Here is a 54669-nt window from a genome sequence, read left to right as displayed (position 1 = left end):
TGGTGGGCTTGATGATGTTTCTCGGCATCGCCGCCATGGGCGCGGTGAACTTCTTCCGGGCGGCGGCGGTGGCGCGCAGCGTCGGAGACGAGCTCATGGCGCGAAGGCTGATCGCTTTCTGCGGCGGTTTCGTCGGCTATCTTGCCGCGATGACCTTCCTGCAGGACGGCATCCCCCGGTTCCTCTGGTACGTCGTGTCGCTTGCCGTCGAATCCTACATGATCACCCGGTGCATCTACGCGGATCACCCGGCCCTGAAGTTCAGAACACGCCGCGTGACCGCGCCCTATCCCGTCGAAACGGACTCAGTGATTCCGCCCGGTTGAGCCCGCGCCGCCACCACGAGGCCGGGCGGGACATCCCGCTTTCTGGCTGCGGGAATGTACTCTCTCGGCAATTTCGGGATTCGCGCGCTTCGGGGCATGTCGTGGACCTCTGCAGGTGCGCCTGCGCGCTGCCTACAGCACACCGCTCCCCCCATACGGGTAGGACCGAAGCCATTGTATTGTCTATGAAACCTGCCAGAGTGGTGAGCCGTGCAGGATTCGAACCTGCGACCCACTGATTAAAAGTCAGTTGCTCTACCAACTGAGCTAACGGCCCACTCTCTCGGGACTTTTACACAGTGGTGAGCCGTGCAGGATTCGAACCTGCGACCCACTGATTAAAAGTCAGTTGCTCTACCAACTGAGCTAACGGCCCACTGTGTGTGGGCGGCTTCTAGGAACTGTGGCGTGGGGGGTCAAGCGGAAAAATGACAATTCTGCCGAACATACCCCGGACCAGCGTACCTCCATGCAAGGAGTGCATGCACCAGAGGCAAGGCAGCTCCCCGCAACGCAGGCTGGAAACGTTCCGTCAAGAAGCGTATATGCGCGCGGATGAAACATGCACGCCCCCAGACTCTGCCCTTCATGAAGATGCACGGGCTCGGAAACGACTTCGTCGTGCTGGACGCGCGTGCGCGCTCCGTCGCCATGACCCCTGCCCTCGCCATGGCCATCGCCGACCGCCACCGCGGTGTCGGCTTCGACCAGCTCGCGATCATCGAGCAGGGCAGCGGCGATGCGCATCTGACCTTCTACAATGCCGACGGCTCGACCGCAGGCGCCTGCGGCAATGCCACGCGCTGCATCGCGCGCTTCCTGATGGACGAGACCGCCAAGACCGAGCTGACGCTCAGCACCGAACGCGGCACGCTCTACGCGCGCGACGCAGGCAACGGGCTCACATCGGTGAACATGGGCCACCCCCAACTCGACTGGCACGAAGTCCCCCTCGCCTCCGAGATGGATACGCTGGAGCTGCCGATCGAGGGCAAACCCACCGCCACCGGCATGGGCAACCCGCACTGCACCTTCTTCGTCGAGGACGCCGACGCGGTGGACATCGAGACCTTCGGCCCGGCGCATGAGCACCACCCGCTCTACCCGCAGCGCACCAACGTACAGGTCGCCAGCCTCATTGGCCCCGACCACCTGCGCATGCGGGTCTGGGAGCGCGGCGCGGGGCTCACGCTGGCCTCGGGCTCGTCCTCCTGCGCCACGGCCGTTGCCGCCGCGCGCCGCGGCCTGACCGGGCGCAAGGTGTCCATCGAGCTCGACGGCGGCACGCTGCAGGTCGATTGGCGCGAAGATGGCGTCTGGATGACTGGCGGCACCGCACATGTTTTCGACGGCAACTTCACCCACGATTGGCTCGAGGCGGTGTCATGACCAGCGCGCCCAAATTCACCACGCTCGGCTGCCGCCTCAATGCCTATGAGACCGAGGCGATGAAGGACCTCGCCGCGCAGGCCGGCATGGAAAACGCGGTGATCGTGAACACCTGCGCCGTGACCTCCGAGGCCGTGCGCAAGGCGCGTCAGGAGATCCGCCGCCTGCGCCGCGAGAACCCCGACGCCAAGGTCATCGTCACCGGCTGCGCCGCGCAGATCGACCCCGACAGCTTCGCCGCGATGACCGAGGTCGACGCGGTGGTCGGCAACACCGAGAAGATGGCCCCCGAGACCTGGTCGCGCCTGTCCAGCGGCTTCATCGGCGAGACCGAGCGCGTCATGGTCAACGACATCATGTCGGTGACAGAGACCGCCGGCCACCTTATCGACGGCTTCGGCACCCGCAGCCGCGCCTACGTGCAGGTGCAGAACGGCTGCGATCACCGCTGCACCTTCTGCATCATCCCCTACGGCCGCGGCAATTCCCGCTCGGTCCCCGCGGGTGTGGTGGTCGACCAGATCAAGCGGCTGGTACAGCAAGGCTACAACGAGGTGGTGCTGACCGGGGTGGACCTTACTTCATGGGGCGCCGACCTGCCGGGCACGCCGCGGCTCGGCGATCTGGTCATGCGCATCCTTAAGCTGATCCCCGACCTGCCGCGCCTGCGCATCTCCTCGATTGATTCCATCGAGGCCGACGAGAACCTGATGCAGGCGATCGCCACCGAGCCGCGCCTGATGCCGCATTTGCACCTGTCGCTGCAGCACGGCGACGATCTGATCCTCAAGCGCATGAAGCGCCGCCACCTGCGCGACGACGCCATCCGCTTCTGCGAGGAGGCGCGCAAGCTGCGCCCCGAGATGACCTTCGGCGCCGACATCATCGCCGGGTTCCCCACCGAGACCGAGGAGCATTTCGAGAACTCGCTGAAGCTGGTCGAGGACTGCGATCTGACCTGGCTGCACGTCTTCCCCTACTCCTCGCGCCCCGGCACCCCCGCCGCGCGCATCCCGAGCAAGGTGAATGGCAATGTCATCAAGGAGCGCGCCGCCCGTCTGCGCGCCGCCGGGGATGCTGCCGTGGAGCGCCACCTCGCCGCCCAGCCCGGCCGCACCCATCACATCCTGATGGAAAGCCCCGAGATGGGCCGCACCGAGCAGTTCACCGAGGTGCTCTTCGACAGGCCGCAGACCGAGGGCGCCATCGTCACCGCGACGATCACCGGCATCCGCGGCGCGCAGCTCGTCGCCTGAGGCCCCGGCGCCCATGCACCCGAACCCGATCTTCCGCCGCACAGCCGAGGCCCGCAGCCTCGAGCTGCTACGCGCCCGCAGCTTCGGCACGCTGGCGGTCAGCGCCGAGGGCGCGCCACTGCTGTCGCATGTGCCCTTCCTGCTGTCGGAAGATGCCAGCTACGCCGACCTGCACCTCGTTCGCTCCAACCCGATCTGCCGCGCCGCGCGTGAGGGAGTGCCCGCCCGGCTCGCTGTGAGCGGCCCCGACGGCTATGTCTCGCCCGACTGGTACGGCGATCCCGGCCAGGTGCCGACATGGAACTATGTCGCCGTGCATCTGACCGGCCGCCTCGAGCCGCTGCCGCAGGACCAGATTGACCCTCTTCTGGCCGAGCAGAGCGCCGCCTTCGAGGGACGGCTGGCCCCCAAGACCCCCTGGACCATGGACAAGATGGATCCCGAGGTCCGCGCCAAGCTGCAGCGCATGATCCTGCCCTTCCGCCTGCACGTCGACGAGATCGACAGCACCTGGAAGCTCTCGCAGAACAAGACCGATCAGATGCGCCGCGCCGCCGCCAATGCGCTTGAATCCGGCTTCGGACAGGAGCTCGGCGCACTGGCCACGCTCATGCAGGATCCCCCGCCCGACGAGGCGTGATGATTGCAAGGCGCGCGCAGATCGGTCATGTCAGGCGGCATGACCCTGAAAACCCGCGCTCTCATCGTTCACCTGCTGACCGCCACAGGCGCGGTCTTCGCCATGCTCGCCATGCTTGCCGCCGCGCAGGAAGACTGGTCGATCATGTTCCTCTGGCTGGTCGTGGCCTTTGCCGTCGACGGCGTCGACGGCCCGTTGGCCCGCAAGTACGACGTGAAGGTCAATTCGCCCCGTTTCGACGGCGTGCTGCTTGACCTGATCATCGACTACCTGACCTACGTCTTCATCCCGGCCTTCGCGCTCTTTCACTCGGGGCTTTTGCCCGGCTGGACCGGCTGGATCGCGATCATCATCATCACATTTGCCTCGGCGATGTATTTCGCCGACAGCCGGATGAAGACCTCCGACAACTCCTTCCAGGGCTTTCCGGGCTGCTGGAACATGCTGGTGCTGGTGCTCTTCGCGCTGCAGCCGAACTTCTGGGTGATCCTGACGCTGGTGACCCTGCTTGCCGTGGCGATGTTCCTGCCGCTGAAGTTCATCCACCCCGTCCGCACCGAGCGCTGGCGGCCGCTCTCGCTGCCGATTGCGCTGGCCTGGACCTTCTTCGCCGGCTGGGCCGCCTGGGTAGATTTCCACCCGCAGAGCTGGGCGCATTGGGGCCTTGTCGTCACCTCGGTCTACCTGCTCTTCGCCGGCATCGCGCAGCAGGTCGTGCCCCAGGCCGAACCCAAGCGCGCCTGACGACGCATCTCCTCTGAATGGCACACAGGTAAAAAAAGGGGGCGAAAGCCCCCTTTTCGTTGCCTGCATCTCGCGGTCGGCTCAGGCCTTGAGCCGCCAGCCGGTGCGGAACAGCCCCCAGGCCATCAGCGAGACCACCAGCGTGGCGAAGATCGCCACCCCGGCCCCGAGCAGCGGGTTGGCATCCGACACACCCAGCACCCCGTAGCGTGCCCCGTCGATCAGGTAGAACACCGGGTTGAAATGGGTGATCTCGTAGAGCCCGCGCGGCAGCGCCTCGACCGAGTAGAAGGTGCCCGACAGGAAGGCGAGCGGCGTCACGATGAAGTTGGTGATCGCCGCCATCTGGTCGAACTTGTTGGCGAAAAGCCCCGCCACGATGCCCACCGATGACAGGAAGGCCCCGCCGAGGAAGACGAAACCCAGCACGAACAGCGGATGCGCCGGCACCAGCCCGGTGGTCGCCCAGAGCCCCAGCAGGATCGCGCAGGCCACCACCAGCCCGCGCGCGATGCCGCCGGCGAGATAGCCGATCACCAGTTCGAAAGGCGCCAGGGGCGGCATCAGCGTGTCTACGATATTGCCCTGCACCTTGGAGATCACGATCGACGAGGAGGTATTTGCAAAAGCGTTCTGGATCACCGTCATCATCAGGATGCCGGGCGCGATGAACCGGGTGAAGGGCACACCCATCACCTCGCCCCGGGTCGGACCTATCGCGATGGTGAAGATCACCAGGAAGAGCCCCGCGGTGACCAGCGGCGCCAGCAGCGTCTGGGTCCAGACCGCGAGAAAACGCTGGGTTTCCCGACGGCAGAGCGTGGCGAGTCCGAGCCAGTTCACCGCGCCGAAACGGCGGGCCCCGGGCTCGAAGCGGGTTTGGCTGTCCATAAGGTCTCCTTTCCCTTTGGGTCCGGCTTGTAACTCGGCAGTTGATGACTACAATAGGCCCCCTGATGGAATTTTCAGGCGGCCCTGTATCGGGGGCCGCTTTTTCTCAAGCAAGGATCGGACATGTCCTGGACGGATGAGCGCGTCGAGCTTCTCAAGAAGATGTGGGCCGAGGGCCAGTCGGCCAGCCAGATCGCCAAGGAACTTGGCGGCGTCACCCGCAACGCGGTGATTGGCAAGGTGCACCGGCTCGGCCTGTCGAACCGCACCGCCCCCGCGGGCGGCGCGGCCCCTGCCGCACCGGCGGCCCCGGCCAAGGAAGCCAAGCCCGCCGCGAAGGAGGCCAAGGCAAAGCCGGCACCCAAGCCCGAACCCGCCGCGGCCCCCGAACCCGCGCGCGAGACCGCCACGGCGGTCGAGACGCGCCCGGTCCCGCTCGGCCCGTCGCGCAAGCCGATCGTGCCCGCGGGCCAGCCGCTGCCGCCCCAGCCCTCGGCCAACGAGATCAGCCCCGAGGCACTGGCCAAGGTGTCGGAGATCGAGAAGAAGGCGAAGAAGCTGTCGCTGATGGATCTCACAGAGCGCACCTGCAAGTGGCCCGTGGGTGACCCGGCGACCGATGACTTCTGGTTCTGCGGCCTGCCCGTGCAGCAGGGCAAGCCGTATTGCGAGGCGCATGTGGGCGTGGCCTTCCAGCCGATGTCCTCGCGCCGCGACCGGCGCCGCTGAGCGCGGCACAGTCCACGCCTCGACAGTTCCGAACCGCCCGCGCCCCCGGCCCGGGCGGTTTTTCTTTGCCCCTGCCTTCCTGTCCCCTGCCCCGGCTGATTTTTGCCCGAAGCGCAGGGGGTTGCGAAACCTCATCCCTCGCTTCAGCGTTGTGACAGACGCAAGAGTGAGCCGTGATGACAGAATTTCTCTCGTTGATCGCCGAGTATGACGCCCTGATCGCCCTCGGGCTCATCGTGGGCCTCTTCGTGATCTTCATGCTGGAACTCTACCCGCCAGAGGTCCCGGCGGCAGGACTCGCGGCGCTCTTCGTCGCGCTCGGCTACGTCGGACAGGATCAACTCCTCTCGGTCTTCTCAAACCCCGCGCCACTGACCATCGCCGCGATGTTCGTGCTGTCCGGCGCGCTGGTGCGCACCGGCGTGCTCGAGGCAATCTCCGAGCTGGTGATCTCCCAGGCGCAAGAGCGCCCCGGCCTCGCGCTCGCGGTGATCCTCGGCGTGACGCTGCTGGCCTCGGGCTTCGTCAACAACACGCCGGTCGTGCTGGTGCTGATCCCGGTGGTGATCCGCCTTGCCGCGGCGCTTGGCAAGGCGCCGACCCGGCTGCTGATTCCGCTGAGCTACGTGGCCATTCTCGGCGGCACCTGCACCCTCATCGGCACCTCGACCAACCTGCTGGTCGACGGCGTCGCGCGCGGCCAGGGACTGGAGCCCTTCGGGATCTTCGAGATCACCCCGGTCGGCCTGATGGTTGCGCTGGCCGGTGGCGCAACCCTCGCCCTGCTCGGCCCGCTGCTGCTGCCCGACCGCGAGGCCAGCGACCCCGAGCAGATGCTGGGCGAGACCACCTTCCTCTCCGAGGCCCTGCTGGCCGATGACACCTACGCCGGCAAGCCGCTCTCCGAGGTCGCGCCGCTGAACCGGGGCGGCGTGCGGGTGACCGGGCTGCGGCGCAAGGGCAATGCCCTGCCCGCCCCGCTGGAGGAGCAAGTGCTGGAGAAGGGCGACCGGGTCATTCTGCGCGCCCCCACCTCCGAGCTTCTGACCCTGCACGACGATCAGGGGCTGAAGATCGGGCTGCGCCGTGGCGAGCCGCCCGAGGGCGATCTGGTCACGGTCGAGGTCGTGGTCTCGCCGCGCAAATCCTCGCTCGGCCGCAGCCTCGGCAGCATGTCGCTGGGCCGCCGCTTCGGCGTGCGGGTTCTCGGAGCACATCGGCACGAGCACAACCCAGGCCCCGATCTCGGCTCGGTGCGGCTGCGCCCCGCCGACAAGCTGCTGCTGGAGGGGCCCGCCACCGCCTTCCAGACGCTGGAGGACGAGGCGCAGCTGGTCTCGGTCAGCCGCCCCACGGGCCGCGCCTTCCGCCGCGGTCGGGCGCCGCTGGTGCTGGCCGCGCTGGCCGCCGTGGTGACCCTCGCGGCGCTTGGCGTGATGGACATCGCGACGCTCTCGATTCTGTCGGTCGCCGCCATCCTCATCCTGCGCTGCATCGACGCCGACGAGGCCTGGGGCGCAGTCGACGGCTCGGTGCTGGTGCTGATCTTCGCCATGCTGGTGGTCGGCCTCGGCCTGCAGAACACCGGCGCGGTGGACCTGCTGGTGAGTTGGCTCGCGCCGCCGATCTCGGGGCTGCCGCCGTTCCTCGCGTTGCTGGCGGTCTACCTGCTGGCCTCGCTGCTGACTGAGACAGTGACCAACAACGCCGTCGCGGTGGTCTTCACGCCCATCGCCATCGGCCTCGCCGAGAGCACCGGGCTCGACCCCCGGGCGCTGACCATGGCAGTGATGTTCGGCGCCTCGGCCAGCTTCGCCACACCGATCGGCTACCAGACCAACACACTGGTCTACGGCGCGGGCAACTACCGATTCTCCGACTTCCTGAAGATCGGCCTCGCCATGAACCTCGTGGCCGCGCTGGCCGCCTGCGCCGGGATCCTCTGGCTGTTCGGCTGAGGTGTGCAGGGGGCGATGCCCCCTCGGCGCTGCGCGCCTCACCCCCTGCGTATTTGAAAAGAGAAGAAGTTCCGGATGGCCCGCCCGGCTTCTTCTCTTTCAAAATACGCAAATCCGGCCCTCTCCGCAGTCACGGCGGCGCGGAATGGCGCGCCCCGCGCAACCACCCTTTTCGCAGGCCCGGAGAGCGCGTATATGCCGCCCATGCAGAATCCGCCCGATCTTCGCCCCGACCTTGCCCGCGCCCGCGTCACGGAAACCCGCCGCGATGGCCAGCCGACCATCGGCATGGTCTCGCTTGGCTGCCCCAAGGCGCTGGTCGACAGCGAGCGCATCCTCACCCGGCTGCGCGCCGAGGGTTACGGCATCTCGCCCGACTACTCGGGAGCGGACGCGGTCATCGTCAACACCTGCGGCTTTCTCGACAGCGCCAAGGCGGAAAGCCTCGAGGCGATCGGCGAGGCGCTGAAGGAAAACGGCCGGGTGATCGTCACCGGCTGCCTTGGCGCCGAGCCCGAGTATATCACCGGCACCCATCCCAAGGTTCTGGCAGTCACCGGCCCGCATCAATACGAGCAGGTGCTCGACGCGGTGCATGGTGCCGTGCCGCCCTCCCCCGATCCCTTCGTCGACCTGCTGCCCGGCTCGGGCGTGAAGCTCACGCCGCGGCATTACAGCTACCTGAAGATCTCCGAGGGCTGTAACCACAAGTGCAAGTTCTGCATCATCCCCGACATGCGCGGGCTCCTCACCTCGCGGCCGCAGCGCGCGGTGCTGCGCGAGGCCGAGAAGCTGGTCGAAGCGGGCGTGAAGGAGCTGCTGGTGATCTCCCAGGACACCTCCGCTTATGGCACCGACTGGAAGGACCGGGACGAGAAATTCCCGATCCTGTCGCTGGCGCGTGAGCTCGGCCAGTTCGGCGCCTGGGTGCGGATGCACTACGTCTACCCCTACCCCCACGTGCGTGAGCTCATCCCGGCCATGGCCGAGGGGCTGGTGCTGCCCTATCTCGACATCCCGTTCCAGCACGCCCATCCGGAGACGCTGAAGCGCATGGCGCGCCCCGCCGCCGCGGCGCGCACGCTCGACGAGATCGCCGCCTGGCGCTCGGACTGCCCGGACATCACCCTGCGTTCGACCTTCATCGTCGGCTACCCGGGCGAGACCGAGGACGAGTTCCAGACCCTGCTCGACTGGATGGACGAAGCGCAGCTCGATCGCGTCGGCTGCTTCAAATACGAGAACGTCGAGGGCGCGCGCTCGAACGTGCTGCCGGATCACGTGCCCGAAGAGGTCAAGCAGGACCGCTGGGAGCGCTTCATGGAGAAGGCGCAGGCGATCTCCGAGGCCAAGCTCGAGGCCAAGGTCGGCCAGACCCTGCAGGTGCTGGTGGACGAGGTTGACGAGGATGCGGCCACCTGCCGGACCAAGGCCGATGCGCCGGAGATCGACGGCAACCTCTTCATCGACGAGGGTTTCGAGCATCTCAAGCCCGGCGACATGGTCACCGTCGAAGTGGACGAGGCGGGCGAATACGACCTCTGGGGCCGGCTGGTCGGTCAGGACTGAGCGCACGGGACTTCACCGTCCCGACTACACGCGACTCGGTGATCCGAGTCGCGTGTCCCTCAGACCGCCATCCTGTACAGGTGCCGATTCTGACAGGAGTTGACACAAAATGCCCTTTCGGGACGCGCGCCTGACGTCCTCTCTCCCCCCTGAGCACAGCGCAGGACGCACCGATCCGTGGTAAGATCCCCCCATTGGGCCATGGCTTCGGGGCTCAGCTTTTCGAGTTCCAGCGGCAGTGGCCGCGCAGAGGGGGGAAGGCATTTACGCCGGACTGAAATTCACCTTGCCTGCGTATGGGAAGCTTGTCCCTTCGGGGAAAAATGACTCTGCCTGTGGATTTCAAACCGCATAGATGCTCCCGGTCTTCCGGGAGCATCCATTTTTCGGGCATCCTCCTGCGGATCGCCGGACCGGCGCAGCAGATCTTCAGAACACCGTCTGGCCTGCGTTGGCATGTGGCGCGTCGGCGCCGGGTTCCGATGCCGTGCCGGGAGCGGTCTGCAGCGGATCGGGCAGCACGCCCAGCGACATGGCCAGCGCCGCAAGCTCCGCGCGCGAGGCCCTGCCCGTGCGCGCACAGAGCGCCTGCAGCCGGTGGCGCACCGCGGAGATGGACACGCCCAGCCGCTCCGCGATCTGCTTGTCCTGCAGCCCCGCACCGATCATTGCCAGAAGCTCGAGCTGCTTTTCGGTGATCCGGCTGCGTTCCGGGAATTCCTGTGCAAAGAGCATGAGGAACCTCTCGTGGGCGGTCAGCGCGGCCACGTTCAGCGTCCAGCCGTGGGCATGGATGATCGCCAGCATCTCGCGCCGCGAGTGATCGCCCGCCAGGCTGATCTGCCCGATGCGCGGCGGCATGGTCTGCCGGAGCGGAATGCTGAACCCCGCGCGCAACCCGCGACGCGCCGCCTCCTGCAGGACCGCTATGCGGCTCTCGGGCAGAGGATGGTACTCCGCGAGAAACTCCAGCCCCACAGCGATCGGCGTCAGATGCAGGGCCGAATGGCCGCTCAGGTAGCTCCAGCGGCCTATGGCCATGTCGCTGGCATGCGCGCCAAGCCAGCCGGTGTCATAGGAGGCCCGCAGGAAGAGCGGACGTTCGGAAGGACCGCTGGCGGTCACGTAGTCGACGAAGGGGAGCCCGAGCTTGCGTCCCAGACGCACGAGCAGTCGCCAGACCTCTTCCGAGGTGCCGGTCTCCTCAAGCGCGCCGAGGAACCATTGCAGCAGATCTGGGACGTGCTGCTCGGCCGCCAGCGTCCGCCGCGGCCCGGGTTTGGATGGATCAACCAGCGATCCGCGCCCACCGAAGCGCAGCCCTCCGCCGGCTCTCAAGCCCAGCCACGCAGCCTCGCTCGCACTGCCCCATCACGCACCCTCCTGATCAAGACCCGGCGCAAATCCTGCCCCATACTTGATCAAGAAACCCATCTTGGCAAATTCGCCGCGCCGCGAGGCGCAGGCAATGGCGCCTGCGGGGTCAGGCTTGCGCCCCGCGCCCGGCTGCGGCAGGAGAACGCCATGGCCAAGCTGCATTTCAACTACTCCACCATGAACGCCGGAAAATCGACCCTGCTGCTGCAGGCGGCGCACAACTACCGCGAACGGGGCATGGAGGTCTTCCTGCTGACCGCGCGGCTGGACACGCGCGCCGGGCATGGCCGCATCGGCTCACGCATCGGGCTGGGGCAGGAGGCAGAAACCTTCGACGGAGAGGACGACCTCTTCGCCCTGATCAGCACGGTCCATCAGAAGACACCGCTGGCCTGCGTCTTCATCGACGAGGCGCAGTTCCTGACCGAAGAGCAGGTCTGGCAGCTGGCGCGCGTGGTGGACGATCTCGGCCTGCCGGTCATGGCCTACGGTCTGCGGGTGGATTTCCGCGGCCAGCTCTTCCCCGGATCGGCGGCGCTTCTGGCGCTGGCGGATTCGCTGCGCGAGGTCCGCACCATCTGCCATTGCGGCCGCAAGGCGACCATGGTGATCCGGCAGGACGAGACCGGCAAGGCGCTGAGCGACGGGGCGCAGGTCCAGATCGGCGGCAACGAGACCTATGTCTCGCTCTGCCGCAAGCACTGGCGCGCGGCGATGGGAGATACGCCCACCTGAGGCGGCTCTAGAGGCAACTCCGGGCGCTGACCGCCCGGAGCGCAGGGTCTCAGACCGGGTTCGGCACCGGCTCTCCGGCAAAGAAGGCGCGCAGGTTGGCCACCGCCATGCGCCCCATCTCCTCGCGGACTTCCAGCGCAGCCGTGCCGAGGTGAGGCAGCAGCACCGCATTGTCGAGCATGCGCAGCGCCTCGGGCACCTGCGGCTCGTTCTCGTAGACGTCGAGCCCCGCCCCGGCGATACGTTTCTCCTGTAGCGCCGAGATCAGCGCCGCCTCATCGACCACGTCCCCGCGGGAGATGTTGACGAAATGCGCATGCGGCTGCATCGCCGCCAGAACGCCCGCGTTCACCGTATGGCGCGTGGCCGCCCCGCCCGGCAGAGCCGTGACAAGGATGTCCACGTTGGCGGCCAGATCCTCGGGCGTGTCGTAGCGCGTCGCGGGATGATCCAGCGACTTTTCCGACCGGCTCATGTAGGCCACGTCCATGCCGAAGCCGTAGTGGCAGCGCCGCGCGATGGCCTGACCGATGCGCCCCATACCGAGAATGCCGACGGTCTTGCCGGTCATGTGCAACCCCAGCATCTGCACCGGGTGCCAGCCCTGCCAGCTGCCCATCCGCACCATGCGCTCGCCCTCGCCCGCGCGGCGGCAGGACATCAGCATCAGCGTCATGGCAATGTCCGCGGTGGCATCGGTGACCGCGCCCGGCGTGTTGGTCACGGTGACGCCGGCGTTGCGCGCTACCTCCACGTCGATGTGATTGAAGCCCACCCCGAAGTTGGCGAGGATTCGCGCCCGCGGCACGCCGGCGGCCGCAAAGACCTCGGCGTTGTAGCTGTCGCCCAGTGTCATCAGCACGCCGTCATAGTCCGCCAGCGAGGCGAGCATTTCCTCGCGGCTCATCGGGTCGGGCCGGTTGCGGTAGCTCACGTCGAACTCGGCGCGCGCCTCGGCGACGACGCTCTCGGGCAGGTTTCGGGCGATCAGGATCTTGGTCAATGCAGGCGTCCTCCCGGCGGTACGGTCTTGTCGGGGGTCGCAAGCACGATCGCCCCGCTCTCATCCGAGAAACCTAGAACAAGAACCTCGGACATGAAGGGGCCGATTTGCCGCGGCGGGAAATTGACCACCGCCATCACGGATTTGCCGACCAGCTCCTCGGGTGCATAGTGCACGGTGATCTGCGCCGAACTCTTCTTCTCGCCGATCTCCGGGCCGAAATCGATCCAGAGCTTGATCGCCGGCTTGCGCGCCTCGGGGAAAGGTTCCGCGCGGATCACCCGACCCACGCGGATGTCGACCTTGAGAAAATCGTCGTAGCTGATCTCAGCCATTGGCCAGCTCTTCCGAGCGGCGCACGGCGGCACCGACGGTGGCGCGGATCAGCGGCGGCAGGCCCTTGTCCTCGTCCATCAGCACTTCGAGCCCGGCCTGCGTGGTGCCGTTCGGCGAGGTCACGTTCTTGCGCAGCTGCGCCGGGTCCTCGGCGGCCTGCATCGCCAGAGCGCCGGCACCTGCCACGGTGGCTCTGGCGAGCTGCATGGCCAGCTCGGGGGCCAGGCCCTCGGCCTCGCCGGCCTTGGCGAGGCATTCGATCATGTGGAAGACATAGGCCGGGCCCGAGCCACTGAGGCCGGTGACCGCGTCCATCTGGCCCTCGCCCTCGAGCCGCACGACTTCGCCGACAGCGGAGAGCAGCTCCTCGGCCATCGCCAGCTGCGCGTCATCCGCGTGGGCATTGCCGGCAATTGCTGTGATGCCCTTCCCCACTGCCGCCGGGGTGTTGGGCATAGCGCGGATGATCGGGGTCTGCGCGCCGAGCATCGTCTCGTAGGTGGCGATGGTGACGCCGGCGGCCACCGAAAGGAACACCGTGTCGGCATTGCCGTAGCTGGCCAGCACCGGCAGCGCATCGGCCATCATCTGCGGCTTCACCGCCACCAGGACGATCGCCGGGCTGGCGGGCAGTGTCTCGTTCAGATGCACGCCCTGCGCCTGCAGCCACTCCGAGGGATAGGGATCATTGACCCAGACCGACGCGGGCGGCAGCCCCCGCCCCAGCCAGCCTTCCAGCATGGCCGATCCCATCTTTCCGCACCCAAGCAGCACCAAACCGCGCTGCGCCAGCTCACCGTCCTGCATGACGATCCTCCTGTCGATGTTGCGGCAGTGATACGCGCGCAGCCCGGATCGCGCAACGGTCCGCATGAAAGGGCGGAAGAACGCATCATATCTGCGCGGTGCGCAGGACAATAGACCTGAGAAAGACTGCCTCGCAGGTCAAGACGGTTCCATCCGCGCGTCCAGTTCCGCCCCGACCGAGTGTGTTTCACCCGCGACCGATCAGCCCTGCATCCCGCCCGGGAGGAGGCGCGCCGGCGGGCCTGCCGAGTCGGATCAGGCGATGATGTCGGGGGTCAGCCGGTCCTCGATCATCGCGATCTTGTCCTTGAGGAACAGCTTCTTTTTCTTGAGCCGCTGGAGGGTCAGCTGGTCGGCGGTGCCGCGCTCCTGCAGAGCGAGGATCGCCTCGTCGAGATCGCGGTGCTCGCGTCGAAAGACTTCGAGCTCCACGCGCAACACCTCTTCCGTCTTCATCGAGATGTCTTGCGGCGCATTCATGGGGGTCTGTCCTTCGACGTGACGGGAAGCACAAGAATACCAACTCTTTCCGCGCCAGCAAAGCCCCCAGCATCCCCCTTGCGCTGCCCGCCTGCCCTTCCCATATTGCCTGTTGTCGGGTTGCCGCTATCGGGGCCCGGCGGACGGTCGCTTCCCTGTCAAGGACATGTCATGAGCAAACTGACCCTGGGTTCCTATCCGCACATGCTCGGCTTCGAGCAGCTCGAGCGCCTGCTCGAGCGCACCGCCAAGTCGAGCGAGGGATACCCCCCCTTCAACATCGAACAGACGTCGGATCACTCCTATCGGATCACGCTCGCCGTGGCCGGCTTTTCGGAGGCCGATCTCGCCATCACCGTCGAGGACCGCCAGCTGGTGATCCGCGGACGGCAGCGGGACGACGGGTCCGACCGGATCTTCCTGCATCGCGGCATCGCGGCGCGGCAGTTCCAGCGCAGCTTCGTGCTCGCCGATGGGGTCGAGGTGGGGGAAGCGGTCATGGAGAACGGTCTGCTGCATGTGGATCTGACCATGTCCCGTCCCGAGACGGTGGTGCAGACCATCAATATCAGAAAGGGTTGAGCCATGAACACGAAGTACGATTTCTCCGAGTTTGACGCCGATCGCATCGTCTACGTCCGCTCGGTCGAGGTGAGCGACCTGCCCGAGGACGTGCAGGAACAGGTTGGCGACCAGACCCGCCTCTACGCGGTGCACCGCGCCGACGGCGAGCGGCTGGCGCTGGTCCGCGACCGCGGCATGGCCTTCGCGCTGGCGCGGCAGAACGACCTCGCGCCCGTCACCGTCCACTAACGGCCTGCGATGACCACGCTGCCGATCGATTGGGTGGATGCCTTTACCGACGCGCCCTTCGGCGGCAACGGCTGCGCCGTCCTTCACGGCGGCGCGGCGCTGGACGACGAGACCTGCAAGGCGGTGGTGCGCGAGACCTCTCTGGTCGAATGCACCTTCACCGGCCCCTCCGAGGTGGCGGACGTGCGGGTGCGCTACTTCCTTGCCGGTGGCGAGATCCCCTTTGCCGGCCACCCCACCATCGCCACCGTTGCGGCGGTGTTGCGCCGCGGCCTGATCAGCGGCGACACGGTCACGCTTGAGACCGGGGCCGGCCTCATTCCCATCGAGATCGACCGCAGCGTCACGCCGCCGCGCATCGTGATGACCCAGAACGCGCCGAGCTTCGGCCCCATCCCGGACAAGGCACTGGTGGCCGATGCCGTGTCGCTCGCCCCCGCCGACATCCTCGGACAGCCACAGCTGGTCTCGACCGGCCTGCCCTGCTGCGTCACCGTGCTCAAGGACCGCGCCGCGCTGGAGCGCGCCGTTCTGGACCCCGAGGCGCTGAGTCGCCTGCATGCGGCCATGGGGCGGGGTGACGCCGAGTTCGCCGAACCCTTCCTCGTCACGCTCGAGGGCGCCACCGCAGCGGGGGACACCTACGCCCGCCTGCTGCTGCCGCCACCCAACCCGCCCGAGGACCCGTTCACCGGCTCGGCCACCGGCGCGATGGCGGCCTACCTGTGGTCGAAGGGGCTGATCGAAGGCCCCTCCTTCACCGCCGAGCAGGGGCACGGCATGGGACGGCCCGGTCAGGCGCAGGTCGAGGTGCTCGGCCCGCCCGAGGCAATCACCGGGGTCCGTGTCGCCGGGCAGGCGCATGTGCTGATTTCAGGCGACATCCACCTCTGACCCACCTCGAAAAGGTCAGAACCGGATTCTGTAGTTGGTGTTCAGAACCAGCGGCTGTACCGGGTCGAACACCTGCGTGCCGTTCAGGCTCAGCGAGAAACTGCGTTTATTGTAGCTCCAACTCAGCCCTGTCTTGAGGCTCGGGGCCTGACTCTCGCCGGAGTCCCCCGCATCGACCCAGGCACCGTAGCTGTAGCCGAGCTCGAAATAAGGGCGGAAATTGCGCTCCAGCCGCAGCGTCGCGCGGGTCTGAAGCGTCGCCGAGAGTTTGCCGACCTGCCAGGCAGAGACGTCCCCCACCCCGCTGCTGACCTGCTGCGACAGCGACAGACCGGCCGAGCCCGAAAGGTTCATCCGCTGCAACTCGTAGCGCCCGCTGGCATTGAGCCCCGCCGCCGTTCGCCAGGCGACCCGTGGCGAGTTGCCAAGCCGGTAATCTGGCCGCGACAGCGCCGCCCAGGCTTTCAACCCGATATTGTCGGTCAGCGAGGTCTCGATGTAAGGCGCGAAGCTCAGGGTCTGGGTCCTGATCTCCCGCCCGGTGTCCAGGTCTGCGACCCCGTAGCCAGTGGCGAAACCGAGCCGCGTACCATTGCCGAGCGGCCTCTCGATGCCGAGCAGCATGTCGAATTTCCGCCCGCTGGTGCTGCCATGGTACTCCCGCGCCTCGAAGGCCCACCAGACGCGCGGCGCGTTGCCCGGCGCATTGGTGGCAAGGAAGACGCCCTTGCTGTTCAGCCGCACCTTTCCGTAGCCCGAGAGCGCATGGCCGAGCACGCTGTCGAACGCCCCGACCGAGGCGCTGAGCGTAGTGGACACGCTGGAGCGGTAGGCAGAGCGCAGCTCGTCCGCCGCCTGACCCGCGCTCGCGGGCAGCAGGCCGATCAGCAGCGCGAGAGCGCGTATCAGGCGTGCGGTCTTCATGGCGTCCTCCGGCGGGGAAGGTCAGGGCGACATGGGTCCGGGCGTGGGTGGCATATCCGGTCGCCGTGAAACGGCGCCGGGGCGAGGTCTTCGATTCCTGAGATTTGTTCCAGAAATATGCGGCAGAGGTGGGGCTTCAAACCCCTCCGAGGCGGCCAGCCGCTCAATTTCGCGAGAGAGACGCAGCGTCGCGAGAGGGCTCTGCCCGACATGCCCTAAAGATGGCCGGACCGGGACTATGCCCGACCCGGCCCTGCCCATCCGGGCAGCCGATCAATGGCCGGCGATGAGACCCATGGATTCGAGCTTCAGCACCACCTGATGCGCGCAGTTGTCGACGTCGGCGCCCTCGGTCTCGACTCGCAGCTCGGGGTTGGCGGGCACGTCGTAGGGGTCGGAGATACCGGTGAATTCCTTGATCTTGCCCTCGCGCGCGAGCTTGTAGAGCCCCTTGCGGTCGCGCCGCTCGCATTCCTCGATCGTCGTGGCGACATGCACCTCGACGAAGGCCCCGTATTCCTCGATCCCCTCGCGCACCTTGCGGCGGGTGGCGGCATAGGGCGCGATCGGCGCGCAGATGGCGATTCCACCGTTCTTGGTAATTTCCGAAGCAACATAGCCGATACGCAGGATGTTGAGATCGCGGTGTTCCTTGGAGAAGCCCAGTTCGGAGCTGAGGTTCTTGCGCACGATGTCGCCGTCGAGCAGCGTCACCGGTCGCCCGCCCATCTCCATCAGCTTGGTCATCAGCGCATTCGCGATGGTCGACTTGCCGGATCCGGAGAAGCCGGTGAACAGCACCGTGAAGCCCTGCTTCGACCGCGGCGGCTTGGTCTTGCGCAGTTCCGAGACCACTTCGGGGAAGGAGAACCAGTCGGGAATTTCCAGCCCCTCGGCAAGGCGGCGGCGCAGCTCGGTGCCCGAGATATTGAGGATCGTCACCTTGTCCTTGTCGGCGATCTCGTCGTTCGGCTCGTATTGCGCGCGTTCCTGCACGTAGACCATATGTTTGAACGGCACCATCTCGATGCCCATCTCTGCCTCGTGCGCCTTGAACAGCTCCTGCGCATCGTAGGGGCCGTAGAAATCCTCGCCCGCGCTGTTCTTCCCCGGCCCGGCATGGTCGCGTCCGACGATGAAATGCGTGCAACCGTGGTTCTTGCGGATCAGCCCGTGCCAGACCGCCTCGCGCGGGCCCGCCATGCGCATGGCCAGCGGCAGCAGAGACATGGTGGTGGTCGAGGCCGGGTACTTGTCGAGCACCGCCTCGTAGCAGCGCACGCGGGTGAAGTGGTCGACGTCACCGGGCTTGGTCATGCCGACGACCGGATGGATCAGCAGGTTCGCCTCGGATTCGCGCGCGGCGCGGAAGGTCAGTTCCTGGTGGGCGCGGTGCAGCGGGTTGCGAGTCTGGAACGCCACCACCTTGCGCCAGCCGAGCTTGCGGAAATAGGCGCGCAGCTCGTTCGGCGTGTCACGGCGGGCGCGGAAATCATAGTGAACAGGCTGCTGGATGCCGGTGATCGGTCCGCCGAGGTAGACCTCGCCCGCGGTGTTGTGCAGGTAGTTCACCGCCGGATGCGCATCGTCGTCGGCACCAAAGACCATCTCGGCCTCCTTCGCCTTGTCCGGGACCCACTTGTCGGTGACGGTCATCGTGCCGAGGATCACGCCTTCCTGGTCTCGCAGGGCGATGTCCTGGCCGATCTCGATCTTGTCGGCAAACTCCCGCTTCACATCGAGGGTGATCGGCATCGGCCAGAGTGCGCCGTCCGCAAGCCGCATCTTTTCGACAACGCTGTCGTAATCTTCTTCGGTGAGGAATCCCTTCAGCGGATGGAACCCGCCATTCATCAACAGTTCGAGGTCACAAATCTGCCGGGGGCTGAGATCGTGGCTGACGAGTTCCGCCGCCTCCATCTTCATTTTCTGTGCGCTGTCGTAGGAAACATAGAGCTCGGGGATCGGAGCCAGGCTGCTGGGCATCGTCATAAACTAATCTCTTTATTCTGAAACGGCGCTGGCGCGCCGCGGTGGGCCAATACCGCCAGTAGAAACCGCTTCAGAAATTTTTCAACTATCTAGGAAGACCACGTTTTTTACTGCGCCAATCGCGCATCGCACTGCCCCGAAAATATGCAGCCCAAAGCGTCAGGCATCGCCCAAGCGCCGCACTGGCAGCATCCCCGCTATCCGCCAAAGCAAAAGCGCGACACCGCGGGGCGGCATCGCGCTTGTCTTCATGTCGCAAGGGTCAGCCCGCCGGCTTTGCCGGACGAGTGCCTCGGGCGGCCTCTCAGGACGCCTGTTCGACCGGCGCGCCGTAGCCGAGCGGCTCGGAGGTATCCTTGCCCTCGTCGAGCCCCTGCTCGGCCAGCCAGCGCTCGGCCTCCAGCGCGGCCATGCAGCCCATGCCCGCCGAGGTCACGGCCTGGCGATACTTGTGGTCGGTCAGGTCGCCCGCGGCGAAAACGCCGGGGATCGAGGTCTCGGTGGTGCCGGGCTTGGTCACCACGTAGCCGCCCATGTGGGTCTCGAGCTGGTCCTTCACCAGCTCCGACGCCGGGGCGTGGCCGATCGCGACAAAGACGCCCTTGGCGGGGATCTCGGTGATCTCGCCGGTGGTCACGTGCTTGACCTTCACGCCGGTCACGCCCTTGGGCATGTCCTCGCCGACCACTTCCTCGAGCTGGTGGTGCCAGAGCGTCTCGATCTTGGGGTGGTTGAACAGGCGTTCCTGCAGGATCTTCTCGGCGCGCAGCTCGTCGCGGCGGTGGATCAGCGTGACCTTGGAAGCGAAGTTGGTCAGGAACAGCGCCTCTTCCACGGCGGTGTTGCCGCCGCCGATCACAACGATCTCCTGCCCGCGGTAGAAGAAGCCGTCACAGGTGGCGCAGGCCGAGACACCGAAGCCCTTGAACTCGTCCTCGGTGGGAAGGCCCAGCCACTTCGCCCGCGCGCCGGTGGCAAGCACCACGGCATCGGCGGTGTAAGTGGTACCGCTGTCGCCCTTCGCCACGAAGGGGCGCTGGCCGAGGTCCAGATCAGTGATGATATCACCGATGATCTCGCAGCCCATGGCGCGCGCGTGCGCCTCCATCTTGACCATCAGCTCAGGGCCTTGAATCTCGGTCTCGCCAGGCCAGTTCTCCACCTCGGTGGTGGTGGTCAGCTGGCCGCCCGGCTCGAGCCCCTGCACCAGCAGCGGGGAAAGCATGGCGCGCGAGGCGTAGACGCCCGCGGTGTAGCCGGCCGGGCCGGAGCCGATGATGAGGAGCCGTGTGTGGCGGGTGTCGGACATATCGTGCCTCTCGCGAGCTATGGCATTCGGTTTGGGAATTGCATATAGCCACGCGCGGCGGCGACGCAAACCCCGCGCCTCCGACTGTTTCCCCGGAATTTCGTCCCGTTAAGAATCTTTCAAGATTATGAAAGATTATTGCGCTGATTTTCCGTCTGGTATAATATTCGCGAAAAGCTCAAGGAAGACGCATGCCCGCCCACAGGCTCGATCCCATCGACCGGAAGATTCTGGCAGAACTGCAGGCCGATGGCCGCATGACCAACGTCGAACTCGCCCGCCGCGTGGGCATTTCCGCGCCGCCCTGCCTGCGCCGAGTGCGCACGCTCGAGGAACAGGGCTTCATCAAGGGCTATCACGCCGAGGTCGATTCCCGCGAACTGGGCTTCGAGGTGCAGGTTTTCGCCAGCGTCGGGTTGCAGAGCCAGGCCGAGGCAGACCTGCGCGCCTTCGAGGACCGCTGCCGGAGCTGGCCGCTGGTGCGAGAGTGTCACATGCTCAACGGCGAGGTGGATTTCATCCTCAAGTGCGTCGCGCCCGACCTTTCGACCTTCCAGGCCTTCCTGACCGAGAAGCTGCTGACCGCGCCGAATGTCGCCTCGGTCAAGACCTCGCTGGTCATCCGCGGTGCAAAGGACGAGCCCGGCGTGCCCTTCGACGTGCTCGAGGAACGGCTGAGCCGGACCGCCTAAGCGCGGACCGGCCCCGGGCATCGCAACGAGCGTTGAGCGGCGTCAGCTGGCCATCAGGTTGTCGACCGCCTCACGCGACGAGCGGGTCATCGACAACTCGCCGAAATCCTGGATCTCGGACAGGTTGTCGAACATCGACAGGAACAGCGCCCGCAGGTTCGGGCCGGTCACCGCGTGCAGCGCCTTGCCCGGGTGATAGGTCTCCAGTTCCAACCCGCTGACCTTGATCGTCGCGTGGTGCTGCACCATCAGGTGATAGAGCTGCACGCCGCCCGCCGGGGTGACCGGCACGATGCGATCCCAATCCGCCTCGTCCTTGACCGGGACAAGCACGCTGTCCTGCCCAAGAAGCGCCCTGAAGCGCGCGCGGCTTACGACCATCCGCGCCGACGGGCCAAGCAGCAGATCGATGCCTGGCCGGGCAAGTCCGAGCGCATCGGCGGTGACACGGGTCAGCGATCCAATGCCGCTTTCCTCGCAATTGACGCCGGGAACATAGGTGGTCGAGCCGATCCAGGTAATCGACTGGGTGCCGCGGCTGGTCTGGATGTAATCGCCCGGAAGCAGGTCCTCGATGGCAATCGGACCGCGCAGCGTCTGGATCAGCGTCCCGCGCGCAAAGGCCGAGCAGGCCTCCTCGAAGAGCGGCAGCGCCGGCGCGATCTGCTGCTTCATGGCGATCGAGAGATCGGGCAACAAGGCGGCGACCTCGTATTTGCGCATGAGAGAAGTTGCGCGACGAGGCCGCCCGCTCTGGAGAGCGATCGGGTCCCGAGAAAACTCTTTCGAACGAACATCTTCGCGGCTCAGGGCCGCGTGATGAATACTGGTCATTTCAACATCCCTTGGCAGGCTGTCACATCCGTGCTGGCCCCCACCAACAACGACAGAAGGACGTCTAATCGACTGGCCCAGATCAGGCCGCATTCTGGCATTTCTGTCAAAATTTCGGTGAATTGCTCGGGGCTTCTGCGGCCAATCCACTCCCGAGGTCGGGATTGTCCGGGTTACGCGAACCTCTTTGACACAATTCGCCACATGAGAGGACGAATCGTGGCGGACGCCCGGGACTTGAGAGAGGCCGAGGCGCGCCCTTCAGAGACGGATCGCAGAAATGAGCCGGCCGTAGTCAGCCTCGCGCTGCTGGGTCGCGCGGCGGAAGGAAAAGAAGCGGTGGGGATCGGAGTAGGTGCAATGCCGCGTCCATTCCGCCGAGACACCTGCCGCGCGCAGCCGGTGCAGCCCGTAGGCTGGCAGGTCGAACTGCACGCGATCGCCCTGCCCGCCCGCGAAGAACCGGCCGTTCTGCGGATCTTCGAGCATGAATTCCTCGACGAATTCCGGACCGACCTCATAGGCGCGCTGGCTGATCGTCGGACCGATCACGGCGACTATGCCCTCGCGACTCGCGCCAAGCGCAATCATCGCCTCGATGGTCTCTTCCAGCACCCCCGCCTGCGCGCCTCGCCAGCCCGCATGGGCGGCACCGATTACCCCGGCCTCGATGTCGGCAAAGAGCACCGGCTGGCAGTCGGCCGTCAGCACGGCGAGCGCAATGCCCGGCTGGTCGGTGACCAGCCCGTCCGCCTCGGGGCGCGGCTCGGGCAGCGATCCGCTGACCGTGACGACCCTGGGCGAATGCACCTGGCTGACGGTCACCAGCGACTCGACCGGCACCTCCATCGCCTGCGCCACGCGGGCGCGGTTGATCGCCACGATCTCCCGCTGGTCGGACGAGCCCGGGCCGCAGTTGAGCCCGGCGAAGACCCCGGACGAGGCGCCTCCCCTGCGGGTGAAGAACCCGTGTCTGAGAGGGGCCAGCGTGTCGGAGGTGATGATTTCCAGCGTCATGTGTCCAATCCGGGCGGGGTCGGTGCGTCCGGCGCGTGCAGCGCCAGAACCTTGAACAAACTTCCCATTTCACCGGGGTGCGTCAACCGGCGATGTGCGGCAACGTGGCTTTCCAGCGCCGGACCCTCGAGCCGTGTTGCAAGCGCGCGCGCCCGCTCGGTGATGCCCAGCCGCTCGAGGAACACGCCCTGACCGGTCATCGGCGCATGGCAGGCGGGCCGGGCGGCCTGCGCCAGCGCGCAAAAATCGACATGTGCGGTCAGATCGGCCTCGCCCGGCGTACTCAGGGGATCAGCCCTTTCATGCGCGCGCACCGCCTGCAGCGTGTCGCCGAGGCTGCCCCAGCCGCCGTAGTCGATGATCAGAGCTACGCCGCCATGGGCCACGATGCGCCGCCCGACCTCCTGCACGATCGCCTCGGCAGGGCCGCAGGTCTCGACCATGTCGCCCTGCTCGGTGTCCGTCAGCCGATGCTCGAGCACCGCCTGCGGCGCGATGTCGGTGAGGCCGAATGACAGTTGCCCCTCGTGCCAGCCCACCACGCGCTCGCGCCAGCCGTCGCCGTCGCGCAGGAACTGGCGGACGGGAAGCGCGTCAAAGAACTCGTTGGCGATCAGGAAGAGCGGTGCCTCGGGCAGGTCTGCGAGGCTGTCGTGCCACCTCGGCGCAAAGCCGCCGAGCCGCTTGGCCTGCTCGGCACGCAAGGCGGGAGAGGCCTCGACAAGGTGCAGCTCCGCCGCCGCGATCAGCTCCGGCACCGCTCGCATGGCGCGCAATGCGTCGGCCATCAGCGTGCCACGTCCCGGCCCCAGCTCTGCGAGGATGATCCGCTCGGGGCGCCCCTGGTCCACCCAGCTCTGCGCCAGCGCGAGGCCGAGCAGTTCGCCGAACATCTGGCTGATCTCTGGCGCAGTGGTGAAATCCCCCGCCGCGCCTAGCGGATCGCGGGTGGTGTAGTAGCCATGCTGCGGGTGCAGCAGGCACCATGTCATGTATTCGGCCACGCTCATCGGCCCCTCGGCCGCAATGCGCGCCTCGAGAAGCGGAAGCAGCGCGCTCATGCGCGCCGCCGCGCCCAGAGAATGAGGCCGATGCCCACGAGGATCATCGGCAGCGACAGCATCTGGCCCATGGTCAAGCCGTAGCCGCCCACGTACCACGCCAGCCCCAGCGGGTTGCCGGGCGAGACGAACTGCGCGTCGGGCTGGCGCACGAACTCCACGAGGAAACGCGCGATGCCGTAGCCAGCAAGGAACACGCCCGCCATTTGCCACGGCGTCTTCAACCCGCCGCGGCGTAGTGCGAGCCAGAGTACCAGCGTGCCGAGCAGCACGCCTTCAAGCAGCGCCTCGTAGAGTTGCGAGGGATGCCGCGCGCAGAGCGCGCCGAGCGCCTGCCCGCAGGCCTGCGCCGCCTCGCCGGGGAAGATCACCCCCCAGGGCAGCTCCGTCGGGCGGCCCCAGAGCTCGGCGTTGACGAAGTTTGCGATGCGCCCCAGCAGCAGCCCCGGCGGCACGGAGATCGCCAGCATATCGGCGGTGGAACCGAGCGGGATGCGATTCTTGAGGCAGAATCCGAGGAAGCCGATCAGCACCCCGAGGAACCCGCCGTGGAACGACATGCCACCGTGCCAGACCATCAGGATCTCGGCCGGGTGCGACAGGTAGTAGTCCGGCTGGTAGAACAGCATGATGCCGAGCCGCCCACCGAGAATGATGCCCAGAATCACCCAGGTCAGCAGTTGCTCGACCTGTGCGGGGCTCATCGGGGGCTGATCGCCCGGCCAGAGGTGGACGCGCTTCACTGCGGCGACGGCGATGCGCCAGCCGATGATGATGCCCGCGATGTAGGCAAGCGCGTACCAGCGCAGGGCGAATTCCATGCCGAAAACCGAGATCGAGAAGACCTCGGAGGACAGGGGCGGAAAGGGAATGGCGGCTTTCATGCGCGATGAGTGACGGGAGTTTCCGGGGGAAGTCAACCTTGTGACCCGGGAGCTCTCGGCCCATATAGGACACAAGCATATGACGGAGAGCCCAATGCAGACGCGCAACAAGGTATTCGAAGATCTGTCGCAGCTCATGACCAACGCCATGGGCGTGGCGCAGGGCGCGAAGGACGAGGCCGAAACGGCGATGAAATCGATGATCGACCGCTGGCTGGCGGATCGCGACTTCGTGACCCGCGAGGAATTCGACGCGGTTCGCGCCATGGCGCAGAAGGCCCGCGAGGAGAACGAGAGCCTCAAGGCGCGCCTCGACGCGCTGGAGAAGGGTCAGGGCTGACCCGGTTCGGGCAACTCGCCCGATCCCATCAGTTGGCCCGGGGCGACCAGCCCCGTGCCGCGCCCTTGCTTACCCAGCCTGCCTCTGCTCCACGAGACCTCCATCGGTCAGATCGGCCGGTGGGTAGAGCACGATGATATCGCCATCGTCCAGCCCCTCGACCACCTGCACCTGCCGCCCGTTCCCCTGCCCGAGCGTGACCGGCACCTGCACCGCCCGCCCGCTCTCGACCCGGAACACCGCCCAGCCCCCGCCCTCGCGGAAGGCCGCGCTTTGCGGGATCTGCAGCGTGTCCGCCTCCTCCCAGATCACGATGCGCGCCAGCACCCGGTAGCCATGCCCCAGCGCCGCGCGCGCCTCGGGCGGCGCGGTGAAGCGCAGGATCACCCGCACACGCTGCTCCTCGACCCCCAGCGCCGAGACCTCCGTGGTGCCGAGCGGCGCGATGCGCTCGACCTCCGCCTCCAGCGAGCCCGGCCCGCCCCAGTCGTCGAGCATGACGCGCGCGCCCGGCACGACCTGCACCGCGTCCGAGGAGATAAGGTCCACCGCCACCTGCAGATCCTGCGCGATATTGCCGATCTCGAGCACCGGGGCGCCGGCCTCCAGCGAAGTCTCTGACTGTTCGACCACTCGCAGGATGCGCCCATCGACCGGAGACCGCAGCGGGATGTCCGAGGCCCCGACCTCGGCCAGCGCCTCGGCCAGGCCCTGGTCGTCGAAACCGATGAGCTGCGCCTGCGCATTGGCCAGCTCTGCCTCGCGCATGGCCACCGCCGCCCGCGCCGTCTCGACCCGCGCCTGCGCCGCCAGCGCCGCGGTGCGGGCCTGATCCAGCGCCGCAGTGGAAATCGTGCCCCGCGCCGCCAGGGTCTTGGCGCGGTCATGGTCCGAGACCGCCAGGTCAACGTCCGCCTGCGCCACGTTCACCTCGGCCCTGGCCTGCAGCAGCGCCGCCTGCGCCGCCGCCACCGCCGCCCGCGCCTGCTCACGGGTGCGCAGGTCGAGCACCGAGGGCGCGGCGGGGCGCATGTGGGCCACCACGTCGCCCTGAGCCACCTCGTCGCCATCCATCGCCTGCACCCGCAGCAACCGCCCGGCGACGGGCGTGGTCACCACGTAGACGTCGCGCACCTCGGTCTTGCCTTCCTCGTCGATGGTCACCACCAGCGGGCCGCGCGTCACCTGCCCGAGGTCCACCAGCTCGGGGCGCGGCCAGAAGGCGGCGGCCAGCGCCAGGACGAGCAGCAACGCGAGGCCGAAGCCAAGGACCAGCCGGGTGCGGTTGCGGGGTCGGTTGAGAGCCATGAGGTCAATCCCGTGTCTTGAGCGCGGCGACCAGGTCGGCGCGGTCCACATCGCGTTTCACCAGCAGCCCCGAAAGCACCGCGCCCGAGATCACCACCAGCGCGGCGAATCCGAAGGCGGCGGGCCGGAAGACCACCGTGATCGTGTAGAGGTCGGAGGAATAGGCGGCGGCCAGCATATGCGCGATGCCCCAGCCCAGAAACGCACCGCAGGGCAGCGCCAGAAGCGTCACCAACCCCAGCTCGCCGAGCAGCACGTAAGCAGCCTCACCCTTGGAGAAGCCGATGACCCGCAGGCTGGCGAGGTCGTGCGCACGTTCGGCCAGTGCGATGCGGGCGGCGTTGTAGATGATGCCGAAGGTGATGGTGAAGGCCACCGCCGCCATGATGAAGCGCGTCGCCCCGGTGCCCTGGTTCATCACCCGTTCGAAGGCGTCCCGCGCCTCGGACTTGAGGCTGACGCCCGCCACCACGGGCTGGTCGCGCAGCCAGACCTGCACCGCCTCGGCCTGCGCCGGATCAAGCCGGAGAGCGGCGCTGGAAATCCGCCCCGGCTCGAAGAGCGCCCGGTCCAGCGCCTCCAGTGCCATGTAGGCCGGGGCGCCCAGCACGGTCTCCGACACGCCGGTGACCGGCAGGCGCAGCGCCGGCTGCGCGCCCTCGCGCACCTCGACAGTCAGCACGTCCCCGGCCTGCGCCTTCAGCTTGCGGGCCAATGCGGTGCTCAGCACGAGCCCCGGACCGTCGAGCGCGATGGGAATGTAGTCAGGCGTCAGAGCGCGGAGCAGCTCGGGGTCCGGCGGCAGCCCGGTGATCGCGCCGCGGTGGGTCCGTCGCCCGTTGCGCAGCACCACCGGTACCGAGCGGGCCCCCTCGACCCGCAGCACCCCGGGGTGGCGGGCCAGCTCGAGCAGGGTCTTCTGCGACACCGCATGGGTGAAGCTCACGGTCGCCTCGGAACGGTCGAGCACATCGAAGCTGAGCGCCACCGCCTGATTGAACCCGGCGTGGATGGTCAACATGCCGACCGAGAGCCCCATGCCGAAGGTGATCCCCACCACCGCGCCCAGCATGCGGAAGGGTGTCCGTGTGAAGCGGCGCAGCACCATGCGGGTCGGCTGGTCGAGCGCCTTCAACGCCCCGGCCCACCGCCCGGCGCGGCGGTAGTCTGCGGGGGCTGGCGGGCGCATCGCCTCGGCCGGGTGCAGCGCGAAGATTTGGCGCAGCACCACCGCCCCGCCCGCCGCCGCCGCCAGCACGCTGACCACCAGCCCCAGTGCCAGCGCACCCGGATCGAGCCGGAAGACGAGGAAGGGAAACTTGTAGAAATGCAGGTAGAGCTGCACCATCGCGCGCCCACTCAGGATACCCAGCAGCGCGCCCAGCAGCGCCCCCGCCACGGCAATCGCCAGCACCAGCTTGAGGTAGTGCCCGCCGATTTCCGAGCCGCGGTAGCCAAAAGCCTTCAGCAGGCCGATCTCTTCGCGCTCGGCCTGCACCATGCGCGCGATGACGATATTCAGCAGGAAGGCAGCGATGCCGAGGAACACCGGGGGAATTGCCGCCGCCGTGTCGCGCAGCCCGTTGATCTCCTCCGAGACGAAGCGGTGCGAGAACTGGTCCTCGCGGTCGTAGGCCCCCGACCCGCCCCAGGGCTTCAGGAGATGATCGAGCGCTTCGATCACGCCGCGAGGGTCGGTGCCCCGGGTGAGCGTGACGAGGAACTCGGAATAGGCCCCCTTCATGTCGAAGGAGGCGGAGAGTGAGGTCTGCGACATCCACAGCACGGCGTAGCGCGCGTCATCCGGCACCATCTCGCCCGGCGCCGCGGCGTAGAGAAATTCCGGCGAGCGGGCGAGCCCGGTGATCCGCAGGCTGCGCCGCGCCCCGTTCATCACCACCTGCAACGCGTCGCCCGGCCTCAGCCCATGCGCGGCGGCGAAGGTGTCGAGCAACACCACCTCTTCGGGCGCGCCCGGATCGAAGAGCCGCCCCTGCTGCAACCGAATGGCATTCAGCGCGGGCTCCGCGTGGTCGGGCAGCGACAGCGCCTGCGCCGCCACGGGCACTGCCCTGTCCGACAGTTCGATCCTTGCCGCGCCTGAAATGCGCCCCTCGGCCCGCGCCACGCCCGGCAGACCCGCGACCTGATGCAGCACATGGCTGGGCGCGCGGGTGACCGGGGCGAAGACCTCGGCGAAGCGGTAGCGCTCATAGTAGCCGCGGCGGGTCTCGTCGAGGGTGACCACCAGCCCTGCCATCATCACTTGCATCATCACGCCAAGCGCCATGACCACAGCGATCGCCGCTGCCTGCCCCTTCATCCGCCACAGATCGCGCGAGAGCTTGCGGTCGAGGGTGCTCATGCGCTCACCACTCGATCTCAGCGGCGGCGCGCGGGGCGTCGTTGTGCTCGACCGAGCGGATCGCGCCATCGGTAAAGCGGATCACGCGGTCGGCCATCTCGGCGGTGGCGGCGGCATGGGTGACGATCATCACCGTGCTGCCGAGGCTGCGGTTGAGATGCTGCAGGACCCCCAGCACCTCGCGCCCGGTGGCACTGTCGAGCGCGCCGGTCGGCTCGTCGCAAAGCAGCACATCCGGGCGCTTGGCCACCGCGCGGGCGATGGCAACCCGCTGCTGCTCGCCGCCGGAAAGCTGGCTGGGAAAGTGGTCCTTGCGTGTGTCCAGCCCGACCAGCGCCAATGCCTCGGCGGGGTCCATCGGATTGCGGGCGATCTCCGTGACAAGCTCGACGTTTTCCTCGGCGGTGAGCGAGGGCATGAGGTTGTAGAACTGAAAGACGAACCCGAGGTTATCGCGCCGGTAGCGGGTGAGCGCCCGGTCGGACATGGCGGTCAGTTCCTCGCCGCGGAACCACGCACGTCCCGCGCTGGGGCGGTCGAGCCCGCCGAGGATATTGAGCAGCGTCGACTTGCCGCTGCCCGAGGGGCCGAGCAGCACGGTGATCTCGCCCGGCGGCAGTTCGAGATCGACGCCCCGCAGCGCATGCACCGCCGAAGCCCCCTCGCCATAGACGCGGGTGAGACCCTCGACACGGTAGATCGGCGGCTGTTGCGGCACGAAGCACCCTCCTCTGCCGCCAGCCTATGGCAGCACGGGGGCCGCTGTCTTGAGCCGGATCAAATGCCCCGGCTTCAGGCCGGACGCGCCAGCCTCTGTGCCTCGTCGAGCAGCGCCTGCAGCACCGGCGTGTAGGGCTCCTGCCAGGGCGCGATCAGCCCGACCTCATGCGCCCGGCTGTCCGAGGCCAGCGGCACCAGCGACAGCGGTTTGCCCTCTGCCAGGAAACCCGCGAGATCTGTCGGCAGGATGGTCACCCAGTCGCCAGTCAGCACGTTGCTCACCAGAACCACGGTGGAGTTCGACTCGATCGCCGCGCCCGCCTCCAGCCCCGCTTCCATGAACTGCCGGTTTATGATCCGCCGGTTCTGCATCTCCGGAGTCAGCAGGCAGAGCTTGAGGCTGCCCAGCTCCGCCCAGTCCAGCGTCTCCCTGTCCGCCAGCGGATGGTCCTCGCGGCACACCAACTGGTAGGCCTCACGATAAAGCGGGCGCGTGGTGACCCTGCCCAGCGGCTCGTTGTCGAGATAGGAAATGCCCGCGTCGATCTCCAAGTCGTCGAGCATCGTCAGGATGTCCGCAGACGCCCGCGACAACACGGTGAAGGTGACCCGCGGATGGCGGTCGTTGAAGCGCGCCGCCAGCGTCGAGGCCCAGGTCAGCGCGGTGGGGATCACCGCCAGCCGCAGGTGCCCCGCCAGCCCCTCGCGCGAGGCCCGCATCTCGTCGCGCAGGCGGCGCGTGTCGCCAACGATCTGACGCGCCCAGACCAGCGCGCGCTGCCCCTCGGGCGTCAGCCCTCCGAACCGCGAGCCCCTCTGCACCAGCTTGACCCCGAGCTGTTCCTCGAGCTGCCGGATGCCGGTGGAGAGCGTCGGCTGGGTGATCCCCAGACTGACCGCCGCGCGGCCAAAGTGCTGTTCCCGGGCGAGCGCGATGAACATTTCCAGCTTGGCGATCATGGGAGCCTATCGAGAAACAAGGTTACCATATTAATTGCCTTTCACGCGTCAAAGCGCAATCGGGACGCCCGATGGCTTCCTTGGCGTCGAGGCCTTCTGCGCAACCAGCGGAGTTCTCATCACTTCGCTCCGGATGCCGAACCTCAGTTCAAGACGACACGGCATCCCCGAGGTCTACGAAAGACGTACGCGACGCCTCCTTCCGGAGCTTGTCCTGGCCGGCGCCTGCGCCATCCCCGCGGCCTGGACATTCTTGCTGCCGAGCGCTCTGCGAACCGCCGGGCGCAGCGTACCGGCACCAATAGGCCTCCTGACCCCGGGCTTTCGCAATGCGCGCCGTGCCCCATGAACCGAGCAGATCCCCGACGGGCTGTACAAATCGCACTGGGGTTTATTGCACCGCAGTCGAACCCGAAACACGCCGACTAGCTTTTGTTCTCGGTGTGGGCCCAGAAGCTGCCGATCGGCGCATGACGCGATCGGTTTTTCGGCGCACTTCGGAGGGGAGCAGACTCCGCCTGGCGGCTTGTCGGGGAACCTGGCGATCCCGGCAGGATTCGAACCTGCAACCTGCCCCTTAGGAGGGGGCTGCTCTATCCAGTTGAGCCACGGGACCGACGGACTTCCCTTAGCGCGGGCGTTCGCTGTTGTCACCCTGCAAGCGGAAATTCCTCGGCGCGGCGGCTTGTGCTTGTAAGCCCCGGCAGAAAGGCTAACATTTGCGTAATTAATGCTTTGGAGGAGCCGCCCGTGGCCGACACCGATCCCCGTCCCCTCACCCTCAGAGACGTCTCCGAAGCCTCCGGCGTGTCCGAGATGACCGTGAGCCGGGTGCTGCGCAACCGCGGGGACGTGTCCGAGGCGACGCGGGCCAAGGTGCTCGAAGCGGCAAAGAACCTCGGCTACGTGCCCAACAAGATCGCCGGTGCGCTGGCTAGCCAGCGGGTGAACCTCGTTGCGGTGATCATTCCCTCGATGCGCAACATGGTGTTCCCCGAGGTGATGGCCGGCATCGCCTCGGTGCTCGAGGACACCGAGCTGCAGCCGGTCGTCGGCATCACCGACTACCTGCCCGAGAAGGAAGAGCGGGTGCTCTACGAGATGCTGTCCTGGCGGCCCTCCGGCGTGATCATCGCCGGGCTCGAGCACACCGAGGCCGCCAAGGCGATGATGAAGGCCAGCGGTATCCCGGTGGTGGAAATCATGGACATCGACGGCACCCCCGTCGATTGTGCCGTGGGTATCTCGCACCGCCGCGCCGGGCGCGAAATGGCCAAGGCGATCCTGCGCGCAGGCTACCAGAAGATCGGTTTCCTCGGCACCAAGATGCCGCTCGACCATCGCGCGCGGAAGCGCTTCGAGGGGTTCACCGAGGCGCTGGCGAAGAGCGGTGTCGAGGTTGTGGACCAGGAGTTCTACTCCGGCGGCTCGGCGCTGAAGAAGGGCCGCGAGATGACCCAGGCCATCCTCGAGCGCGAGCCCGAGATCGATTTCCTCTACTACTCGAACGACATGATCGGCGCGGGCGGTTTGCTCTACCTGATGGAACAGGGGCGCGACATCCCCGGCGAGATCGGGCTTGCCGGCTTCAACGGCGTGGAGCTGCTGCAGGGTCTGCCGCGGCAGTTGGCCACGATGGACGCACACCGCGCCGAGATCGGTCGCAAGGCCGCAGAGATCATCGCTTCGCGGGTCGAGAACCCGGAGGCCGACTACGAGCGCATCGTCGAGCTGACACCGAAGATCGCCTACGGCGACACGCTGCGGCGCTGACCCGGCTCAGAGCAGCGGCCGGATGCTCGGCTCCTCGATATCGGCCATGGCCAGCTCGGCCATGCCCTCCGCATCGCTGATGTGCAGCTGCCCGTCTGTCCATTCCGCCAGCCCGCGGGCACGCAGCCGCCCCAGCGTCTTGTTGGTGTGCACCAGCGACAGGCCAAGCGCGTCCGCAAGATCCTGCTGCCGGTAGGGCAGCGGCACCCGCGGCCCCTGTCCTATCCCCAGCTCGCTGAGTCGCCGGTAGATCTTCAGCAGCGCCCAGGCCACCCGCTGCGCCGCATCGCGCTGGCCGACAGTGGCCAGCGTCTCGCCGAGGAAATGCTCCTCGGAGGCGGCGATCCATGTCACGTCATAGGCCAGCGACGGCTGCCTGCGGTAGAGCGTCCAGAGGTCAGCCCGATTGAACACGCACAGGCGCATCGCGCTCGTCGCCTGCACCGAGTGCTTCATCTCGCCCAGAAGCCCCGCCTGAAGCCCCGTCAGGTCCCCCGGCAGGAGGAAATTGATCACCTGACGCCGCCCGTTCTCGAGCGTCTTGTAACGTAGACCCATGCCCTCGAGGACGGTGTAGATTTGCGGCGAATTCGCCCCTTCGATCAGCAGATGCGTGCCGGGATCGACGCTCAGCTCACCCGTCTTGAACCTTTCCATGAAGGCCAGTTCATCATCCTCGAAGGCGCGGAACAGCTTCTTGCGGCGCAGCGGGCAGCTCTTGCAGGCAATCTGAGTCATCTCGGCCTCCTATGTCACAGATTAATGCGCGCCGGTCCGAATGGTTCCAAACTGCGCGCAGCGAGAGGAGACCGCGAATGATTCCCGACGACACGCCCGGAAGCGGGCCGGGTTTTCTCGTGCTGCTGAATGATCCCTTCGTGGCCGAAGACGTCGCACGAAGCATTTCCGAGCATGACCCCACCGCGCAGGTCGTCTGCGCACAAACACCCGAGGCGGCGCTACTGCTGGTCCAGTCCGAGGGACGGATCGGCGTTGCGCTGCTGCAGATGGCACCGAGCGAGGTCGCGCGAAGCGCGCTCGGGCAGTTACTGAGCGCCTCCGGCACCCGCATCGCGCTGGCGGGCGACGCCGCCGAGCAGCAAGGCAGCGCCTGCGCCTACGAGGTGCTTCAACGTCCGTTCAGCAGCGCCGAGATCATTCGCGTCCTGAGCCGCGCGCGTGCAAGCTGACCGATTTCACGCGCGCCCCGTTCCGTCGTCACGGTTCTGTCACGCCCCTGTCACGCGGCCGGACTAGGACTCGGAACGTTCTTGATGAGTGCCGTGGTCAATTGGCGGAATTACCCCGCGCATCCCCCGGTCAAGACTACCAGTGATTTCATGAAGAAGGGGGTGGCACCGAGCGCCACCCCCAATTTTTTAGATCGATTTTTCGCGTGCGCTCGAGACCTTTACTTCAGCGCCTCGTCGGTGATCGCATGGGTCCAGGCGGCTTCACCCGGGTCCTTGGTGATCACCGGATCGGCGCCGGCGCTCAGCAGAACCTCGACGGTGCGGGTGAAGTCCTCCGGGTCCAGCGCACCGTTCGAACCGGCGGTCAACTTGGCGATCTCACCCATCATGCGCTTCTGGTGCTCCTCGGTCTGGGCGCCGGTCTCGTCGTTCTCGAGCACGATATCGGCGGCCTCATCCGGGTTCTCCTCGGCGTATTTCCAGCCCTTCATCGAGGCCCGCACGAAGCGCACCAGCTTGTCGGTCATCTCGGGATCGGCGAGGTTCTCTTCGGACGTATAGAGACCGTCCTCGAGCGTCGCGATGCCCTCGTCCTGATACTTGAAGACCACGAGGTCCTCGGGTGTCAGCCCCGCGTCGATCACCTGCCAGTACTCGTTGTAGGTCATGGTGGTGGCGCATTCGACCTGCTTTTGCAGCAGCGGATCGACGTTGAAGTTGATCTTCTGGATGGTCACCCCGCCGTCGGATCCATCGGTGGCGTAGCCCAGCTTCGACATCCACGAGTAGAGCGGCAGCTCGTTGCCGAAGAACCAAGTGCCGAGCGTGTGGCCGGGGAAGTCGGCCGGGCTTTCGATGCCGTGCTCCTTGAGGCAGGTGAGCATCAGCCCAGAGGACTTGAAGGGCTGGGCGATGTTGACGATCGGTGCGCCGTTCTCGCGCGCGGCCAGTGCCGAGGGCAGCCAATCGACCATCACGTCAGCCCCGCCGCCAAGCAGCACCTGCACGGGCGCAATGTCGGGCCCACCCGGCTTGATCGTCACGTCGAGGTCTTCTTCGTCGTAGAAGCCCTTGTCGGCGGCCACGTAATAGCCGGCGAACTGCGCCTGCGTCACCCACTTGAGCTGCAGCGTCAGCTCGTCCGCGGCCTGCGCGCCGCCCGCCGCGAGCAGCATCGCCGAGGCGATCCCCCATCCGGTAAACTTGGTCATCATACTCTCCTGTTGCATTGCGCGTTTCTTGGTCTTTTCTTCGCAGTTTTCTGTTTCACCGGCCCCGCTGCGACGGGTGCCAGAAGGTCGCGGCGCGTTCGATCAGCGCCACGCCGCCGTAGAAAGCCGAGCCCGCAAGCGCGGCCACCACGATCTCTGCCCACACGAGGTCGAGCTGCAAAAGCCCGACGCTGGTGGAAATGCGAAAGCCCATCCCGGTGATCGGCGAGCCGAAGAACTCGGCCACGATGGCGCCGATCAGCGCGAGGGTGGAGGCGATCTTCAGCCCGTTGAAGATGAAGGGCAGCGCCGCGGGCAGGCGCAGCTTCCACAGGCTGGTCCAGTACCCGGCGGCATAGGTGCGCATCAGGTCGCGCTGCATGGCGCTGGTGTCCGCCAGCCCCTGCACCGCGTTGACCAGCACCGGGAAGAACACCATGACCACCACCACTGCCGCCTTCGACTGCCAGTCGAAGCCGAACCACATCACCAGAATGGGCGCGATGCCGATGATCGGCAGCGCCGCGACGAAGTTGCCCACCGGCAAGAGGCCCCGCCGCAGGAAGTCGAAGCGGTCGACGACGATGGCCGTCAGCAGCGCCGCGCCGCACCCCAGAACGTAGCCGGTGAGCGCGCCCTTCAGCACGGTCTGCACGAAGTCCTGCCAGAGCACCCCCGACGATTGCCCGAAGCGCGCCGCGATCACCGAGGGCGCGGGCAGCAGCACCGGCGAGATGCCGAAGCCGCGCACCACCGCTTCCCAGACGAAGACCAGCACTAGCCCGAAGATCACCGGCACCGCCAGCGCCGCGGCGCTGGTCTTGCGTTTCGACAGCCGGACGTTGGCCCAGAGTCCCAGCGCCCAGACGATCAGCCCTGCAACAATCCAGATCATGCCATGCCCATCCGCTTCAGGGTGATGCGCTGGATGAGGCCGATCAGCCCCACCAGCGCCGCCGCCAGCGCCGCCGCCATCAGCAGCGCCGACCAGATTTGGATGGTCTGACCGTAGTAACTCCCGGCGAGAAGTCGCGCGCCCAGCCCCGCCACCGCGCCGGTCGGCAGCTCGCCGACAATGGCCCCGACGAGGCTTGCCGCCATGGCGATCTTCATCGAGGCGAAGAGATAGGGCATCGAGGCCGGCAGCCGCAGCCGCCAGAACTCCTGCGCGCGGGTGGCGCTCCAGGTGCGCATCTGGTCGAGCTGCATGGCGTCGGGGCTGCGCAGCCCCTTTACCATGCCCACCACCACCGGGAAGAACGACAGGTACATCGAGATCATCGCCTTGGGCAGCAGTCCCGAGATGCCGATGGCGTTCAGCACCACGATGATCATCGGCGCGATGGCGAGGATCGGGATGGTCTGGCTGGCGATCACCCAGGGCATCACCGATTTGTCCATCACCCGGTTGTAGACGATGCCCACCGCCAGCGCGAAGCCGAGCAACGTACCAAGGCCAAAGCCCAGCACCGTGGCGCTCATCGTGACCCAGGCGTGATAGACGAGGCTGCGCTTGGAGGTGGGTTTCTTCATCGCCACCGTGTCCCAGAGCTCCAAGGCCACCTGGTGCGGCGCGGGCAGCTTGGGCTTGTCCTGCGCCCAAGTCTCGGCGATCAGCTCGGGCGTGGTCAATACACGGTCCTGGCGCGCGGCCTGGTCGAGCACCCATTGCTTGTTGAGCATGACGGCGCTGCCGTACCAGATCACCAGGATCGCCAGTACGACGGTCAACACGGGGATCACGTTCTTCATCGCCGCCACTCCATCCGCAGCTCGCGCAGGGTCTCGGGCGGCTCGGGATCGACCTCGCCCGCATCTCGGAAGCCCTCGCGCCGGTAGAAGCGCTGCGCCGCGAGGTTTGTCACATGCGTGTGCAGGAAGAGCCGTGCCCGCCCCTCCTTGGCCTTGTCGAGCAGCGCCTTGCCGAGCCCCGCGCCGCTGCGCGCGCAGTAGAGCGCCCCGACCTTGCCGATCTCGGGGTCGATCGAGATATAGCCCTCGACGGGCGCGCCGATCACCCAGATCTCGCGCAACGAAAACGCCTCGCGCAGGAAGCCCTCGATCACGCCCGGACTATAGATGCGTGGGAACCACTCCGTCGCATCGATCCAGCCGTTCACCACCGCGGCACAGGCGGGAATATCGGCCTCGGTCGCACGCCTCACCTGGAGTTCTGTCATCGCGCGGCCCCGCTGCTTTCATCTTTCCTCAAATACTCAAAATTCGGCGCACCCGGTCCACGGTGATCCATGAGTATTTTTAGAAAGATGAAAGGATTGCGTGGTTTCTTCGTGGCGCGGTACAGGCTGGAGAGCCGATGACCGCGAAAGGTGAAAGGGGAGCCCGCGTTCCGAGACCTTCTGCGGGGCGGCACCGGGGCGCGGCGATGTCTTGGCGCGCTCCGGGTCGCAGCGCCCGAACCGCCGCAAATGTCCACTATTTTGAGATCAGTCATAGGCATGCCCCGCCCGCAGCCCCTCTCGCACGCGGTGGGCGATCTCGAGGAACTCCGGGCTATCGCGGATTTCCAGCGGGCGCTCCTTCGGCAGCGGGCTTTCGATCACGTCGGTGATCCGCCCCGGCCGCGGCGACATGACGACGATCTTGGTCGACAGGTACACGGCCTCGGGGATCGAGTGGGTGACGAAGCAGATGGTCTTCTCGGTGCGCGCCCAGAGCGCCAGGAGCTGCTCGTTGAGGTGGTCGCGCACGATCTCGTCGAGCGCGCCGAAGGGTTCGTCCATCAGCAGGATGTCCGCATCAAACGCCAGCGCGCGGGCAATCGAGGCCCGCTGCTGCATGCCGCCCGAAAGCTGCCAGGGATATTTCTTCTCGAAGCCTGCCAGCTCCACCAGCTCCAGAACACGCTGCACGCGCTCTGCCTGCTCGGGTTTCGAATAGCCCATGATCTCCAGCGGCAGGCGGATGTTGCCGCCGATGGTGCGCCACGGATAGAGCCCCGCCGCCTGGAAGACATAGCCATAGGCACGCGCCTTGCGCGCGACCTCGGGGGGCACGCCGTTGACCAGCACCGTGCCCGAGGTCGGCGTCTCGAGGTCCGCCATCACCCGCAAAAAGGTGGTCTTGCCGCAGCCCGAGGGACCGATGAAGGAGACGAAGTCGCCCTTGCCGATCTTCAGGTCCACGTCCTTGAGCGCCTGCACCGGGCCGTCGCTCGTTTCGTAGACGAGGTTCAGCCCCTGCGCCGAGATCACCGTCGGGGTCTGCGGGACGCTGGCCGCTGATGCGGCCGCTTGTTCTGTCATCATCTTCATTCCCTGTGCGGGGCGGGGGCGTCTTCCGGCCCCCTGCCCCGGTCTCGATCTGTCTATGTCACACCCCGGAGGCCGGGATGCCGCTTCGTTCCACCTTGCGCGGCGCGGTCAGCTCCTTCCATGAGCTCAGCGCCTTGCTCACCGGCCCGGCGGGCGGCCGGGCGACGAACTGGCCGTGGCCCTCCTCCGAGCTCAGCGCGCCTTCGGTCACCGAGACCTTGCCCCGGCTCAGCACGAAGCGCGGCAGGCCCTTCACGGTCATGCCCTCGAAGACGTTGTAGTCGATGGCCGACTGCTGGGTCTTGGCCGAGATCACCTTCTCGCGGTTCGGGTCGAGCACCACGATGTCGGCATCAGCGCCGACAAGAATGGCCCCCTTGCGCGGGTAGATGTTGAGGATCTTGGCAATATTGGTCGAGGTGACCGCGACGAACTCCTGCGGCGTCAGACGGCCGGTGGCGACGCCCTGCGTCCAGAGCATCGGCAGCCGGTCCTCGAGCCCGCCGGTGCCATTGGGGATTTTGGTGAAATCGCCGACGCCATACCGTTTCTGATCTGTGGTGAAGGCGCAGTGGTCGGTGGCTACGCAGGAGAGCGAGCCCGCCGCCAGCCCGGCCCAGAGGCTGTCCTGATGCGCCTTGTTGCGGAACGGCGGCGACATCACCCGGCGCGCGGCGTGATCCCAGTCGGGGTTGGCGTATTCGCTGTCATCCAGGGTCAGGTGCTGGATCAGCGGCTCGCCCCAGACCCGCTTGCCCGCCTGGCGGGCGCGGCGGATCGCCTCGTGGCTCTCCTCGCAGCTCACGTGCACCACGTAGAGCGGCACGCCCGCCATGTCGGCGATCATGATGGCGCGGTTGGTGGCCTCGCCCTCGACCTGCGGCGGGCGGGAATAGGCATGCGCCTCGGGGCCGTTGTTGCCGGCGGCGAGCAGCTTGGCCGAGAGCTCAGCCACCACGTCACCGTTCTCTGCATGTACCAGCGGGATAGCTCCCAGTTCGGCGCAGCGCTGGAACGAGGCGAAGAGCTCGTCGTCGTTCACCATCAGCGCGCCCTTGTAGGCCATGAAGTGCTTGAAGGTGGTGATGCCGCGGTCGACCACCTCCTTCATCTCGTTGAACACCTGCTCGCTCCACCAGGTGACCGCCATGTGGAAGGAGTAGTCGCAATGCGCGCGGGTCGACTTGTTGTCCCACATCTGCAGCGCGTCGAGCAGCCCCTGCCCCGGCGAGGGCAGTGCGAAGTCGACGACCATGGTCGTTCCCCCGGCCAGCGCCGCGCGGGTGCCGCTGTCGAAGTCGTCGGCGGAATAGGTGCCCATGAAAGGCATTTCGAGGTGGGTGTGCGGGTCGATCCCGCCAGGCATCACGTAGCAGCCCGAGGCATCGAGCACCTCGTCGCCCTTGAGGTTCTGGCCGATCTCTACGATGCGGCCGCCTTCGACCAGCACATCGGCGTCAAAGCTCAGGTCGGCGGTGACGATGGTGCCGCCCTTGATCACTGTGGACATCTTTTCCTCCCTTGGAAATCCGGGCCCGGGGCTTCGTCTAGACCGAAAAATCCCGGGGAGTCCGCGGCCCGGAGGCCGCGGGCGGGGCAGAGCCCCTTATCTGGCGTCCGCCTCAGGCGACAATCTCCGCGGTCTCGAGCACCGCGTGGAACAGCACGTCGGTCCCCGCCGTCGCCCAGTCCTTCGAGATCTCCTCGGCCTCGTTGTGCGAGATGCCTTCGACGCAGGGGCACATGACCATGGTCGCCGGGGCCACCTTGGCTGCCCAGCAGGCGTCGTGGCCCGCGCCCGAGATGATGTTGAGATGCGAATAGCCCAGCCGCTCGGCGGCGTTGCGTACGTTCTCGACCAGTTCGGGGGCGAAGGTGACCGGGTCGAAATGGCCCACAGGCTCGACCGCGCAGCCGACCTCCAGCTCGGCGCAGATCTCGGGCGCGCGGCGCTCGATCTCGGCGCGCATGGCGTTCAGCTTGTCCAGATCGGGAGAGCGGATGTCGACGGTGAAGACCACGGTTTCCGGCAGCACGTTGCGGGAGTTGGGGGAAAAGGTCACCTGCCCCACGCCGCCGACGGCACCGGGCTGGGCGGCCATGGCCACTTCCTGCACCATCTCGAAGATGCGGCTCATGGCGAGCCCGGCGTTCACCCGCATGTTCATCGGCGTGGAGCCGGTGTGCGCGGCTTTGCCGGTCAGGGTGAATTCCAGCCACCAGAGCCCCTGGCAATGGGTGACCACGCCGATGTCCTTGCCCTCGGCCTCGAGGATCGGCCCCTGCTCGATGTGCAGCTCGTAGTAGGCGTGCATCTTGCGCGCGCCAACCTCTTCCTCGCCCTTCCAGCCGATGCGGGTCAGCTCGTCGCCGTAGGTCTTACCCTCCAGGTCCTTGCGTCCGTAGGCGTAGTCGAGGTCGTGCACCCCGGCAAAGACGCCCGAGGCCAGCATGGCGGGGGCAAAGCGTCCGCCCTCCTCGTTGGCCCAGTTGGTGACCACGATCGGGTGCTTGGTCTTGATCCCGAGATCGTTCATCGTGCGCACCGCTTCCAGCGCACCGAGCACGCCCAGCACCCCGTCGTACTTGCCGCCCGTGGGCTGGGTGTCGAGGTGCGAGCCGACGTAGACCGGCAGGGCGTCGGGGTCCTCACCGGCGCGGGTGGCGAACATCGTGCCCATGGCATCGACGCCCATGGTCATGCCCGCGTCCTCGCACCAGCTCTGGAACAGGGCGCGGCCCTCGGCGTCCTCGTCAGTCAGCGTCTGGCGGTTGTTGCCACCCGCAACGCCGGGGCCGATCTTGGCCATCTCCATCAGGCTGTCCCAGAGTCGGTCGCCATCGATCCGGAGGTTCTCGCCCGGTGCCGCCATCTTTTTGTCCTCGCTGCCTTGCTTTGCGTCTGCAATGCGCGGTCGCGCTTGCGCGGGCCGCGCGTGTTTTTTACCATTTGGTAAAGCCACGATTGCAATGCGCCCCGGACCTGTCAAGAAATCCCTGCCTTGGCCCCCGGGGCGGATGCGCATAGAGCGGGCAGCGCCGCCCGGAAAAGCAGCAGCCAAGGAATGCCATGCCCGCTCCCTCTGAAAAGCCACCCGAAAAGACGCCGGAGAAGAAGCCCAGCCGAATCCAGATCCGCAACCGCAAGAAGATCATAGATGCAGCGCTGGACGTGTTCTCGCAACACGGTTTCCGCGGCGCGACGCTCGACCAGATCGCCGAGGCTGCGGGCATGTCGAAGCCCAACCTCATCTACTATTTCGACGGCAAGGAGGCGATCCACGTCGCCCTGCTGAACGCGCTGATGACCGAATGGCTCGATCCGCTGCGCGAGCTGGATGCGGAGGGAGATCCGCTGGAGGAGATCCTCGGCTACGTGCGCCGCAAGATGGAGATGAGCCGACAGTTCCCGCGCGAAAGCCGGCTCTTCGCCATCGAGATCATCCAGGGCGCGCCGCGCATGCTGCCGCATCTGGAGAGCGATCTGAAACCGCTGTTCGACGAGAAATGCGCGCTGATCGCGGGGTGGATGAACGCGGGCAAGCTCGCGCCACAGGACCCGCAGCAGCTGGTCATGTCGATCTGGGCGCTGACCCAGCATTTCGCCGACTTCGACACGCAGGTGCGGGTGCTGGTGCCCGACGAGACGGCGGGCTGGAAGGCGGCGAATGCCCACGTCGAGACGATCTTTCGGGCGATCCTGACGCCGAAGGGCTGAGGCGAAGCCGCCGGGCGAGCGCCTGCCCGTGGGGTGGCGCAGCAACGATGGAGCTCAGCGCTTTATGCCAGCCAAGTCCGCGAGACACTTGAACCTTGTGCAAGGACGACGCAGCGCCGGCCCGCCGGAACGGGCCGGCGCTAGTCCGGCGGCTTCGCCATTGTTCCCGGCGGGCTTGCGCCTCGATCACTCGGCCGCGCGGGCCATCGGGTTGTTGGGATGGGTGGTCCAATCACCGAACTCTGCGGGCACCACCTTGCCGGTGCGCGGGTCCGTCGCCCCGACCTCCATCCGCTCCATGCTGATGCAGCCCTCGACAGGGCAGACATTGACGCAGAGGTTGCAGGCCACGCATTCATCATCCTTGACGGTGAACACCCGGCCCTCGGACATGGCAATGGCCTGGTGGGAGGTATCCTCGCAGGCGGCATAGCAGCGGCCACAGGAAATGCAGAGGTCCTGGTCTATTTTCGCCTTGGAGATTGCGTTGAGGTTGAGGTTCTGCCAGTCCGACACGTTCGGCACCGCCCGGCCCACGAGGTCGGAAAGCCCGACGCCCTTCTCGTCGAGGTACTGTGACAGACCCGAGATCATCTCCTGCACGACCTTGAATCCATAGGTCATCGCAGCCGTGCAGACCTGCACGTTGCCCGCCCCAAGCGCCATGAACTCCGCCGCGTCGCGCCAGGTCGTCACCCCGCCGATGCCCGAAATCGGCATTCCGTGCGTCTCTGGCGAGCGGGCGATCTCGGCCACCATATTGAGCGCGATGGGTTTGACCGCCGGGCCGCAGTAGCCGCCATGCGCGCCCTTGCCGTCGATGGTCGGCTCGGGGGCGAAGAGATCGAGATTGACCGAGGTGATCGAATTGATCGTGTTGATCAGCGAAACCGCATCGGCGCCGCCGCGCTTGGCGGCCTCGGCGGGCTTGCGGATGTCCGTGATGTTGGGCGTCAGCTTCACGATGCAGGGCATGCGGCTGTTCTGCTTCACCCAGCGGGTCACCATCTCGATGTACTCGGGCACCTGCCCCACCGCCGAGCCCATGCCGCGCTCGCTCATCCCGTGGGGACAGCCGAAGTTCAGCTCGACCCCGTCGGCCCCGGTCTCCTCGACCAGCGGCAGGATCGCCTTCCACGCCGCCTCCTCGCAGGGGACCATCAGCGAGACCACCAGCGCGCGGTCGGGGTAGTCGCGCTTGACTGCCTTGATCTCGCGCAGGTTCACCTCGAGCGGGCGGTCGGTGATCAGTTCGATGTTGTTGAGCCCCAAGAGCCGCCGATCCGCGCCCCAGATCGCGCCGTAGCGCGGACCGTTGACGTTGACCACCGGCGGGCCTTCCTCCCCGAGGGTCTTCCAGACCACCCCGCCCCAGCCCGCCTCGTAGGCGCGGCGCACATTGTATTCCTTGTCCGTCGGCGGCGCCGAGGCCAGCCAGAACGGGTTGGGCGACTTGATGCCCACGAAATCGCTCGTCAGATCAGCCATGTCGGTCCCTCCTCAGCCCATCAACGTGGCGTGGATGTCTTCGGCCGCGTCGCGGCCCTCGGCGACGGCGGTGACGGTCAGGTCATCCCCCCCGGCGGCGCAGTCCCCCCCGGCCCAGACACCGGGAAGCGAAGTGCGCCCCGGCCCCTCGACCGCGATCTTGCGCCCGTCGAGCGCCGGCAGACCCTCGGTCACCAGGCTCTGGCCAATGGCGCGGAACACCTGGTCGGCGGGCAGGCGGAAGCTCTCGCCGGTGGGTGTAAGTTCGTCATCGGTGAACTCGAACTCGATCTCCCGTACCGCGCCATTGCCGTGCACCGCCTTGGGCATGGCGTTGCAGATGATCCGCACGCCGCGCGCCTGCGCCAGCTCCTGCTCGAACGCGCTGGCCGCCATGCGCGCCTGCGAGCGGCGGTAGACGATGGTGACGTTGAGCGCGCCCAGCAGCTTGGACTGCACGGCGGCATCCACGGCGGTCATGCCGCCGCCAATCACCACCACGTCACGGCCGACCGGCAGCATGGCCAGATCACCGGCCTGCCGCAGCTCTGAGATGAAATCCACCGCGTTCAATACGCCCTCTCGGTCGTCGCCGTCGATGCCCAGCGCGTTCACCCCGCCAAGGCCAAGACCCAGGAAAACCGCATCATACTGGGCAGTCAGCCCCTCCAGCGTCACATCACGCCCCAGCGCCTTACCGGTTTCGAGGGTGATCCCGCCGATGCCGAGCAGCCAGTCGACCTCGCGCGCGGCGAAATCATCGGTGCTCTTGTAGGCGGCGATGCCGAACTCGTTGAGCCCGCCCGGCTTGGGCCGCGCGTCGAGGATCACCACCTCGTGGCCCTTCATCGCCAGGCGATGCGCACAGGACAGGCCCGCCGGCCCCGCCCCGACCACGGCCACGCGCTTGCCCGTGGGGGCGGCACGCTCGAAAGGGTGGGCTTTCTGCGCCATCACCGTATCGGTGGCATATCGCTGCAGACGGCCGATCTCGACCGGCTTTCCCTCGGCCACCTCGCGCACGCAAACCTCCTCGCAGAGCGTCTCCGTCGGGCAAACCCGGGCGCACATGCCGCCGAGGATGTTCTGCGACAGGATCGTCTTTGCCGCCGCCTCAGGCGTGCCGGTGGCGATCTGCCGAATGAAGAGTGGAATGTCGATCGTGGTCGGGCATGCCGTCGCGCAGGGCGCGTCGTGGCAGAAGTAGCAGCGGTCCGCCGCCACCAGCGCCTCGTGATCGTCGTATGGAGGGTGCAGGTCGGTAAATCCCTCCTCCAGCGCCTGCGGCTCCAGCCGTCCCGCGCGGATCCCTCCTGCCAGTTGTCTTGCGTCCATCGGTCGCCTCCCCGCTGCCTTGCGCAATGGAGAAACGCTCTCACAGGTCGATTTTTTTATCAATCGGTAAAATAATCAGATCGACTGCCGCCGGAACACCTGCCCAAAACCCGGGCAGAAATGCAGAAAGGCCGCGCATCGCTGCGCGGCCTTCCAAGGATCGTACGGGCAGAAGAATCAGTTCTGCGCGTAGTATTCGATGACGAGGTTCGGTTCCATCTGAACCGCGTAGGGCACGTCGGCAAGGCCGGGGGTGCGCACGAAGGTCGCGGTCATCTTGGAGTGGTCGGCCTCGATGTAGTCGGGCACGTCACGCTCTGCGAGCTGAACAGCTTCCAGCAGGACGGTCATCTGCTTCGACTTCTCGCGAACCTCGATGACATCGCCTTCCTTCACGCGGTAGGAGGGGATGTTCACGCGCTTGCCGTTCACCAGCACGTGGCCGTGGTTCACGAACTGACGGGCTGCGAAGACGGTCGGCACGAACTTGGCGCGGTAGACGACGGCGTCCAGGCGGCGCTCGAGCAGGCCGATGAGCAGCTCGCCGGTGTCACCCTTGAGGCGTTCCGCGTCGCCGAAGATGCGACGGAACTGCTTCTCGGTCATGTCACCGTAGTAGCCCTTGAGCTTCTGCTTGGCGCGCAGCTGCAGACCGAAGTCCGACATCTTGCCCTTGCGGCGCTGGCCGTGCTGGCCCGGGCCGTATTCACGCTTGTTCACCGGGGACTTCGGACGGCCCCAGATGTTTTCGCCCATGCGGCGGTCAATTTTGTACTTGGCAGACGTGCGTTTGGTCACGGCTGATCTCCTTCAAAAGATGTGAAGGGCGTTGTCCTCCTGCCCGAAGGCCGACAGGCATCCCCTTGCGGGGGCCACCAACACCAATGAGCGGGCGCTTATATGGGGATTGCAGGGGGAGTCAACTGCTCTTCGCGCGAATTAGGCGCTTTCCTTCCACTGCAGGGATTCATCCCGCGTTAAACGGTCTGCGCCCAGACTGAAAGGGAGCCCGGCCCGCGCTTTTCAGCCCCGCCTATCGTGCCACGCCGATGATGGCAAATCCACATGAAGGAGCTGACGCCGGAAGACGGCCGCAGGGCACTCGGCATAGGGCCCGGACTACAACCAAGAGGAAACCCACATGAGGACTGAGCCATGAGGAACCGGGGATGAGGGACCCCGACACAGCAAGGGCCATGCGAAGGCGGCGCCTCCGCCCCGCCCCGGGTCAGCCGGACGGCCCCGGCGCCCTGCTGGACAGCGCGATCCACCTGCGCGACCGCGACATCCTGCAGCGCGTGCGCGATGCGATCCGCCACCGGCAGGTGATGCTGGTCTTCCAACCCGTGGTTCAGGCCAATGCGCCCGAACGCGTCGCCTTTCACGAAGCTATGCTGCGCGTGATGGATGAGACCGGGCGGATCGTGCCCGCGCGCGAGTTCATCTTCGAGGTCGAAGAGCTTGAAGAGGGCCGCATTCTAGACTGCCTCGCGCTGGAACAGGGCATCGCCGAACTGATCCGCGCGCCGGACCTGCGGCTCTCCGTGAACATGTCGGCCCGTTCGATCGGCTACCGCCGCTGGATGCGTGTGCTGGAAAAGGGCCTGGCCGCCGACCCCACCGTCGCCGCACGCTTGATCCTCGAGATCACTGAAAGCTCGGCGATGCTGCTGCCGGAACTCGTGATCGGCTTCATGACCGATCTGCACCGCCGCGGCATCGCCTTTGCCATGGATGATTTCGGCGCAGGGCAAACCGTGCTCCGGCACTTCAAGCGCTTCAGCTTCGATATCCTGAAAATCGACGGCCAGGTGATCCGCGGCATCGACAGCGACCCCGACAATCAGGTGCTGCTGCGCGCCATAGTGGCCATCGCCGAGCAGTTCGACATGTTCACGGTGGCCGAATCGGTCGAGACTCAGGCCGAGGCAGAGATCGTCGCGCGGAGTGGCGTGAATTGCCTGCAGGGATACTACCATGGCGCGCCGGTGGCCCATCCGGACTGGCGCATGGACCCGCCGCTGCACAACAAAGCCTGATTTCCCCCGAAAACCGGCCTGCCAAGCCCACCCTGCCCCTCCTCGCCTCCGCTTGAGGCATCTGCGACGAATTGCGCAAACATGCGCGAATCCGCACCGCCGCCCCTGTGCAGGCGAAGATCCCCGCGTTATCAAAAGGCCAAGGCCAGATGCGGAGCCGTTGCTCCCGCCAAGAGGGCGGAGGGACGCGTTCCGATCACCCGCTTTGCTTGGAGGGAGAATTTCATGACCAACGTCGTAATCGCATCCGCGGCCCGGACCGCCGTGGGCAGCTTCAGCGGCGCCTTTGCCAACACCCCTGCCCATGACCTTGGTAGCGCCATGCTCGAAGCGCTGGTCGCTCGCGCCGGCGTCGACAAGGCAGAGGTGTCCGAGACCATTTTGGGCCAGGTGCTGACCGCGGCGCAGGGCCAGAACCCGGCGCGTCAGGCGCATATCAATGCCGGCCTGCCCAAGGAAAGCTCGGCCTGGTCGATCAACCAGGTCTGCGGCTCGGGCCTGCGCACCGTGATGCTGGGCGCGCAGCACATCCTGCTGGGCGATGCCGACATCGTCTGCGCCGGTGGACAGGAGAACATGACCCTCTCGCCCCACGCCGCGCACCTGCGCGCCGGGCACAAGATGGGCGACATGAAATACATCGACACGATGATCCGCGATGGCCTCTGGGATGCCTTCAACGGCTACCACATGGGTCAGACCGCCGAGAACGTCGCCGAGCAGTGGCAGATCAGCCGCGAACAGCAGGACGAGTTTGCCCTTGCCTCGCAGAACAAGGCAGAGGCTGCGCAGAAGGCCGGTAAGTTCGACGACGAGGTGATCGCTTTCACCGTAAAGACCCGCAAGGGCGACATCATCGTCGACAAGGATGAATACATCCGTCACGGCGCCACCATCGAGGCCATGCAGAAGCTGCGCCCGGCCTTCACCAAGGACGGCTCAGTCACCGCGGCCAACGCCTCGGGCATCAACGACGGCGCCGCCGGCGTGCTGCTGATGAGCGCCGACAACGCCGAGAAGCGTGGCATCGAGCCGCTCGCCCGCATCGTCTCCTACGCCACCGCCGGCCTCGATCCGTCGATTATGGGCGTCGGCCCGATCCACGCCTCGCGCAAGGCGCTGGAAAAGGCTGGCTGGAAGCCCGAAGACCTTGATCTGGTCGAGGCCAACGAGGCCTTCGCCGCGCAGGCCTGCGCGGTGAACAAGGACATGGGCTGGGACCCGTCGATCGTGAACGTGAACGGCGGCGCCATCGCCATCGGCCACCCGATCGGCGCCTCTGGAGCCCGCATCCTGAACACGCTGCTCTTCGAGATGAAGCGCCGCGACGCCAAGAAGGGCCTCGCGACGCTCTGCATCGGGGGCGGCATGGGCGTCGCGCTCTGCGTGGAACGCGACTGACGTTTTGTAAGGGGGCGCTGCGGCGCCCCTTTTTCTTTGCGTGCAATGCTGCAGGCGCAAAATACATACGCAATATTGTTGCTAACTTTAATTAACTTCAGTAACAACATTACTGGAGTGGGGAACTTCCGAATTGGAGGACAGAATGGCAAAAGTTGCATTGGTCACGGGCGGCAGCCGCGGGATCGGGGAGGCGATCTCGAAGGCACTGAAGGCAGAAGGGTACGACGTAGCCGCGACCTATGCCGGGAACGACGAGAAGGCACAGGCCTTCACCGCGGAGACGGGTATCAAGACCTACAAGTGGAACGTCGCCGACTACGAAGCGTCCAAGGCAGGGATCGAGAAGGTCGAGGCCGAGCTCGGCCCGATCGACGTGGTGGTCGCCAACGCGGGCATCACCCGCGACGCGCCGTTCCACAAGATGACCCCCCAGCAATGGAAAGAGGTCATCGACACCAACCTCACCGGCGTTTTCAACACCGTGCACCCGCTCTGGCCGGGCATGCGCGAGCGCAAGTTCGGGCGGGTCATCGTGATCTCGTCGATCAACGGCCAGAAGGGGCAGTTCGCGCAGGTGAACTATGCCGCGACCAAGGCCGGCGATCTCGGCATCATCAAGTCGCTGGCGCAGGAGGGCGCACGCTACGGCATCACCGCCAACGCCATCTGCCCCGGCTACATCGCCACGGAAATGGTCATGGCGGTGCCCGAGAAGGTCCGCGAGTCGATCATCGCGCAGATCCCCACCGGCCGCCTCGGCGAGCCCGAAGAGATCGCCCGCTGTGTGGTCTTCCTCGCCGACGAGAAGGCCGGCTTCGTCAACGGCTCGACGATCTCGGCCAACGGCGGGCAGTTCTTCGTCTGACACCCTGCTCGCAAGCAAGACACGACTGGCCCCGGACGCACTCGCGCCGGGGCCTTTGCTTTTGACGGATCGCCGAATCCGCACCGCCTCGCATCCGGCTGTGCACTGGTGCAGCCCCTTCGCGCGGCCATGTTCGTTTTCTGCAAGGTCGCTTGGGCCTATATCGGGATCAATTCCTCATCAGGAGAGAGACCATGCTTACCCAGATCAAAGGCCTGCATCACGTGACTGCGCTGGCCAGCAGCGCGTCTCGCAACAATGCCTTCTTCACCGAGGCGCTCGGCCTTCGCCGGGTGAAGAAGACCGTCAACTTCGATGCCCCCGATGTCTACCACCTCTACTACGGCGACGAGCTCGGCACCCCCGGCAGCGTCATGACCTACTTCCCCTTCCCCCGCGCAGCACGCGGTCGCCGGGGCACCGGAGAGGTGGCCACCACCGCCTTTGCCGTGCCCATGGGCTCGCTCGATGCCTGGGAAGCGCGACTGACCGAAGCCGGTGTTCAGGGACTGGAGCGGCTCAACCGCTACGGCGAGCTGCGGCTGGCCTTCGAGGGGCCGGACGGCGAGGGCCTGGCGCTGGTCGAAGCCGAGGATGATCGTGCCCCCTGGACGGGAAATGGTGTGGGCACGGACATGGCGATCCGCGGCTTCCACTCGGTGCAGATGCGCCTGCGCGACGCGGGTCCGACTGCAGAGTTGCTGGGCGCCATGGGCTACCGGGAAGAGTGTCGCCAGGCCAACGTGATGCGGCTGGTGCTCCCGGAGCACAACGGCGCGGGCACCATCGACATCGAGACGGTAGATGCGCCACGCGGCGAACAGGGCGCGGGCAGCGTGCACCACATCGCCTTCGCGGTGGAGGACCGCGCGGCCCAGCTTGAGGTGCGCAAGGCGCTGACCGAGCAGGGCTTCCAGATCACGCCGCAGATCGACCGGGACTACTTCTACGCGATCTACTTCCGCAGCCCCGGCGGCGTGCTCTTCGAGGTGGCGACCAACGAGCCGGGCTTCGACCGCGACGAGGACCGTGGCCACCTCGGCGAGGCGCTGAAACTGCCGACCCAGCACGCCCACCTGCGCGAACAGCTCGAAAAGACGCTGGAACCGCTGGGCTGAGAGCTGCTGGTCCCGAGCCCAAGACCTCCCCTCTCAACAGGTGCGCCCCCGGAGCTTGGCTCTCCGGGGGCGCTTTTTTCTGCAGGGCCCGACACGCACTCTTCCAAAGACCGGACGCTTCGCGACCACGGTCATGCTTGCAAGGGGGAAAAGGGATGCGAGTCGAAATGGCGTTTCTGCAATTGCCGCGATGCGGCATGCCGCTGGCGCTTCGCCCTGCTGCCCGGGCCCGATTCTCGGGCCCGGAGGCTCTGCGGTCCCGGGACGCGGCTGCCCATGGGACCTGATCGCTCTCTAGGCGGGTGGGTGGCGTCCCGGTGGGAGGCTACCTGCCCTGGACCACGTCAGGTGGCCTCGGCCGAGAGCCGGCTAATCTCTTCCTTGATACGGAGTTTCTGCTTTTTCAGGGCGGCGACATGCAGGTCGTCCGTCCCCGGACTGCGCTGCATTTCTTCCACGGTGGTGGCGAGGTTCTGGTGCTTCTTCTTCAGTTCTTGCAGGTGAGAAGTTAAGCTCATTAGGTCCTCCTTTTTGCTTTAGGCACACTCAGTGCAGCATAACTTTTACATTCTGTCACGCCGCACCCGCAGCATTGCTTTACGCAGGCTCAAGGCGATGCTCGGAACTCCGCTCACCCGTCAAAGCTGACCGGTTTTCCGTCACGCAAGGCTGCTTTGACGACATTTGTATAATCATCGCCGTCTTCAAGGTGGGACGCGCCGGCGTGAAGCACGAGCGGAGGGCAAAGGCGGAAAGCTGCCCGGCCGCCCTTGCGCCCCCGAGCAAGAATCAGCCGCGGCGCGCGCCCTTCGCGCGACGCCAGCGGCAGCACCTCGACGGACCCCAGATGGGTGCTCAGCGCGCCGACCAGCTCGGGCAGGCGCTCGACGCGCTGGACAAAGGTCGCCGTGCCACGTGGTTTCAGACGTTTCGCCGCCAGCGCGACCCAGTCGGCCAGCGGCAGCGCCCCGGCCTGCGCCAGCTCGATCCCCGCATCCGGGGAAACGCTGCGCTTGCCCTGTTCGAAATAGGGCGGATTGGCGAGAACGTGATCGAAGCTTTGCGCCTTCAGCTCCGCCGGCGGACTGGCGAGGTCCGCCTCAAGGATCATTCCCTGAAGACCGTTCTCGGCAATGTTACGCCGCGCGAGGGCCGCGTAGGCCGGCTGGACCTCCACCCCCGCCAGTCGCAGCCCCGTCACCCGCACGCCCAGGCAGATCAGCGCCGGGGCGGCACCGCAACCAAGCTCCAGGACCTCTTCACCGGGCCGCGCCTCGACACTCGCCGCAAGCAATACCGGGTCCACACCGGCGCGATAACCAAGACCCTGTTTTGGCTGCCATATCCGCGCCTGTCCGCCCAGGAAATCGTCGCAATGCAACGCGTCCTCGGCGAAGGGGTCGACCCTCACGCACCAGCCTCGAAGGCGATGCCGAAGTCGCGCAGGACCCGCCGCGCTGCCTCCAGATCGGCGCTGCGCACCATCAATCTGCGCGGGAGTATGCCGAGTGAACCCTCGAGGACGCTCATATTTACGTCCAACTCAAAGCTGTCTATACCCTGCCCATCTAGGAGGGTCTTCGCCAGCGGGATCAGTGTGATGTCGGTTGTGCGCAAGAGTTCTTCCATACTGGGGATGTAAGGACAGGGCCCCGGCCTTGTCGAGCCTGTGACGGGGGTCTGATGGGCTTGGATACGGTAAAAGCGAAACCGCACGATCGCCTGGCGGCGATGCTGTCCGACGAGATGGCCGCAGTGAACGCCCTGATCCGCGAGCGGATGGCGTCGAAACACGCTCCGCGCATTCCGGAGGTGACCGCGCATCTGGTCGAGGCGGGCGGCAAGCGCCTGCGCCCGATGTTGACGCTCGCCGCCGCGAATATCTGCGGCTACGACGGCCCCTACCACGTGCACCTCGCCGCGACGGTGGAGTTCATCCACACTGCCACGCTTCTGCATGACGACGTTGTCGACGAGAGCGCGCAGCGGCGCGGCCGTCCCACCGCAAACCTGCTGTGGGACAACAAGTCCTCGGTGCTGGTCGGCGACTACCTCTTTGCCCGCAGCTTCCAGCTGATGACCGAGCCCGGCAACCTGCGGGTTCTGGAAATCCTGTCGAACGCCGCGGCGACCATCGCCGAGGGCGAGGTGCTGCAACTCACTGCGGCGCAGGATCTCAGCACCGATGAGGACATCTACCTGCAGGTGGTGCGCGGCAAGACCGCGGCACTCTTCTCTGCGGCAACCGAGGTCGGCGGCGTCATCGCCGGGTCGGACCCGGCGCAGGTGCAGGCGCTCTTCGACTATGGCGACGCGCTCGGCATCGCCTTCCAGATTGCCGACGACCTGCTCGACTACATGGGCGACAGCTCGGCCACCGGCAAGAACGTCGGTGATGACTTCCGCGAGCGCAAGCTGACGCTGCCGGTGATCAAGGCCGTGGCCGCTGCCGACGAAGAGGAGCGCGCCTTCTGGCAGCGCACCATCGAGAAGGGCAAGCAGGAAGAGGGCGACCTCGAACACGCGCTGAAGCTGCTCAACAAGCACGGCGCTCTGGAAGCGACCCGCGAGGACGCTCTCGGCTGGTCGGAGAAGGCCAAGGCCTCCATGGCGCAACTCCCGCAGTCCGAGCTGCGCGACGTGATGATCGAACTCGCCGATTTCGTGGTGGCGCGGCTCTACTGAGCCCGCGCCACGCAGGCCCGGAGCTCAGCCCCGTCTCAGCCCCGTCTCAGCCCTGTCGCGGCATCGCCCGCGCCTGCTGATCTCCCAGCAGCCCCTCGGCAATCCACCAGTCCGGACGCGCCGCGCGCAGTGCCGCTGCTGCCGCCCCCGCCTCTGCCATCGTCGCGAAGAGGCCGAAGCATGTCGCCCCGGACCCCGACATGCGCGCCAGCCTGCATCCCTGCAGTTCGGAGAGCTCCGACAGCACCCTGCCGATCATTGGCTCCAATGCCTTCGCTGCGGGCTCCATGTCGTTGCGCAATCCCGTCAGCCAGCAGATCAGCGCCTCGGCGTCCGCGAACTCCGGCATCACCTCAGGCATCGGGGGATTGTCACGCGAGGTGAGACTACGGAAGATCTGCGGCGTCGATACCGGAACGCGCGGATTGACCAGCACGGCGGGCAACGGCGGCAGGGTCACCGGCTCCAGCCCTTCACCTATGCCGCGCACCCGCACCGGACGCGAGCGCAGGCACATGGGCACATCCGCCCCCAGCGCCAGCAGCGCGGCTTCCGCGCGCGCCAGACCCGCCCCGTCCAGCGCCCCTGCCCCGGCCAAAACGGCGCGGGCGGCGGCGGCGGCATCCGCAGACCCGCCGCCGATCCCGGAGGCCACCGGCAGGGTCTTTTCCAGAACGATCTCGACGCCCTGCCCTTCTCCCACCATGGCAGCTGCGCGCAGCGCGAGGTTGTCGCCATTCGCCGGAAGCCCCTCAGCCTCCGGCCCCTCGAGTCGCAAGCACAGCTCGGGGGCTGGCGCGACGCGCAATGCGTCGCCCACCGGCGCGAAGACGACCAGCGAGTCGAGCAGGTGATACCCGTCGTCGCGCTGGCCGGTGATGTGCAGGGTCAGGTTGATCTTCGCCGGAGCGAAGACATCAGTCCACGTCATTCGCCACCTTCAGCGGCGGCCGACCTTCCTCGGCGAGAACGGCATCGAGTCCCACCGCCAGCTTGCGGCGGATGCGCTCGGGCTCGACATCGTCCGACGCGTCCTCCCAGCCGACGAAGGACAGCGCGCGCTGCCACTGGAAGCGCGCCTCCGTCTTGCGGCCCACCGCCCAGTAGACATCCCCGAGGTGATCGTTGACCACAGGGTCGACCGCCATCAGCTCGGCGGCGCGTTCCATGTGGCCCACCGCCTCGTCGTAGCGGCCCAGCCGGTAGAGCGCCCAGCCAAGGCTGTCGACGATGTAGCCGCTCTGCGGTTCTGCCTCGACCGCGCGCTCGATCATCGCAAGCGCTTCATCGAGGTTCACATGATGCTCGACCATGGAATAGCCGAGGTAGTTCAGCACCTGCGGCTGGTTCGGCACGAATTCCAGCGCAGCGCGGAAATCCTGTTCGGCGGCTTCCCAGTCGCCGTCGCGCTCCTTGCAGATGCCGCGCGCGTAATAGAGGAACCATTGCGCCGGGTCGGGCTCGGCGAATGTCGCCAGAGCGTTGTCGTAAGCCGCGATGGCCTCGTCGTAGCGCTCGAGCTGGCGCATCAGATCACCCAGCGCCGACTGCACCGCCGGCAGGTTGCCATGCGTGTCGGCCAGTTGTTCCAGCACCTCGACCGCCGCATCGAGCTTACCTTCGGCGCGGAGGGCGTCGGACCGGCCCAGCTCGGCCACGTGGAAGGCGGCATCATCGCGCGGCACGCGGCGATAGGTTGCCGCCGCCAGCTCGTATTGACCCATCTTCTCCAGCAGCTCGCCCGCCATCAGCAGTGCGCCGACGTGATCGGGGCGCAGGAACTCTGCCACGCGCACGTGCAGCAGCGTGTAGTCTTCGGCCGACTCGTTGGCGAGCGCCCCAGCGATGGTGAAGAACACCTCGGCAATCCCGTCACGCGCCGAGGTGACGATATCAAAGGGCAGCGCCTCACCCGCCGCCAGCTTTTCGCGCAGCGCCGAGATGCCCGGGTCGAGTTGCGGCCCGAAGGCCTCGTCGATCAGCGCCACCGCGTCGTCCTGACGATCGATCTGCGACAGGATCTCGACCCGCGCCAGAACCGCGCTCCGGGTCATCTGCATCGCGTTACCCGCGGGGTCGCCGAAGATCGCCTCGGCCCCTTCGAAATCACCGACCGACGCCAGCGCCATCGCCTTGTGATAGGCCGCAAACCCGGCAAGGCCCCGCTCTTGCCCAACGGCGTCGAAAGAGGCCAGCGCTGCGCTCACGTCGC

The 54669-nt window shown here is 66.7% G+C and carries 55 protein-coding genes and 3 tRNA genes (2 of these 58 running past the window's edge); 22 read left to right on the top strand and 36 right to left on the bottom strand.

Translation table 11 applies throughout. The features are described from left to right. Positions 1–326 carry the end of an O-antigen ligase family protein gene (locus BM397_RS10565; RefSeq protein ID WP_092423696.1) on the top strand. It extends 1171 nt beyond the left edge of the window, so the window shows 326 of its 1497 coding nt (coding positions 1172–1497); its start codon lies beyond the left edge, outside the window; its stop codon occupies positions 324–326. 201 nt (positions 327–527) lie between these two features. Here BM397_RS10565 and BM397_RS10560 read toward each other — a convergent pair. Then, positions 528–603, bottom strand: a tRNA-Lys gene (locus BM397_RS10560). A gap of 23 nt (positions 604–626) precedes the next feature. Further along, positions 627–702, bottom strand: a tRNA-Lys gene (locus BM397_RS10555). Positions 703–881: 179 nt separating this feature from the next. On the opposite strand from BM397_RS10555, the gene dapF reads away from it, so the two are divergent. The 4 genes from dapF to BM397_RS10535 are packed head-to-tail and all read left to right on the top strand — an operon-like array spanning position 882 to position 4355. Further along, the gene (gene dapF, locus BM397_RS10550; protein WP_092423694.1) at positions 882–1715 is read left to right on the top strand and encodes a diaminopimelate epimerase; all 834 of its coding nucleotides are present in this window, start codon (positions 882–884) and stop codon (positions 1713–1715) included. Continuing rightward, positions 1712–2971 carry a tRNA (N(6)-L-threonylcarbamoyladenosine(37)-C(2))-methylthiotransferase MtaB gene (gene mtaB / locus BM397_RS10545; protein WP_092423692.1) on the top strand — a complete coding sequence of 420 codons (1260 nt, stop codon included), beginning with the start codon at positions 1712–1714 and terminating at the stop codon, positions 2969–2971. Before dapF ends, mtaB begins: the two co-directional genes overlap by 4 nt. Positions 2972–2984: 13 nt before the next feature. Beyond that, positions 2985–3611 carry an FMN-binding negative transcriptional regulator gene (locus BM397_RS10540; RefSeq protein WP_092423690.1) on the top strand — a complete coding sequence of 209 codons (627 nt, stop codon included), beginning with the start codon at positions 2985–2987 and terminating at the stop codon, positions 3609–3611. A 39-nt stretch (positions 3612–3650) separates the two neighbouring features. Next, positions 3651–4355 carry a CDP-alcohol phosphatidyltransferase family protein gene (locus BM397_RS10535; protein WP_092424063.1) on the top strand — a complete coding sequence of 235 codons (705 nt, stop codon included), beginning with the start codon at positions 3651–3653 and terminating at the stop codon, positions 4353–4355. An 81-nt stretch (positions 4356–4436) separates the two neighbouring features. On the opposite strand, the gene BM397_RS10530 is transcribed toward BM397_RS10535, so the two are convergent. Beyond that, positions 4437–5246 carry an ABC transporter permease gene (locus BM397_RS10530; protein WP_092423688.1) on the bottom strand — a complete coding sequence of 270 codons (810 nt, stop codon included), beginning with the start codon at positions 5244–5246 and terminating at the stop codon, positions 4437–4439. A 123-nt stretch (positions 5247–5369) separates the two neighbouring features. Between BM397_RS10530 and BM397_RS10525 the strand changes: the two genes are divergently transcribed. The 3 genes from BM397_RS10525 (at position 5370) to rimO (ending at position 9502) form a co-directional block, all read left to right on the top strand. After that, complete coding sequence (locus tag BM397_RS10525; protein ID WP_092423686.1) at positions 5370–5975, top strand: GcrA family cell cycle regulator; 606 nt, start codon at positions 5370–5372, stop codon at positions 5973–5975. A gap of 176 nt (positions 5976–6151) precedes the next feature. Continuing rightward, positions 6152–7933 (top strand): SLC13 family permease, encoded by a 1782-nt coding sequence (locus BM397_RS10520; protein ID WP_092423684.1) that lies wholly within the window; start codon positions 6152–6154, stop codon positions 7931–7933. Between the two features lie 195 nt (positions 7934–8128). After that, the gene (gene rimO / locus BM397_RS10515; protein WP_092423682.1) at positions 8129–9502 is read left to right on the top strand and encodes a 30S ribosomal protein S12 methylthiotransferase RimO; all 1374 of its coding nucleotides are present in this window, start codon (positions 8129–8131) and stop codon (positions 9500–9502) included. Positions 9503–9931: 429 nt separating this feature from the next. On the opposite strand, the gene BM397_RS10510 is transcribed toward rimO, so the two are convergent. Further along, complete coding sequence (locus BM397_RS10510) at positions 9932–10840, bottom strand: helix-turn-helix transcriptional regulator (protein ID WP_092423680.1); 909 nt, start codon at positions 10838–10840, stop codon at positions 9932–9934. 186 nt (positions 10841–11026) lie between these two features. Between BM397_RS10510 and BM397_RS10505 the strand changes: the two genes are divergently transcribed. Beyond that, on the top strand, positions 11027–11614 hold the full coding sequence (locus BM397_RS10505; protein WP_092423678.1) for a thymidine kinase: 588 nt from the start codon (positions 11027–11029) through the stop codon (positions 11612–11614). Between the two features lie 49 nt (positions 11615–11663). Here BM397_RS10505 and BM397_RS10500 read toward each other — a convergent pair whose 3' ends face one another. From BM397_RS10500 to BM397_RS10485, 4 genes are all read right to left on the bottom strand, one after another. After that, positions 11664–12617, bottom strand: a complete 954-nt coding sequence (locus tag BM397_RS10500) for a 2-hydroxyacid dehydrogenase (RefSeq protein ID WP_092423676.1) — start codon at positions 12615–12617, stop codon at positions 11664–11666. Continuing rightward, on the bottom strand, positions 12614–12952 hold the full coding sequence (locus tag BM397_RS10495; RefSeq protein WP_092423674.1) for a tRNA-binding protein: 339 nt from the start codon (positions 12950–12952) through the stop codon (positions 12614–12616). Before BM397_RS10495 ends, BM397_RS10500 begins: the two co-directional genes overlap by 4 nt. Next, complete coding sequence (gene proC / locus BM397_RS10490) at positions 12945–13760, bottom strand: pyrroline-5-carboxylate reductase (protein ID WP_092423672.1); 816 nt, start codon at positions 13758–13760, stop codon at positions 12945–12947. Before proC ends, BM397_RS10495 begins: the two co-directional genes overlap by 8 nt. 255 nt (positions 13761–14015) lie before the next feature. Further along, positions 14016–14240, bottom strand: a complete 225-nt coding sequence (locus BM397_RS10485) for a YdcH family protein (RefSeq protein WP_092423670.1) — start codon at positions 14238–14240, stop codon at positions 14016–14018. 171 nt (positions 14241–14411) lie between these two features. Between BM397_RS10485 and BM397_RS10480 the strand changes: the two genes are divergently transcribed. Genes BM397_RS10480 through BM397_RS10470 form a run of 3 tightly spaced genes read left to right on the top strand, consistent with a single transcriptional unit; the run spans position 14412 to position 15947 of the window. Continuing rightward, complete coding sequence (locus tag BM397_RS10480; RefSeq protein ID WP_066104369.1) at positions 14412–14822, top strand: Hsp20 family protein; 411 nt, start codon at positions 14412–14414, stop codon at positions 14820–14822. 3 nt (positions 14823–14825) lie between these two features. After that, the gene (locus BM397_RS10475; RefSeq protein WP_092423668.1) at positions 14826–15053 is read left to right on the top strand and encodes a DUF1150 family protein; all 228 of its coding nucleotides are present in this window, start codon (positions 14826–14828) and stop codon (positions 15051–15053) included. A gap of 9 nt (positions 15054–15062) precedes the next feature. Further along, a complete protein-coding gene (locus BM397_RS10470) occupies positions 15063–15947 on the top strand; it encodes a PhzF family phenazine biosynthesis protein (RefSeq protein ID WP_092423666.1) in 885 nt (294 codons plus the stop codon). 15 nt (positions 15948–15962) lie between these two features. On the opposite strand, the gene BM397_RS10465 is transcribed toward BM397_RS10470, so the two are convergent. The 3 genes from BM397_RS10465 to trxB form a co-directional block, all read right to left on the bottom strand. Then, positions 15963–16871 carry an autotransporter domain-containing protein gene (locus tag BM397_RS10465; protein WP_092423664.1) on the bottom strand — a complete coding sequence of 303 codons (909 nt, stop codon included), beginning with the start codon at positions 16869–16871 and terminating at the stop codon, positions 15963–15965. A gap of 273 nt (positions 16872–17144) precedes the next feature. Further along, the gene (locus tag BM397_RS10460) at positions 17145–18863 is read right to left on the bottom strand and encodes a bifunctional sulfate adenylyltransferase/adenylylsulfate kinase (protein ID WP_092423661.1); all 1719 of its coding nucleotides are present in this window, start codon (positions 18861–18863) and stop codon (positions 17145–17147) included. A gap of 304 nt (positions 18864–19167) precedes the next feature. After that, the gene (gene trxB / locus BM397_RS10455) at positions 19168–20172 is read right to left on the bottom strand and encodes a thioredoxin-disulfide reductase (protein ID WP_092423660.1); all 1005 of its coding nucleotides are present in this window, start codon (positions 20170–20172) and stop codon (positions 19168–19170) included. Positions 20173–20363: 191 nt separating this feature from the next. On the opposite strand from trxB, the gene BM397_RS10450 reads away from it, so the two are divergent. Beyond that, a complete protein-coding gene (locus tag BM397_RS10450; protein ID WP_092423658.1) occupies positions 20364–20864 on the top strand; it encodes an Lrp/AsnC family transcriptional regulator in 501 nt (166 codons plus the stop codon). 42 nt (positions 20865–20906) lie between these two features. On the opposite strand, the gene BM397_RS10445 is transcribed toward BM397_RS10450, so the two are convergent. From BM397_RS10445 to lgt, 4 genes are all read right to left on the bottom strand, one after another. Further along, positions 20907–21587, bottom strand: coding sequence for a Hint domain-containing protein (locus tag BM397_RS10445; protein ID WP_092423656.1), 681 nt, complete (start codon positions 21585–21587; stop codon positions 20907–20909). A gap of 372 nt (positions 21588–21959) precedes the next feature. Then, a complete protein-coding gene (gene pgeF, locus BM397_RS10440; protein WP_092423654.1) occupies positions 21960–22715 on the bottom strand; it encodes a peptidoglycan editing factor PgeF in 756 nt (251 codons plus the stop codon). After that, a complete protein-coding gene (locus BM397_RS10435) occupies positions 22712–23776 on the bottom strand; it encodes a class I SAM-dependent methyltransferase (protein ID WP_092423652.1) in 1065 nt (354 codons plus the stop codon). Before BM397_RS10435 ends, pgeF begins: the two co-directional genes overlap by 4 nt. Then, positions 23773–24660, bottom strand: coding sequence for a prolipoprotein diacylglyceryl transferase (gene lgt / locus BM397_RS10430; RefSeq protein WP_092567383.1), 888 nt, complete (start codon positions 24658–24660; stop codon positions 23773–23775). The genes BM397_RS10435 and lgt overlap by 4 nt, the downstream gene beginning before the upstream one ends. A gap of 94 nt (positions 24661–24754) precedes the next feature. On the opposite strand from lgt, the gene BM397_RS10425 reads away from it, so the two are divergent. Further along, positions 24755–25000 carry an accessory factor UbiK family protein gene (locus BM397_RS10425; protein ID WP_092423648.1) on the top strand — a complete coding sequence of 82 codons (246 nt, stop codon included), beginning with the start codon at positions 24755–24757 and terminating at the stop codon, positions 24998–25000. A 69-nt stretch (positions 25001–25069) separates the two neighbouring features. On the opposite strand, the gene BM397_RS10420 is transcribed toward BM397_RS10425, so the two are convergent. The 5 genes from BM397_RS10420 to BM397_RS10400 all read right to left on the bottom strand — a co-directional run bounded on the left by BM397_RS10420 (position 25070) and on the right by BM397_RS10400 (position 30969). After that, positions 25070–26308 carry an efflux RND transporter periplasmic adaptor subunit gene (locus BM397_RS10420; protein WP_092424061.1) on the bottom strand — a complete coding sequence of 413 codons (1239 nt, stop codon included), beginning with the start codon at positions 26306–26308 and terminating at the stop codon, positions 25070–25072. A gap of 4 nt (positions 26309–26312) precedes the next feature. Next, positions 26313–28673, bottom strand: coding sequence for an ABC transporter permease (locus tag BM397_RS10415; RefSeq protein WP_092423646.1), 2361 nt, complete (start codon positions 28671–28673; stop codon positions 26313–26315). Positions 28674–28677: 4 nt separating this feature from the next. Then, on the bottom strand, positions 28678–29391 hold the full coding sequence (locus BM397_RS10410) for an ABC transporter ATP-binding protein (protein WP_092423644.1): 714 nt from the start codon (positions 29389–29391) through the stop codon (positions 28678–28680). Positions 29392–29465: 74 nt separating this feature from the next. Then, positions 29466–30353 (bottom strand): LysR family transcriptional regulator, encoded by an 888-nt coding sequence (locus BM397_RS10405; protein ID WP_092423642.1) that lies wholly within the window; start codon positions 30351–30353, stop codon positions 29466–29468. A gap of 539 nt (positions 30354–30892) precedes the next feature. Then, positions 30893–30969: transfer RNA gene (locus BM397_RS10400), tRNA-Arg, on the bottom strand. 134 nt (positions 30970–31103) lie between these two features. On the opposite strand from BM397_RS10400, the gene BM397_RS10395 reads away from it, so the two are divergent. Continuing rightward, positions 31104–32126, top strand: coding sequence for a LacI family DNA-binding transcriptional regulator (locus BM397_RS10395; protein ID WP_092423640.1), 1023 nt, complete (start codon positions 31104–31106; stop codon positions 32124–32126). Between the two features lie 6 nt (positions 32127–32132). Here the strand turns inward: BM397_RS10395 and BM397_RS10390 are convergent, their stop codons facing one another. After that, positions 32133–32864 carry a Crp/Fnr family transcriptional regulator gene (locus tag BM397_RS10390; protein WP_092423638.1) on the bottom strand — a complete coding sequence of 244 codons (732 nt, stop codon included), beginning with the start codon at positions 32862–32864 and terminating at the stop codon, positions 32133–32135. 77 nt (positions 32865–32941) lie between these two features. Here BM397_RS10390 and BM397_RS10385 point away from each other — a divergent pair, with 77 nt between their 5' ends. Beyond that, the gene (locus BM397_RS10385; protein ID WP_092423636.1) at positions 32942–33316 is read left to right on the top strand and encodes a hypothetical protein; all 375 of its coding nucleotides are present in this window, start codon (positions 32942–32944) and stop codon (positions 33314–33316) included. 221 nt (positions 33317–33537) lie between these two features. Here the strand turns inward: BM397_RS10385 and BM397_RS10380 are convergent, their stop codons facing one another. The 7 genes from BM397_RS10380 to BM397_RS10350 all read right to left on the bottom strand — a co-directional run bounded on the left by BM397_RS10380 (position 33538) and on the right by BM397_RS10350 (position 40678). Continuing rightward, on the bottom strand, positions 33538–34530 hold the full coding sequence (locus tag BM397_RS10380; protein WP_092423634.1) for an ABC transporter substrate-binding protein: 993 nt from the start codon (positions 34528–34530) through the stop codon (positions 33538–33540). Positions 34531–34585: 55 nt separating this feature from the next. Beyond that, complete coding sequence (locus BM397_RS10375) at positions 34586–35425, bottom strand: ABC transporter permease (protein ID WP_092423632.1); 840 nt, start codon at positions 35423–35425, stop codon at positions 34586–34588. Then, entirely contained in the window at positions 35422–36282 is an 861-nt protein-coding gene (locus tag BM397_RS10370; protein WP_092423630.1) for an ABC transporter permease, read from the bottom strand. The genes BM397_RS10375 and BM397_RS10370 overlap by 4 nt, the downstream gene beginning before the upstream one ends. Continuing rightward, the gene (locus tag BM397_RS10365; protein WP_092423628.1) at positions 36279–36710 is read right to left on the bottom strand and encodes a GNAT family N-acetyltransferase; all 432 of its coding nucleotides are present in this window, start codon (positions 36708–36710) and stop codon (positions 36279–36281) included. Before BM397_RS10365 ends, BM397_RS10370 begins: the two co-directional genes overlap by 4 nt. Before the next feature lie 267 nt (positions 36711–36977). Beyond that, on the bottom strand, positions 36978–37796 hold the full coding sequence (locus tag BM397_RS10360) for an ABC transporter ATP-binding protein (protein ID WP_092424059.1): 819 nt from the start codon (positions 37794–37796) through the stop codon (positions 36978–36980). Positions 37797–37863: 67 nt separating this feature from the next. Beyond that, a complete protein-coding gene (gene hydA, locus BM397_RS10355) occupies positions 37864–39315 on the bottom strand; it encodes a dihydropyrimidinase (protein WP_092423626.1) in 1452 nt (483 codons plus the stop codon). 112 nt (positions 39316–39427) lie between these two features. After that, entirely contained in the window at positions 39428–40678 is a 1251-nt protein-coding gene (locus BM397_RS10350) for a Zn-dependent hydrolase (protein WP_092423624.1), read from the bottom strand. Positions 40679–40875: 197 nt separating this feature from the next. Here BM397_RS10350 and BM397_RS10345 point away from each other — a divergent pair, with 197 nt between their 5' ends. Then, on the top strand, positions 40876–41523 hold the full coding sequence (locus BM397_RS10345) for a TetR family transcriptional regulator C-terminal domain-containing protein (protein WP_092423622.1): 648 nt from the start codon (positions 40876–40878) through the stop codon (positions 41521–41523). A gap of 186 nt (positions 41524–41709) precedes the next feature. Here the strand turns inward: BM397_RS10345 and preA are convergent, their stop codons facing one another. The 3 genes from preA to rpsD form a co-directional block, all read right to left on the bottom strand. Beyond that, complete coding sequence (gene preA / locus BM397_RS10340; RefSeq protein ID WP_092423620.1) at positions 41710–43011, bottom strand: NAD-dependent dihydropyrimidine dehydrogenase subunit PreA; 1302 nt, start codon at positions 43009–43011, stop codon at positions 41710–41712. A gap of 12 nt (positions 43012–43023) precedes the next feature. Next, complete coding sequence (locus tag BM397_RS10335) at positions 43024–44346, bottom strand: NAD(P)-dependent oxidoreductase (RefSeq protein WP_092423618.1); 1323 nt, start codon at positions 44344–44346, stop codon at positions 43024–43026. 177 nt (positions 44347–44523) lie between these two features. Beyond that, a complete protein-coding gene (gene rpsD / locus BM397_RS10330; protein ID WP_092423616.1) occupies positions 44524–45144 on the bottom strand; it encodes a 30S ribosomal protein S4 in 621 nt (206 codons plus the stop codon). A 398-nt stretch (positions 45145–45542) separates the two neighbouring features. Between rpsD and BM397_RS10325 the strand changes: the two genes are divergently transcribed. From BM397_RS10325 to BM397_RS10310, 4 genes are all read left to right on the top strand, one after another. Then, on the top strand, positions 45543–46385 hold the full coding sequence (locus tag BM397_RS10325) for an EAL domain-containing protein (RefSeq protein WP_245696042.1): 843 nt from the start codon (positions 45543–45545) through the stop codon (positions 46383–46385). A 225-nt stretch (positions 46386–46610) separates the two neighbouring features. Beyond that, positions 46611–47786: an acetyl-CoA C-acetyltransferase gene (locus BM397_RS10320; protein ID WP_092423612.1), complete on the top strand. Its 1176-nt coding sequence runs from the start codon at positions 46611–46613 to the stop codon at positions 47784–47786. A gap of 145 nt (positions 47787–47931) precedes the next feature. Continuing rightward, positions 47932–48654 carry an acetoacetyl-CoA reductase gene (gene phbB / locus BM397_RS10315; RefSeq protein WP_092423610.1) on the top strand — a complete coding sequence of 241 codons (723 nt, stop codon included), beginning with the start codon at positions 47932–47934 and terminating at the stop codon, positions 48652–48654. Between the two features lie 194 nt (positions 48655–48848). Then, the gene (locus tag BM397_RS10310) at positions 48849–49772 is read left to right on the top strand and encodes a VOC family protein (RefSeq protein ID WP_092423608.1); all 924 of its coding nucleotides are present in this window, start codon (positions 48849–48851) and stop codon (positions 49770–49772) included. A gap of 344 nt (positions 49773–50116) precedes the next feature. Here BM397_RS10310 and BM397_RS10305 read toward each other — a convergent pair whose 3' ends face one another. The 3 genes from BM397_RS10305 to BM397_RS10295 all read right to left on the bottom strand — a co-directional run bounded on the left by BM397_RS10305 (position 50117) and on the right by BM397_RS10295 (position 51401). Then, positions 50117–50290 (bottom strand): YdcH family protein, encoded by a 174-nt coding sequence (locus tag BM397_RS10305; protein WP_092423606.1) that lies wholly within the window; start codon positions 50288–50290, stop codon positions 50117–50119. Positions 50291–50403: 113 nt separating this feature from the next. After that, a complete protein-coding gene (locus tag BM397_RS10300; RefSeq protein ID WP_092423603.1) occupies positions 50404–51183 on the bottom strand; it encodes a tRNA1(Val) (adenine(37)-N6)-methyltransferase in 780 nt (259 codons plus the stop codon). Continuing rightward, the gene (locus BM397_RS10295) at positions 51180–51401 is read right to left on the bottom strand and encodes a putative signal transducing protein (protein WP_092423601.1); all 222 of its coding nucleotides are present in this window, start codon (positions 51399–51401) and stop codon (positions 51180–51182) included. Before BM397_RS10295 ends, BM397_RS10300 begins: the two co-directional genes overlap by 4 nt. Before the next feature lie 54 nt (positions 51402–51455). Here BM397_RS10295 and BM397_RS10290 point away from each other — a divergent pair, with 54 nt between their 5' ends. Further along, on the top strand, positions 51456–52457 hold the full coding sequence (locus tag BM397_RS10290) for a polyprenyl synthetase family protein (protein ID WP_092423598.1): 1002 nt from the start codon (positions 51456–51458) through the stop codon (positions 52455–52457). A 46-nt stretch (positions 52458–52503) separates the two neighbouring features. Here BM397_RS10290 and BM397_RS10285 read toward each other — a convergent pair whose 3' ends face one another. Together BM397_RS10285 and BM397_RS10280 are read right to left on the bottom strand one after the other, a co-directional pair. Further along, complete coding sequence (locus tag BM397_RS10285) at positions 52504–53388, bottom strand: 4-(cytidine 5'-diphospho)-2-C-methyl-D-erythritol kinase (RefSeq protein WP_092423596.1); 885 nt, start codon at positions 53386–53388, stop codon at positions 52504–52506. Beyond that, on the bottom strand, positions 53375–54669 hold the 3' portion of the coding sequence (locus tag BM397_RS10280; RefSeq protein WP_092423594.1) for a tetratricopeptide repeat protein. Its footprint extends 427 nt past the window's final position; only the last 1295 of its 1722 coding nucleotides appear in the window; the start codon falls outside the window, past its right edge; the stop codon is at positions 53375–53377. The genes BM397_RS10285 and BM397_RS10280 overlap by 14 nt, the downstream gene beginning before the upstream one ends.

The sequence above is a fragment of the Alloyangia pacifica genome (assembly GCF_900116195.1).
GTDB classification, from domain to species: Bacteria; Pseudomonadota; Alphaproteobacteria; order Rhodobacterales; family Rhodobacteraceae; genus Salipiger; species Salipiger pacificus.
Note: the sequence above shows the minus strand (reverse complement) of the source record. Positions and strands in the feature narration are given on the sequence as shown.

What these genes read in the sequence shown, in the direction of transcription:
- dapF (WP_092423694.1), top strand. Translation starts at nt 882, where the DNA reads ATGAAACATGCACGCCCCCAGACTCTGCCCTTCATGAAGATGCACGGG.
- mtaB (WP_092423692.1), top strand. Translation starts at nt 1,712, where the DNA reads ATGACCAGCGCGCCCAAATTCACCACGCTCGGCTGCCGCCTCAATGCC.
- BM397_RS10540 (WP_092423690.1), top strand. Translation starts at nt 2,985, where the DNA reads ATGCACCCGAACCCGATCTTCCGCCGCACAGCCGAGGCCCGCAGCCTC.
- BM397_RS10535 (WP_092424063.1), top strand. Translation starts at nt 3,651, where the DNA reads ATGACCCTGAAAACCCGCGCTCTCATCGTTCACCTGCTGACCGCCACA.
- BM397_RS10530 (WP_092423688.1), bottom strand. Translation starts at nt 5,246, where the DNA reads ATGGACAGCCAAACCCGCTTCGAGCCCGGGGCCCGCCGTTTCGGCGCG.
- BM397_RS10525 (WP_092423686.1), top strand. Translation starts at nt 5,370, where the DNA reads ATGTCCTGGACGGATGAGCGCGTCGAGCTTCTCAAGAAGATGTGGGCC.
- BM397_RS10520 (WP_092423684.1), top strand. Translation starts at nt 6,152, where the DNA reads ATGACAGAATTTCTCTCGTTGATCGCCGAGTATGACGCCCTGATCGCC.
- rimO (WP_092423682.1), top strand. Translation starts at nt 8,129, where the DNA reads ATGCCGCCCATGCAGAATCCGCCCGATCTTCGCCCCGACCTTGCCCGC.
- BM397_RS10505 (WP_092423678.1), top strand. Translation starts at nt 11,027, where the DNA reads ATGGCCAAGCTGCATTTCAACTACTCCACCATGAACGCCGGAAAATCG.
- BM397_RS10495 (WP_092423674.1), bottom strand. Translation starts at nt 12,952, where the DNA reads ATGGCTGAGATCAGCTACGACGATTTTCTCAAGGTCGACATCCGCGTG.
- proC (WP_092423672.1), bottom strand. Translation starts at nt 13,760, where the DNA reads ATGCAGGACGGTGAGCTGGCGCAGCGCGGTTTGGTGCTGCTTGGGTGC.
- BM397_RS10485 (WP_092423670.1), bottom strand. Translation starts at nt 14,240, where the DNA reads ATGAATGCGCCGCAAGACATCTCGATGAAGACGGAAGAGGTGTTGCGC.
- BM397_RS10480 (WP_066104369.1), top strand. Translation starts at nt 14,412, where the DNA reads ATGAGCAAACTGACCCTGGGTTCCTATCCGCACATGCTCGGCTTCGAG.
- BM397_RS10475 (WP_092423668.1), top strand. Translation starts at nt 14,826, where the DNA reads ATGAACACGAAGTACGATTTCTCCGAGTTTGACGCCGATCGCATCGTC.
- BM397_RS10470 (WP_092423666.1), top strand. Translation starts at nt 15,063, where the DNA reads ATGACCACGCTGCCGATCGATTGGGTGGATGCCTTTACCGACGCGCCC.
- BM397_RS10465 (WP_092423664.1), bottom strand. Translation starts at nt 16,871, where the DNA reads ATGAAGACCGCACGCCTGATACGCGCTCTCGCGCTGCTGATCGGCCTG.
- BM397_RS10460 (WP_092423661.1), bottom strand. Translation starts at nt 18,863, where the DNA reads ATGACGATGCCCAGCAGCCTGGCTCCGATCCCCGAGCTCTATGTTTCC.
- trxB (WP_092423660.1), bottom strand. Translation starts at nt 20,172, where the DNA reads ATGTCCGACACCCGCCACACACGGCTCCTCATCATCGGCTCCGGCCCG.
- BM397_RS10450 (WP_092423658.1), top strand. Translation starts at nt 20,364, where the DNA reads ATGCCCGCCCACAGGCTCGATCCCATCGACCGGAAGATTCTGGCAGAA.
- BM397_RS10445 (WP_092423656.1), bottom strand. Translation starts at nt 21,587, where the DNA reads ATGCGCAAATACGAGGTCGCCGCCTTGTTGCCCGATCTCTCGATCGCC.
- pgeF (WP_092423654.1), bottom strand. Translation starts at nt 22,715, where the DNA reads ATGACGCTGGAAATCATCACCTCCGACACGCTGGCCCCTCTCAGACAC.
- BM397_RS10435 (WP_092423652.1), bottom strand. Translation starts at nt 23,776, where the DNA reads ATGAGCGCGCTGCTTCCGCTTCTCGAGGCGCGCATTGCGGCCGAGGGG.
- lgt (WP_092567383.1), bottom strand. Translation starts at nt 24,660, where the DNA reads ATGAAAGCCGCCATTCCCTTTCCGCCCCTGTCCTCCGAGGTCTTCTCG.
- BM397_RS10425 (WP_092423648.1), top strand. Translation starts at nt 24,755, where the DNA reads ATGCAGACGCGCAACAAGGTATTCGAAGATCTGTCGCAGCTCATGACC.
- BM397_RS10420 (WP_092424061.1), bottom strand. Translation starts at nt 26,308, where the DNA reads ATGGCTCTCAACCGACCCCGCAACCGCACCCGGCTGGTCCTTGGCTTC.
- BM397_RS10415 (WP_092423646.1), bottom strand. Translation starts at nt 28,673, where the DNA reads ATGAGCACCCTCGACCGCAAGCTCTCGCGCGATCTGTGGCGGATGAAG.
- BM397_RS10405 (WP_092423642.1), bottom strand. Translation starts at nt 30,353, where the DNA reads ATGATCGCCAAGCTGGAAATGTTCATCGCGCTCGCCCGGGAACAGCAC.
- BM397_RS10390 (WP_092423638.1), bottom strand. Translation starts at nt 32,864, where the DNA reads ATGACTCAGATTGCCTGCAAGAGCTGCCCGCTGCGCCGCAAGAAGCTG.
- BM397_RS10385 (WP_092423636.1), top strand. Translation starts at nt 32,942, where the DNA reads ATGATTCCCGACGACACGCCCGGAAGCGGGCCGGGTTTTCTCGTGCTG.
- BM397_RS10380 (WP_092423634.1), bottom strand. Translation starts at nt 34,530, where the DNA reads ATGACCAAGTTTACCGGATGGGGGATCGCCTCGGCGATGCTGCTCGCG.
- BM397_RS10375 (WP_092423632.1), bottom strand. Translation starts at nt 35,425, where the DNA reads ATGATCTGGATTGTTGCAGGGCTGATCGTCTGGGCGCTGGGACTCTGG.
- BM397_RS10370 (WP_092423630.1), bottom strand. Translation starts at nt 36,282, where the DNA reads ATGAAGAACGTGATCCCCGTGTTGACCGTCGTACTGGCGATCCTGGTG.
- BM397_RS10365 (WP_092423628.1), bottom strand. Translation starts at nt 36,710, where the DNA reads ATGACAGAACTCCAGGTGAGGCGTGCGACCGAGGCCGATATTCCCGCC.
- BM397_RS10360 (WP_092424059.1), bottom strand. Translation starts at nt 37,796, where the DNA reads ATGACAGAACAAGCGGCCGCATCAGCGGCCAGCGTCCCGCAGACCCCG.
- hydA (WP_092423626.1), bottom strand. Translation starts at nt 39,315, where the DNA reads ATGTCCACAGTGATCAAGGGCGGCACCATCGTCACCGCCGACCTGAGC.
- BM397_RS10350 (WP_092423624.1), bottom strand. Translation starts at nt 40,678, where the DNA reads ATGGCGGCACCGGGCGAGAACCTCCGGATCGATGGCGACCGACTCTGG.
- BM397_RS10345 (WP_092423622.1), top strand. Translation starts at nt 40,876, where the DNA reads ATGCCCGCTCCCTCTGAAAAGCCACCCGAAAAGACGCCGGAGAAGAAG.
- preA (WP_092423620.1), bottom strand. Translation starts at nt 43,011, where the DNA reads ATGGCTGATCTGACGAGCGATTTCGTGGGCATCAAGTCGCCCAACCCG.
- BM397_RS10335 (WP_092423618.1), bottom strand. Translation starts at nt 44,346, where the DNA reads ATGGACGCAAGACAACTGGCAGGAGGGATCCGCGCGGGACGGCTGGAG.
- BM397_RS10325 (WP_245696042.1), top strand. Translation starts at nt 45,543, where the DNA reads ATGCGAAGGCGGCGCCTCCGCCCCGCCCCGGGTCAGCCGGACGGCCCC.
- BM397_RS10320 (WP_092423612.1), top strand. Translation starts at nt 46,611, where the DNA reads ATGACCAACGTCGTAATCGCATCCGCGGCCCGGACCGCCGTGGGCAGC.
- phbB (WP_092423610.1), top strand. Translation starts at nt 47,932, where the DNA reads ATGGCAAAAGTTGCATTGGTCACGGGCGGCAGCCGCGGGATCGGGGAG.
- BM397_RS10310 (WP_092423608.1), top strand. Translation starts at nt 48,849, where the DNA reads ATGCTTACCCAGATCAAAGGCCTGCATCACGTGACTGCGCTGGCCAGC.
- BM397_RS10305 (WP_092423606.1), bottom strand. Translation starts at nt 50,290, where the DNA reads ATGAGCTTAACTTCTCACCTGCAAGAACTGAAGAAGAAGCACCAGAAC.
- BM397_RS10295 (WP_092423601.1), bottom strand. Translation starts at nt 51,401, where the DNA reads ATGGAAGAACTCTTGCGCACAACCGACATCACACTGATCCCGCTGGCG.
- BM397_RS10290 (WP_092423598.1), top strand. Translation starts at nt 51,456, where the DNA reads ATGGGCTTGGATACGGTAAAAGCGAAACCGCACGATCGCCTGGCGGCG.
- BM397_RS10285 (WP_092423596.1), bottom strand. Translation starts at nt 53,388, where the DNA reads ATGACGTGGACTGATGTCTTCGCTCCGGCGAAGATCAACCTGACCCTG.